The organism is Campylobacter concisus, from assembly GCF_902460665.1.
Lineage (GTDB): Bacteria > Campylobacterota > Campylobacteria > Campylobacterales > Campylobacteraceae > Campylobacter_A > Campylobacter_A concisus_AL.
The window spans coordinates 57,672-115,342 of sequence record NZ_CABPUR010000002.1 but is presented as its reverse complement, the minus strand read 5'-3'; the positions used below and the strand labels follow the sequence as shown (position 1 = coordinate 115,342).

The 57,671-nt window shown below is 38.2% G+C and carries 57 protein-coding genes, 1 tRNA gene and 2 rRNA genes (2 of these 60 cut by a window edge); 37 read left to right on the top strand and 23 right to left on the bottom strand.

Annotated features, from left to right (window positions below; all coding sequences use genetic code 11):
- Positions 1–155 carry the 5' portion of a DUF3737 family protein gene (locus F3G66_RS03940; RefSeq protein WP_149707224.1) on the bottom strand. Its footprint begins 688 nt before the window's first position, so only the first 155 of its 843 coding nucleotides appear in the window; it begins with the start codon at positions 153–155; its stop codon lies off the left edge, out of view.
- Between the two features lie 118 nt (positions 156–273).
- Between F3G66_RS03940 and dcd the strand changes: the two genes are divergently transcribed.
- From dcd to F3G66_RS03885, 11 genes are all read left to right on the top strand, one after another.
- Positions 274–834, top strand: coding sequence for a dCTP deaminase (gene dcd, locus F3G66_RS03935; protein ID WP_021091674.1), 561 nt, complete (start codon positions 274–276; stop codon positions 832–834).
- A 198-nt stretch (positions 835–1,032) separates the two neighbouring features.
- Complete coding sequence (locus F3G66_RS03930; protein ID WP_149707223.1) at positions 1,033–2,994, top strand: motility associated factor glycosyltransferase family protein; 1,962 nt, start codon at positions 1,033–1,035, stop codon at positions 2,992–2,994.
- Positions 2,995–2,997: 3 nt separating this feature from the next.
- Positions 2,998–4,185 (top strand): UDP-N-acetylglucosamine 4,6-dehydratase, encoded by a 1,188-nt coding sequence (locus F3G66_RS03925; RefSeq protein WP_149707222.1) that lies wholly within the window; start codon positions 2,998–3,000, stop codon positions 4,183–4,185.
- Positions 4,172–5,323: a LegC family aminotransferase gene (locus F3G66_RS03920; protein WP_149707221.1), complete on the top strand. Its 1,152-nt coding sequence runs from the start codon at positions 4,172–4,174 to the stop codon at positions 5,321–5,323. Before F3G66_RS03925 ends, F3G66_RS03920 begins: the two co-directional genes overlap by 14 nt.
- A gap of 2 nt (positions 5,324–5,325) precedes the next feature.
- The gene (locus tag F3G66_RS03915) at positions 5,326–5,937 is read left to right on the top strand and encodes an acetyltransferase (protein WP_149707220.1); all 612 of its coding nucleotides are present in this window, start codon (positions 5,326–5,328) and stop codon (positions 5,935–5,937) included.
- A 24-nt stretch (positions 5,938–5,961) separates the two neighbouring features.
- Complete coding sequence (gene neuB, locus F3G66_RS03910) at positions 5,962–6,963, top strand: N-acetylneuraminate synthase (protein WP_149707219.1); 1,002 nt, start codon at positions 5,962–5,964, stop codon at positions 6,961–6,963.
- Entirely contained in the window at positions 6,960–8,120 is a 1,161-nt protein-coding gene (gene neuC, locus F3G66_RS03905) for a UDP-N-acetylglucosamine 2-epimerase (protein WP_149707218.1), read from the top strand. The genes neuB and neuC overlap by 4 nt, the downstream gene beginning before the upstream one ends.
- Positions 8,117–9,163 (top strand): nucleotidyltransferase family protein, encoded by a 1,047-nt coding sequence (locus F3G66_RS03900; protein ID WP_149707217.1) that lies wholly within the window; start codon positions 8,117–8,119, stop codon positions 9,161–9,163. The genes neuC and F3G66_RS03900 overlap by 4 nt, the downstream gene beginning before the upstream one ends.
- Before the next feature lie 13 nt (positions 9,164–9,176).
- Positions 9,177–10,079, top strand: coding sequence for a Gfo/Idh/MocA family protein (locus F3G66_RS03895; RefSeq protein WP_149707216.1), 903 nt, complete (start codon positions 9,177–9,179; stop codon positions 10,077–10,079).
- Complete coding sequence (locus F3G66_RS03890) at positions 10,072–10,779, top strand: acylneuraminate cytidylyltransferase family protein (protein WP_149707215.1); 708 nt, start codon at positions 10,072–10,074, stop codon at positions 10,777–10,779. The genes F3G66_RS03895 and F3G66_RS03890 overlap by 8 nt, the downstream gene beginning before the upstream one ends.
- Positions 10,766–11,536, top strand: coding sequence for an oxidoreductase (locus F3G66_RS03885; protein WP_149707214.1), 771 nt, complete (start codon positions 10,766–10,768; stop codon positions 11,534–11,536). Before F3G66_RS03890 ends, F3G66_RS03885 begins: the two co-directional genes overlap by 14 nt.
- Positions 11,537–11,797: 261 nt before the next feature.
- On the opposite strand, the gene F3G66_RS03880 is transcribed toward F3G66_RS03885, so the two are convergent.
- Positions 11,798–13,303, bottom strand: coding sequence for a flagellin B (locus F3G66_RS03880; protein ID WP_149707213.1), 1,506 nt, complete (start codon positions 13,301–13,303; stop codon positions 11,798–11,800).
- Positions 13,304–13,491: 188 nt separating this feature from the next.
- On the opposite strand from F3G66_RS03880, the gene topA reads away from it, so the two are divergent.
- From topA to crcB, 3 genes are all read left to right on the top strand, one after another.
- Positions 13,492–15,609, top strand: coding sequence for a type I DNA topoisomerase (gene topA / locus F3G66_RS03875; RefSeq protein WP_188115840.1), 2,118 nt, complete (start codon positions 13,492–13,494; stop codon positions 15,607–15,609).
- A gap of 673 nt (positions 15,610–16,282) precedes the next feature.
- Positions 16,283–17,122 carry a biotin synthase gene (locus F3G66_RS03870; protein ID WP_149707211.1) on the top strand — a complete coding sequence of 280 codons (840 nt, stop codon included), beginning with the start codon at positions 16,283–16,285 and terminating at the stop codon, positions 17,120–17,122.
- Positions 17,122–17,475 (top strand): fluoride efflux transporter CrcB, encoded by a 354-nt coding sequence (crcB, locus tag F3G66_RS03865; protein ID WP_149707210.1) that lies wholly within the window; start codon positions 17,122–17,124, stop codon positions 17,473–17,475. Before F3G66_RS03870 ends, crcB begins: the two co-directional genes overlap by 1 nt.
- Positions 17,476–17,894: 419 nt before the next feature.
- Here crcB and F3G66_RS03860 read toward each other — a convergent pair whose 3' ends face one another.
- A complete protein-coding gene (locus F3G66_RS03860) occupies positions 17,895–18,377 on the bottom strand; it encodes a hypothetical protein (protein ID WP_149707209.1) in 483 nt (160 codons plus the stop codon).
- A 117-nt stretch (positions 18,378–18,494) separates the two neighbouring features.
- Between F3G66_RS03860 and F3G66_RS03855 the strand changes: the two genes are divergently transcribed.
- Genes F3G66_RS03855 through F3G66_RS03845 form a run of 3 tightly spaced genes read left to right on the top strand, consistent with a single transcriptional unit; the run spans position 18,495 to position 21,741 of the window.
- Complete coding sequence (locus F3G66_RS03855; RefSeq protein ID WP_149707208.1) at positions 18,495–19,658, top strand: cation:proton antiporter; 1,164 nt, start codon at positions 18,495–18,497, stop codon at positions 19,656–19,658.
- Positions 19,659–19,660: 2 nt separating this feature from the next.
- Complete coding sequence (locus tag F3G66_RS03850; protein WP_084109619.1) at positions 19,661–20,938, top strand: citrate synthase; 1,278 nt, start codon at positions 19,661–19,663, stop codon at positions 20,936–20,938.
- A complete protein-coding gene (locus tag F3G66_RS03845; protein ID WP_149707207.1) occupies positions 20,935–21,741 on the top strand; it encodes a 3'(2'),5'-bisphosphate nucleotidase CysQ family protein in 807 nt (268 codons plus the stop codon). Before F3G66_RS03850 ends, F3G66_RS03845 begins: the two co-directional genes overlap by 4 nt.
- Before the next feature lie 3 nt (positions 21,742–21,744).
- On the opposite strand, the gene F3G66_RS03840 is transcribed toward F3G66_RS03845, so the two are convergent.
- The 7 genes from F3G66_RS03840 to F3G66_RS03810 are packed head-to-tail and all read right to left on the bottom strand — an operon-like array spanning position 21,745 to position 27,313.
- Positions 21,745–23,301, bottom strand: coding sequence for a class I SAM-dependent methyltransferase (locus F3G66_RS03840; protein ID WP_149707206.1), 1,557 nt, complete (start codon positions 23,299–23,301; stop codon positions 21,745–21,747).
- 8 nt (positions 23,302–23,309) lie between these two features.
- Entirely contained in the window at positions 23,310–23,807 is a 498-nt protein-coding gene (locus F3G66_RS03835) for a redoxin family protein (RefSeq protein WP_149707205.1), read from the bottom strand.
- Between the two features lie 47 nt (positions 23,808–23,854).
- Complete coding sequence (gene modB, locus F3G66_RS03830; RefSeq protein WP_149707204.1) at positions 23,855–24,532, bottom strand: molybdate ABC transporter permease subunit; 678 nt, start codon at positions 24,530–24,532, stop codon at positions 23,855–23,857.
- Positions 24,529–25,386: a sulfate/molybdate ABC transporter ATP-binding protein gene (locus F3G66_RS03825; RefSeq protein ID WP_149707203.1), complete on the bottom strand. Its 858-nt coding sequence runs from the start codon at positions 25,384–25,386 to the stop codon at positions 24,529–24,531. Before F3G66_RS03825 ends, modB begins: the two co-directional genes overlap by 4 nt.
- Positions 25,383–25,778, bottom strand: coding sequence for a TOBE domain-containing protein (locus F3G66_RS03820; RefSeq protein ID WP_149707202.1), 396 nt, complete (start codon positions 25,776–25,778; stop codon positions 25,383–25,385). Before F3G66_RS03820 ends, F3G66_RS03825 begins: the two co-directional genes overlap by 4 nt.
- Positions 25,775–26,530, bottom strand: coding sequence for a molybdate ABC transporter substrate-binding protein (gene modA, locus F3G66_RS03815; protein WP_021091730.1), 756 nt, complete (start codon positions 26,528–26,530; stop codon positions 25,775–25,777). Before modA (F3G66_RS03815) ends, F3G66_RS03820 begins: the two co-directional genes overlap by 4 nt.
- The gene (locus F3G66_RS03810) at positions 26,531–27,313 is read right to left on the bottom strand and encodes a TOBE domain-containing protein (protein WP_072595374.1); all 783 of its coding nucleotides are present in this window, start codon (positions 27,311–27,313) and stop codon (positions 26,531–26,533) included.
- A 165-nt stretch (positions 27,314–27,478) separates the two neighbouring features.
- Here F3G66_RS03810 and F3G66_RS03805 point away from each other — a divergent pair, with 165 nt between their 5' ends.
- The 3 genes from F3G66_RS03805 to F3G66_RS03795 are packed head-to-tail and all read left to right on the top strand — an operon-like array spanning position 27,479 to position 31,238.
- On the top strand, positions 27,479–28,189 hold the full coding sequence (locus tag F3G66_RS03805; protein ID WP_149707201.1) for an MlaA family lipoprotein: 711 nt from the start codon (positions 27,479–27,481) through the stop codon (positions 28,187–28,189).
- A gap of 2 nt (positions 28,190–28,191) precedes the next feature.
- Entirely contained in the window at positions 28,192–28,794 is a 603-nt protein-coding gene (locus tag F3G66_RS03800; protein WP_149707200.1) for a Tgt2/MlaC family protein, read from the top strand.
- The gene (locus F3G66_RS03795) at positions 28,794–31,238 is read left to right on the top strand and encodes an efflux RND transporter permease subunit (RefSeq protein ID WP_149707199.1); all 2,445 of its coding nucleotides are present in this window, start codon (positions 28,794–28,796) and stop codon (positions 31,236–31,238) included. The genes F3G66_RS03800 and F3G66_RS03795 overlap by 1 nt, the downstream gene beginning before the upstream one ends.
- A 7-nt stretch (positions 31,239–31,245) precedes the next feature.
- On the opposite strand, the gene F3G66_RS03790 is transcribed toward F3G66_RS03795, so the two are convergent.
- The gene (locus tag F3G66_RS03790) at positions 31,246–31,821 is read right to left on the bottom strand and encodes a BON domain-containing protein (protein ID WP_087579260.1); all 576 of its coding nucleotides are present in this window, start codon (positions 31,819–31,821) and stop codon (positions 31,246–31,248) included.
- 75 nt (positions 31,822–31,896) lie between these two features.
- On the opposite strand from F3G66_RS03790, the gene F3G66_RS03785 reads away from it, so the two are divergent.
- Positions 31,897–31,994: transfer RNA gene (locus tag F3G66_RS03785), tRNA-Sec, on the top strand.
- 6 nt (positions 31,995–32,000) lie between these two features.
- Here F3G66_RS03785 and F3G66_RS03780 read toward each other — a convergent pair.
- Positions 32,001–32,660, bottom strand: a complete 660-nt coding sequence (locus F3G66_RS03780; protein ID WP_107812047.1) for a molybdate ABC transporter permease subunit — start codon at positions 32,658–32,660, stop codon at positions 32,001–32,003.
- Positions 32,661–32,668: 8 nt separating this feature from the next.
- Complete coding sequence (modA, locus tag F3G66_RS03775) at positions 32,669–33,367, bottom strand: molybdate ABC transporter substrate-binding protein (protein WP_149707198.1); 699 nt, start codon at positions 33,365–33,367, stop codon at positions 32,669–32,671.
- Between the two features lie 124 nt (positions 33,368–33,491).
- Here modA (F3G66_RS03775) and F3G66_RS03770 point away from each other — a divergent pair, with 124 nt between their 5' ends.
- The 11 genes from F3G66_RS03770 to F3G66_RS03720 all read left to right on the top strand — a co-directional run bounded on the left by F3G66_RS03770 (position 33,492) and on the right by F3G66_RS03720 (position 42,276).
- Complete coding sequence (locus F3G66_RS03770; RefSeq protein ID WP_149707197.1) at positions 33,492–34,580, top strand: nicotinate phosphoribosyltransferase; 1,089 nt, start codon at positions 33,492–33,494, stop codon at positions 34,578–34,580.
- An 8-nt stretch (positions 34,581–34,588) separates the two neighbouring features.
- Entirely contained in the window at positions 34,589–35,086 is a 498-nt protein-coding gene (locus F3G66_RS03765) for a chemotaxis protein (protein WP_149707196.1), read from the top strand.
- 112 nt (positions 35,087–35,198) lie between these two features.
- Positions 35,199–36,014 carry a menaquinone biosynthesis family protein gene (locus F3G66_RS03760; protein WP_410470313.1) on the top strand — a complete coding sequence of 272 codons (816 nt, stop codon included), beginning with the start codon at positions 35,199–35,201 and terminating at the stop codon, positions 36,012–36,014.
- Positions 36,011–36,280: a flagellar biosynthesis protein FliQ gene (gene fliQ, locus F3G66_RS03755; protein ID WP_223154231.1), complete on the top strand. Its 270-nt coding sequence runs from the start codon at positions 36,011–36,013 to the stop codon at positions 36,278–36,280. The genes F3G66_RS03760 and fliQ overlap by 4 nt, the downstream gene beginning before the upstream one ends.
- Positions 36,277–37,074, top strand: a complete 798-nt coding sequence (locus F3G66_RS03750) for a UDP-N-acetylmuramate dehydrogenase (protein WP_149707194.1) — start codon at positions 36,277–36,279, stop codon at positions 37,072–37,074. The genes fliQ and F3G66_RS03750 overlap by 4 nt, the downstream gene beginning before the upstream one ends.
- A gap of 8 nt (positions 37,075–37,082) precedes the next feature.
- Positions 37,083–37,571, top strand: a complete 489-nt coding sequence (locus F3G66_RS03745; RefSeq protein ID WP_021091683.1) for a hypothetical protein — start codon at positions 37,083–37,085, stop codon at positions 37,569–37,571.
- A 63-nt stretch (positions 37,572–37,634) separates the two neighbouring features.
- Positions 37,635–38,732: a recombinase RecA gene (recA, locus tag F3G66_RS03740; RefSeq protein ID WP_002940852.1), complete on the top strand. Its 1,098-nt coding sequence runs from the start codon at positions 37,635–37,637 to the stop codon at positions 38,730–38,732.
- The gene (eno, locus tag F3G66_RS03735; protein ID WP_103630205.1) at positions 38,732–39,982 is read left to right on the top strand and encodes a phosphopyruvate hydratase; all 1,251 of its coding nucleotides are present in this window, start codon (positions 38,732–38,734) and stop codon (positions 39,980–39,982) included. The genes recA and eno overlap by 1 nt, the downstream gene beginning before the upstream one ends.
- Positions 39,983–40,086: 104 nt before the next feature.
- On the top strand, positions 40,087–40,269 hold the full coding sequence (locus F3G66_RS09750; RefSeq protein WP_180378667.1) for a hypothetical protein: 183 nt from the start codon (positions 40,087–40,089) through the stop codon (positions 40,267–40,269).
- 5 nt (positions 40,270–40,274) lie between these two features.
- A complete protein-coding gene (locus F3G66_RS03725) occupies positions 40,275–41,135 on the top strand; it encodes an AMIN domain-containing protein (protein ID WP_149707193.1) in 861 nt (286 codons plus the stop codon).
- Positions 41,136–41,211: 76 nt separating this feature from the next.
- A complete protein-coding gene (locus F3G66_RS03720; RefSeq protein WP_149707192.1) occupies positions 41,212–42,276 on the top strand; it encodes a tyrosine-type recombinase/integrase in 1,065 nt (354 codons plus the stop codon).
- 316 nt (positions 42,277–42,592) lie between these two features.
- Here the strand turns inward: F3G66_RS03720 and F3G66_RS03715 are convergent, their stop codons facing one another.
- The 5 genes from F3G66_RS03715 to F3G66_RS03695 all read right to left on the bottom strand — a co-directional run bounded on the left by F3G66_RS03715 (position 42,593) and on the right by F3G66_RS03695 (position 47,411).
- Positions 42,593–43,726, bottom strand: coding sequence for a glycerate kinase family protein (locus F3G66_RS03715; protein WP_149707191.1), 1,134 nt, complete (start codon positions 43,724–43,726; stop codon positions 42,593–42,595).
- On the bottom strand, positions 43,723–45,117 hold the full coding sequence (locus tag F3G66_RS03710) for a GntP family permease (RefSeq protein WP_149707190.1): 1,395 nt from the start codon (positions 45,115–45,117) through the stop codon (positions 43,723–43,725). Before F3G66_RS03710 ends, F3G66_RS03715 begins: the two co-directional genes overlap by 4 nt.
- Positions 45,118–45,283: 166 nt before the next feature.
- Positions 45,284–46,252, bottom strand: a complete 969-nt coding sequence (locus F3G66_RS03705; RefSeq protein WP_223154212.1) for a phospholipase A — start codon at positions 46,250–46,252, stop codon at positions 45,284–45,286.
- A complete protein-coding gene (locus F3G66_RS03700; protein WP_149707189.1) occupies positions 46,242–46,817 on the bottom strand; it encodes a molybdenum cofactor guanylyltransferase in 576 nt (191 codons plus the stop codon). The genes F3G66_RS03705 and F3G66_RS03700 overlap by 11 nt, the downstream gene beginning before the upstream one ends.
- A 105-nt stretch (positions 46,818–46,922) precedes the next feature.
- Entirely contained in the window at positions 46,923–47,411 is a 489-nt protein-coding gene (locus F3G66_RS03695) for a DUF7832 domain-containing protein (RefSeq protein WP_149707188.1), read from the bottom strand.
- A gap of 126 nt (positions 47,412–47,537) precedes the next feature.
- Here F3G66_RS03695 and F3G66_RS09715 point away from each other — a divergent pair, with 126 nt between their 5' ends.
- A complete protein-coding gene (locus F3G66_RS09715) occupies positions 47,538–47,681 on the top strand; it encodes a hypothetical protein (protein ID WP_262483389.1) in 144 nt (47 codons plus the stop codon).
- A complete protein-coding gene (locus tag F3G66_RS09790) occupies positions 47,657–47,797 on the top strand; it encodes a SemiSWEET family transporter (RefSeq protein ID WP_410470312.1) in 141 nt (46 codons plus the stop codon). The genes F3G66_RS09715 and F3G66_RS09790 overlap by 25 nt, the downstream gene beginning before the upstream one ends.
- Positions 47,798–48,254: 457 nt before the next feature.
- Here F3G66_RS09790 and leuC read toward each other — a convergent pair whose 3' ends face one another.
- Entirely contained in the window at positions 48,255–49,520 is a 1,266-nt protein-coding gene (leuC, locus tag F3G66_RS03685; protein WP_149707187.1) for a 3-isopropylmalate dehydratase large subunit, read from the bottom strand.
- A gap of 83 nt (positions 49,521–49,603) precedes the next feature.
- Positions 49,604–51,715, bottom strand: coding sequence for a TonB-dependent siderophore receptor (locus F3G66_RS03680; RefSeq protein WP_149707186.1), 2,112 nt, complete (start codon positions 51,713–51,715; stop codon positions 49,604–49,606).
- A gap of 233 nt (positions 51,716–51,948) precedes the next feature.
- On the opposite strand from F3G66_RS03680, the gene F3G66_RS03675 reads away from it, so the two are divergent.
- From F3G66_RS03675 to F3G66_RS09605, 3 genes are read left to right on the top strand one after another with little or no spacing between them, the layout of a single operon-like run.
- Entirely contained in the window at positions 51,949–53,271 is a 1,323-nt protein-coding gene (locus F3G66_RS03675) for an NFACT RNA binding domain-containing protein (protein WP_149707185.1), read from the top strand.
- Between the two features lie 2 nt (positions 53,272–53,273).
- Positions 53,274–53,618: a hypothetical protein gene (locus F3G66_RS03670; protein ID WP_149707184.1), complete on the top strand. Its 345-nt coding sequence runs from the start codon at positions 53,274–53,276 to the stop codon at positions 53,616–53,618.
- Positions 53,618–53,884 (top strand): Rrf2 family transcriptional regulator, encoded by a 267-nt coding sequence (locus F3G66_RS09605; protein WP_223154230.1) that lies wholly within the window; start codon positions 53,618–53,620, stop codon positions 53,882–53,884. Before F3G66_RS03670 ends, F3G66_RS09605 begins: the two co-directional genes overlap by 1 nt.
- 116 nt (positions 53,885–54,000) lie before the next feature.
- On the opposite strand, the gene F3G66_RS09785 is transcribed toward F3G66_RS09605, so the two are convergent.
- The 3 genes from F3G66_RS09785 to F3G66_RS03650 all read right to left on the bottom strand — a co-directional run.
- Positions 54,001–54,366: a ComEA family DNA-binding protein gene (locus F3G66_RS09785; protein ID WP_149707183.1), complete on the bottom strand. Its 366-nt coding sequence runs from the start codon at positions 54,364–54,366 to the stop codon at positions 54,001–54,003.
- 222 nt (positions 54,367–54,588) lie between these two features.
- Positions 54,589–54,707, bottom strand: a 5S ribosomal RNA gene (rrf, locus tag F3G66_RS03655).
- A gap of 132 nt (positions 54,708–54,839) precedes the next feature.
- Positions 54,840–57,671 (bottom strand): 23S ribosomal RNA (locus F3G66_RS03650); it runs 72 nt beyond the window's last position.

Below are 57,671 nucleotides of genomic sequence, written 5' to 3'. Positions count from 1 at the left end.
TATTTATAGGCAAAAACGCACTCATTTAGCTTTAAATTTGAGCTGTGCTTTAGCGGCGACTCGCCGTCTTCAAAGATACAATTTGTAAAATTTACACTTTTTGCCCCAAACATCGCACGCTCGCCAGTAAAAATTTCTGCATTTTTCTCTTGCATTTTTGTCCTTTATTAATTTTTGCTGTTAAAATTATACTAATTTTCATCTAATTTATTCGCTTTATTAAATTTACTTTAAAGACGTAAAGCGTTATAATCGCCCAAAAAAGGAGCAAAAATGGGCTTAAAGTCAGATTCTTGGATAAGAAAAATGTCGGTTGAGAAAAATATGATAGTGCCATTTGCCGAGGAGCAAGTGGGTCGTGGAGTCGTTAGTTACGGCGTTTCTAGCTACGGCTACGATATCCGCGTTGGTGATGAGTTTAAAATTTTTACAAACATCGGCGGAACCGTGGTCGATCCGAAAAATTTCGACGAGAAAAACGTGGTCGATTTTAAGGGCGATGTCTGCATCGTACCGCCAAATTCATTCGCTTTAGCGCGCACGATCGAGTACTTTAACATGCCTGATAATGTGCTAGCCATCTGCCTTGGTAAGAGCACATACGCAAGGTGCGGCATCATCGTAAATGTCACGCCTTTTGAGCCTGGATTTAAGGGGCATATCACGATAGAAATTTCAAACACGACGCCACTTCCTGCAAAAATTTATGCGAACGAAGGTATCGCTCAGGTGCTATTTATAGAGGGTGATGAGCCTTGCGAGGTGACTTATGCTGATAAAAATGGCAAATACCAAGCTCAAGAAGGCATCACACTGCCAAGAATTTTGAAGTAATTTTTATGCCTTTGTGACCTTGCAAAGGCTAAATTTAAATACTACTTTTACAATTTCCTCTAAACATTAATTAAAATTTGACGAAATAGAATCTAGAAAGATAAAAAAATTTTTAATAAATTTTAAAATTTTGGCATAGCTTTTGCTTAAATTTTCAGTGTTTTAATACTATACTTAGCATATTTTTTAAGGATATTCATGTCGGATAAAAAAAAGACAATAGAAAGAAATTTAAGTGGAATAACAAATCCTATTTTTGAAAAAAATCTTCAAGCACTATTTCAGCAAGATGAGATCTTGGCAGCTAGACTTTTTGGTATGAATATACAAACTAAATACGAAATCGTTCTAGATAAAAGTGATCCAATACACATAAATATCATCAATAAAGAATCTAATGAAACAATATATAAAGATCCGGTTGAAGAAATTAGTAAAATGCTTGATGATATAGAAAAAAAATACAAAAGATATCCAGGACTTTTCTTTTATGGCTTAGGAACTGGTATATTTTATAAAGCTTTGGCAAAAAATAAGACTCATAAAAAAATTGTTATCATAGAACCAGAACTTGAGATCATGCATCTTGTTTTAAATATTATTGATATATCAGATGAGCTTAAAGATGAACAAATTGTTCTTTTTTATTCCGAATTTGCTACATATGTGCAGTTTTACTATCTCGTATCGCATAGTGATTTAGATATATATGCTAAAACTTATAGCTTAATAATCCACTCTAACTATTATGATAATTTTGCAGATGACTATATCAAAATAAATAAAGATATAACAAGAGCTTTTTCTCAAAATGTAGTTTCCCATGGAAATAGCATAGATGATCTTCTAATAGGCACAAAACAGCATATCGAGAATCTACCTCATATGCTTACTAATTACTGCTATACAAATTTAGTTAAAAAAAGACATGGTCTTATGGATACAGCAATCATTGTTTCAACAGGTCCAAGCCTAGATAAACAGTTAGAAACACTTAAAAAATTTGCACCTTATGTAAGCATTATAAGTGTCGATGCATCTTATCCAATACTCGCAAGAAATGACATAAAGCCAGATTATGTAACATCAATTGAACGAATGATACCTACTTCTACATTTTTTGAAAAAAAGCACCCTGGATTTGATGATGATATAAATTTTATTGTAGCTTCAGTGACACACAGCCAAACTGTAAAAAATATATTACCTAGACGTTTAGTGCTTACGATGAGGCCTCAACAAGAAGAAAAAATGTTTAGACTCAACAAATATGGATATCTTGGCGTCGGACATAGTTGTGCAAATATGGCTTACCAGCTAGCGTATGTCTTAGGGCATAAAAATATTATTTTTATAGGTCAAGATCTTGCTTTTGGTAAAGATGGTGCAAGTCATGCCAAAGGTCACACTATCGCTCAGCCGGACGAAAACTTATACACCACTGCATATGGTGGTGAAGGAGAAGTAAGAACAACTTATGTATGGATGCTATTTAAAAATCAATTTGAAAATGATATCGAGCAAGCTAAATTAGAAGATATAAAATCATATAACTGCACTGAAGGTGGAGCTAGAATAAATGGTGCCATAGAGAAACCTTTTTTAGAAGTTATGAATGAGCTTTGCAAAGGTAAAAAAGTTAAAAATTTACCAAATATCAAAAAAGATAGCGATAAAGTAGCTAACAAAAATTTGTTAAAAGCCTATGAAGTAATACAAAACAAAATAAGAGTTCAAACACAAGCTAAAGAAAAAATAGAAAAAGTATTTTTAGAATTAACTCCAAAAATTGATAATTTTATGCTTTTAAGAGATAAGAATGAAATAAATACAAAGCATTTTAAACAGCTTGTAGGGATATCAAACAAGATAGATAAGCTTAAAAATTGTATATCTCATAAAAAGTATATGAGATATATAGAAAATATTTTTGCTATCTCGACTTATTATCAAGAACTAGAGCTTGCTAAAGTATCAGTAGCACCAAGTGATACAGACGAAGAAAAAACTAATAAATTAGTTGAGTGGATAGAATTTCATAAATACTGGCTATTTTCAGCAGCTGGCGGTATAAATGCGGATATAGAAACAACAAAAGAAGCCTCAAAACCTCTTATAAAAGAGCTTAAAAAACGTGGCATCTTTCCAAAAAAAGACTAAAGTATGGATATATTAAACCTAATAGGACGCACGAAAAATCTCTTTGAAGATGACATAAATGCACTTGATAAAGACCTAAAAGAGATAGTTTCAAGCTCAAGCTTTCTAGTTATCGGTGGGGCAGGATCTATAGGCTCTGCCGTGACAAAAGAGATCTTTATAAGAGACCCCGAAAAACTCTACGTCGTTGATATCTCTGAAAACAACCTTGTTGAGCTAGTGCGTGACATAAGAAGTGAGTTTGGATATATAAATGGTGACTTTAAAACTTTTGCCATAGATGTCGCAAGTGCCGAGTTTGACGCACTTTTGGCACAAAGTGGTGGATTTGACTACGTGTTAAATTTATCAGCGCTAAAGCATGTTAGAAGTGAAAAAGATCCATTTACACTCATGAGGATGCTTGAAACAAATATCCTTAACACTGACAAAACGCTGGCTCAAGCCTTTAGTATGAAGTCAAAAAAATACTTTTGCGTTAGCACCGATAAGGCCGCAAATCCTGTAAATTTAATGGGAGCTAGCAAGCGCATCATGGAGATGTTTGCGTTTAGGCACTCTTTAAATATCGACGTCTCAATGGCTAGATTTGCAAACGTGGCATTTAGTGATGGCTCACTTCTTTTTGGCTTTCAAAAGCGTATAGAAAAGTCTCAGCCTATAGTCGCCCCAAACGACGTCAGGCGCTACTTCCTAACGCCAAAAGAGAGCGGCGAGCTTTGTCTTTTAAGTACCATTTTTGGTGAAAATAGAGATATATTTTTCCCAAAACTAGATAAAAATTTAGACCTTATAACATTTAGCGAGATAGCCAAGCGCTACTTGGCTAATTTAGGATACGAGCCATTTTTATGTGAAAATGAGGAGGAGGCTAGAAAGCTTGCAAAAGAGCTTCCAAAAGATGGCTGTTACCCTTGCCTTTTTACGCCTAGCGACACGACTGGAGAGAAGGACTATGAGGAGTTTTTTGTTGACGGTGAAAGGCTTGACATGCAAAGGCTTCAAAATATCGGCATAGTAAAAAATGACGCAAATTTTGACAGCAAAAAGCTAGAAATTTTTAAAAACAATATTTTAAATTTAAAATCAAGCTTGACATGGAGCAAAGAGGACGTTTTACGCGAAGTTTTCGAGCTCATACCAAATTTTATGCATAAAGAAACAGGAAAATATCTCGATGAGAAAATGTGATTTTGACGAGGTTTTGAAATTTATAAAAAGCACCTTTGGTAAGGACAAAGTCCCACTTCACGAACCTAAATTTATAGGCAATGAGAAAAAATATCTGCTAGAGTGCATCGACTCTAGCTTTGTCTCAAGCGTCGGTAAATTTGTAGATGAGTTTGAGAGCAAGCTAGCTCAAATGGTAGGTACTAAATTTGCAGTCGCTACGACAAATGGCACCTCTGCGCTTCATATCTGTCTAAAGCTAGCCGGTGTTGGGCAAAATGATGAAGTGATTACGCAACCAGTTACCTTTATAGCCACTTGCAATGCCATTAGCTACCTTTTTGCAAAGCCAGTTTTTGTGGATGTTGACCTTGATACGCTTGGTATGTCGCCAGCGGCGCTTAGTGAGTTTTTAGAGAGAAACTGCGAGCTAAAGGGTGGCAACTGCGTAAATAAAACTAGCGGCAGGATAGTGCGTGCTTGCGTGCCTATGCATACTTTTGGGCTGCCTTGCAAGATAGATAAGATAGCTGAAATTTGCAAGCGTTGGAATATCTCTTTGGTAGAAGACTGCGCCGAGAGCCTTGGTAGCTACTATAAAGGCACTCATACGGGAAATTTTGGCAAGCTTGCGGCCATGAGCTTTAATGGCAATAAGATCGTCACAAGCGGAGGTGGCGGAGCTATCGTCACAAACGATGAGGAGATAGCAAAGCACGCTAAATTTATCACCACAACGGCCAAGGTGCCACATCCTTTTGAATACCGCCACAGCGAGATCGGCTACAACTACCGCTTGCCAAATTTAAATGCAGCTCTGCTTGTGGCGCAGCTAGAAAATTTAGAGCTATTTTTAGAGAGTAAACGCGAGCTAGCGATGATCTATAAAGAGTATTTTTCTAAATTTGATGATGTGAAATTTATAGATGAGCCAGCGAACGCTAGGTCAAATTTTTGGCTAAATGCGGTGCTGTTTGAAAGCCATGAAAAACGAGATGAGTTTTTGAAATTTAGTAATGAAAATGGCGTTTTTACGCGTCCTATCTGGCAGCTCATGAATGAGCTTGATATGTTTAAGGACTGCCAAAGAGACGAGCTAAAAAATGCTAAATTTTTAAGCGATAGGATAGTAAATATCCCAAGCAGCGCAAGAGTTTAGTCGTGCAAGATATAGTTTTAGTAGGTGGCGGTGGGCACTGTAAAAGTGTGATAGATGTCATCGAGAGCGAAGCTAAATTTAATATAATTGGCATCATAGATACAGCAGAAAATATTGGCAAAAAGGTGCTTGGCTATGAGATCATCGGTAGCGATGATGATCTGGTTAAGGTTTTTAAATCATGCAAAAATGCTGTGGTGACGGTTGGGCAGATAAAAAGTAGCGAGCCTAGAAAAAGGCTGTTTGCGCTACTAAAAGAGATAGGTTTTATACTTCCAACCATAGTCTCGCCACTTGCGTATATCTCAAAGCACGCAAGTGTAGGTGAGGGAACGGTTGTGATGCATCATGCCTTGATCAACGCTGGTGCAAGTGTCGGCAAAAACTGCATCATAAACACAAAAGCACTTGTTGAGCATGACGCAACTATCGGCGATCACTGCCATATCTCAACAGCAAGTGTGGTAAATGGCGGCGTTGTCGTGCAGGATGGGACATTCTTTGGTAGCAATGCAACTAGCAAAGAGTATATAGTGATAGGTAAAAATTCTATCATAGGTGGCGGAACTAGCGTGATGAGAAGCTTGGAGCAAAACGCTTTTATAAAGGTATAAAACTAGAATTTTAAAGGAATTTTGATGTCAAATAGGGTTTTTATCATAGCTGAGGCTGGAGTAAATCACAATGGTGATATAAATTTAGCCAAAAAATTGATCGATGTAGCAGCCAAAGCTAGCGCTGATGCGGTGAAATTTCAGACCTTTAAAGCTCAAAATCTTGTTTCAAAAAACGCACAAAAGGCTAGCTATCAAAAAGAAACTACCGATAAAAATGAAAGCCAGTTTGAGATGATAAAAAAGCTTGAACTAGATGAGAACACGCATAAAGAGCTCATAGCCTACTGTAAGCAAAAAAATATCACTTTTCTCTCAACTCCTTTTGATAGCGACAGTATAAAGCTCCTTGATGAGTTGGGGCTTAGCACATTTAAGATCCCAAGTGGCGAGATAACAAATTTACCTTATCTTAGGCAGATAGGTGGGCTTAATAAAAAGATCATTCTCTCAACTGGCATGGCAAATTTAGGTGAGGTGGAAGCCGCGATAGAAACACTTGTAAAAAGTGGTACGAAACGTGAAAACATAAGCCTTCTTCATGCAAATACGCAGTATCCAACGCCAATGGAAGATGTAAATTTAAAGGCGATGATAACTCTTAAAAATGCCTTTGGTCTTGAGGTCGGATATAGCGATCATACGCTTGGCATCGAGGTCGATATCGCAGCGGTTGCCATGGGCGCAAAGATCATAGAAAAGCACTTTACGCTTGATAAGAGCTTGCCCGGACCTGATCATAAGGCTAGCCTTGAGCCAGACGAGCTAACGGCTATGGTTAGGGGCATTAGAAATATCGAGCTAGCGCTTGGAGACGGACTAAAGCACTTTAGCAAAAGCGAGAGCGAAAATATCAAAATAGCTAGAAAGTCTATCGTGGCAAAACGAGATATAAAAAAGGGTGAAATTTTTAGCGAGCAAAACATCTGTGTAAAACGTCCAGGAGACGGCATAAATCCTATGAGGTGGGATGAGGTAATCGGGCAAATTTCACAAAAAGACTATAAACAAGATGAACTGATATGAGAAAAATTTGTGTCGTTACAAGCACCAGAGCTGAATATGGCCTGCTTTACTGGCTCTTAAAAGAGATCGAGGCAGATAGCGAGCTTAAGCTTCAGCTTATTGTTACTGGCATGCACTTAAGTCCTGAATTTGGGCTCACATATAAAGAGATAGAAAAAGAATTTAAGATAGATAAAAAGATAGAAATTTTAAGTAGCTCGCATACAAGTCTTGATATTTGCGCTGAGATGGCAATAGTTTATGAAAAATTTGCTTCAGCATTAGCTGAGCTTAAGCCTGATATATTAGTGCTTCTTGGCGATAGATATGAGATATTTGGTGTAGCAGGTGTCGCTAGTATCATGCAGATACCAATAGCGCATATCCATGGCGGTGAGACCACACAGGGAGCATTTGACGAAGCTTTTAGACACAGCATAACAAAGATGAGCCATATACATTTTGCAGCTACAAGAGAGTATGCAAATCGTATAATCCAGCTAGGAGAAGAACCTAGCAGAGTCTTTAATGTCGGCGGTCCTGGCATTGAAAATATAAAAAAGCTAAATTTACTAAATAAAGATGAGTTTGAAAAGTCTATAAATTTTAAGCTCACTAAAAAAAATATACTAATCACATTTCATCCGGTAACACTTGAAAATAGTAGTGCAAAAGAGCAATTTAGCGAGCTTTTAAAAGCAATAGATGAGTTAAAAGATACAAATTTTATCTTTACGAAGGCAAATAGCGATACAGATAGTGATGTGATAAATAACATGATAGACGAGTATGTGAGTAAAAATTCACAAAAAGCTGTGGCATTTGCTTCACTTGGGCAGCTGAGATATCTAAGTGCGATAAAATTTGTTGATATAGTCCTAGGGAATAGCTCAAGTGGCCTTTCAGAAGTCCCAAGCTTTAAAAAGGCCACCATAAATATAGGCGACCGCCAAAAAGGACGTGCAAAAGCTAGCAGTGTGATAGACGTTAGGCCCGTTAAAGAAGAAATTTTAGCCGCTATCAAAAGGGTATATTCAAAAGAATTTGAGCAAATTTTAAAAGATACTACCAATCCATATGATGGTGGTAATTCAAGCAAAAAAATGGTTAAAATTTTAAAAGAGATCGAGCTAGATAGTATTTTGAAAAAGAAATTTTATGATATAGGTTTAAAATGAGAATAGTAAACGATATAAAGCTAAGCATAAATTCAACCATAAAAGATGCCCTGCAAACAATCAATAATGGCGGACTCCAAATAGCTATTGTCGTGGATGAAAACGATAGCCTTGTAGGTACAGTAACAGATGGTGATATCAGGCGCGGACTATTAAATGGTCTTGATCTAAATAGCAACATAAATCTCATAGTACACAAGAGTCCAAGTACTGCAAATGTTGGCGACACAAAAGAGTCAATACTAAAAATAGCCCTTGCTAAAAAGCTTCATAAAATCCCACTAATAGATGAGCTTGGAAAGCTAGTTGGCATAGAAGATATCGAAGACATTATAAAACCGGTCAGCAAAACAAACAAAGTTATTTTAATGGTAGGAGGCCTTGGTACTAGGCTTAGACCACTTACAAAAGATACTCCAAAGCCGATGCTAAAGGTCGGAAATAAGCCGATACTTCAAACGATAGTTGAGAAATTTGCAGAGTATGGCTTTGTAAACATCACGATGTGTGTAAATTTTAATGCAGACATCATCAAGGACTATTTTGGTGACGGCAAAGAATTTGGAGTAAACATTGACTACATTTTAGAGCAAAAAAGAATGGGTACAGCAGGTGCATTAAGCCTACTTAAAGAGCGACCAAACGAACCATTTTTTGTAATGAATGGCGATCTTCTTACAAATGTAAATTTCGAGCATATTTTTAACTACCATACACTAAATAAAGCGACGGCTACAATGTGTGTAAGAGAGTATGACTACGAAGTGCCTTATGGCGTTGTAAAAATGAATGACAACAAGATAGTAGAGATCTCAGAAAAACCGGTGCAGAAATTTTTTGTAAGTGCTGGGATATATATGCTCTCGCCGGAAATTTTAGATCTAATACCAAAAAATGAGTTTTACGATATGCCAACTCTTTTTGAGAAAGCAATAAGCAAAGAAAAAAACGTCATCTCGTTTCCTATACATGAGTACTGGATCGATATAGGCCGCTTAGAAGAGTATCAAAAAGCAAATGAAGAATATGCAAAAATATTTTGATTGGATATTTTAAATGAAAGCTCTTATCTTAGGCTATGGTTCGATTGGTAAAAGGCATTGCGAAGTACTAGAAGCTTTACCGCAGATAGATGAGATCTGCCTCGTTACTAGCCAAGATGTAGTTGGGAAAATTTGTTACAAAAGTTTAGAAGAAGTCTCAAATTTAGATAAGTTTGACTACTTTGTCATAGCAACTCCTACATTTTTACATCTGCAAAATTTAAAATTTCTAGACGAGAAAGTAAAAGATAAAACAATACTTTGTGAAAAGCCTTTGTTTGAGAAATTTTACGATTTTACACCAAAAAACAACAAAATTTTTGTAGGCTACGTACTTAGATTTCATCCGCTTTTACAAAAACTAAAAGAGTTTTTGGAGAGTGAAAAAATTTTGTACATAAACGCTAGTTGTGGACAGTATCTACCAAGCTGGAGAAATGGAGACTATACAAAATGTTATAGTGCTAGTAAAGAAAAAGGCGGTGGAGTTTTGCTAGATCTTAGCCATGAGTTAGACTATACCATGTGGCTGTGTGGCAAATTTAAGAGCATAATAAGCTTTCAAGATAAAATCTCAAATTTGCAGATAACAAGCGATGATTTATGTTTAATCTTTGGTAAAACAGATAATAATGTAGTAGCCAATATAAGCATTGACTATCTGAGCCACATTACGCATAGAAACGTGCGAGTGGAGTGCGAAGGCTCAACTTATGAGCTTGATTTCATAAAAGGTACTCTCATAAAACAAGATATCAATAGGCAAATTTTTAACATGCCAAATTTGGCAAGAAATGAGATGTTTTTAGCTATGCATAAAGATGTCTTGGATGAGCAAAGATACGTTTGTGGCTTTAACGAAGGACAAGATACTATGGGCGTAATAGATCAAATTCAAAGGCAAAATAATGAGTAATGTTTTATGTACGATATGTGCGAGAGGCGGTAGTAAGGGCGTAAAGGGGAAAAATGTACGTGAGCTTTGTGGAAAACCACTTATCGCTTACACCATAGAGCAAGCCAAAGAGTCAAATTTATTTGAACATATAGTAATTAGTACTGATAGCGATTTGATCGCAGAAACGGCAGTAAAATACGGTGCAGAAGTCTTTTTTAAAAGAGATGCTGCTATGGCCAGCGATACAGCTGGAAAGCTTGATGTGATAAAAGATGCTTTTTTAAAAAGCGAACAACATTACGCACAAAAATTTGATTATGAGATTGATCTTGATGCAACAGCTCCACTTCGTGATGTAAGTGATATCATAAACGCTTACAAGCAGTTTTTAAGCGATGAAAATGACAATCTAATAACCGCAATGCCAAGCAGAAGAAGCCCATACTTTAACTTGGTTGAAATTTATCCTGACGGACATGTGGGGCTTGCAAAAACTTTAGCAAAAGCCATTGTAAGACGACAAGATGCACCAAAGACTTATGATATGAACGCTTCTATCTATATCTGGAAACGTGAAGCCTTGCTAAATAACGATACATTGTTTTTGCCAAAAACTGGGCTTTATGTGATGAGTGAGAATAGATCAATCGATATAGATTGTGAACTGGATTTTAAATTTGTAGAGTTTTTAATGAAGGAAAAAAATGCTAACAGATAAAGTCATAGTAGTAACAGGAGGAGCTGGTAGGATAGGAAGTGCTTTCATAAGAGCCATCGCTAGTCAAAACGGAGTTGGAGTAATAGCAGAAGTCGACACAAAAAGAGCAATTTTACTAAAAGATGAGATAAAAACCTCAAACAAAGATGCGAAAATCGAAGTTTTACAAATTGACATCAGTGACGTAAATTCTGTTAATGAAGCCATAAATTTCTTACACTCAAAATATGGCCACATAGATGCACTGGTAAATAACGCCTATCCAAAAAATAAAAATTACGGTAAGAAATTTTTTGAGATAGATATGAATGATTTCAATGCCTTCTTAAATTTACACCTTGGCGGATACTTTAATATCTCGCAAAATTTTATAAAATACTTTTTAGAGCAAGGTCACGGTAATATCATAAATATCTCATCCATACAAGGTATCGGAGCTCCTGCTTTTGAGACCTACGAGGGAACAAATATGCACTCTCCTGTCGAATATACAGTAGTAAAACATGGCCTTCTTGGCATGACAAAATACATGGCAAAGATGTTTAAAAAAGACAATATTCGAGTAAACGCTATAAGTCCTGGAGGAATTTTAGATGGGCAGCCTGAGCCATTTTTAAGCCAATATAAAAAAAGATGTGGCATGAAGGGAATGCTTGATGCAAATGATATTTGCGGTGCTTTGATTTATTTACTAAGCGATGTATCAAAATATGTAAATGGACAAAATATAGTAGTTGATGATGGATTCAGCTTATAATTTAAAGCCTTAGTTTATTACTAAGACTTTAAGCATCAAATTTAATATGAGTGTTTTAAAATCTCATATACAAAGTTTAAGATATTTTATTGATTGCAAAAGTATGAAACCCCAAAGCTAAGCTTTGGGGCGTGGGTTTGCGTATTGTAAAAGCATTAACACTCTTAAGGCTTTGTACTGCAACAAAGCCTCTATTTAAAACCTTAATTAACTACTGTAGTAGCTTCATTACGTTTTCAAGGAAACTTCACTCAGCTCCTACTATTGTAGTAGCTTCATTACGTTTTGTTGTACGCTATTTGCTTGACTCATAGCATAAGCACCTGATTGAGCTAGGATGTTATGTTTTGAGAAGTTAGCAGACTCGCTAGCAAAATCAACATCTCTAATTTGAGATTCTGCTGATTTTACGTTAACTTGAGTTACAGTGATGTTATTAACTGTAGCTTGAAGTTGGTTTTGAACTGAACCAAGGTCTGAACGAATTTGATCAAGTGTTTTTTGAGCAGACTCAGCAATACTCATAACAGCCATTGCGCCACGAAGTGTCATAACACCAGCAGATTGAGCTACTGATAAAGCTCCACTCATTCTTTGGAAGCCCATAGCAGTTGCTAGGTTTTTATCTATTTGACCTCTTACATCTCTTAGGGATACTGATTGTTGAGCACCACCATTAGCAGAGAATGCTATTGATAGCTTAGTATTACCACCACCTACTAGTTTGATATCTCTACCATCAAGACGAACTAGATTTAGTCTACCTACAAAGCCGGTTAAAGATGTACCTTTGGCAGCTGCACCTTTACCACCAAGACCTTTTGAGATATCTTTGCCACTTGCGATTATAGCACGACCATCACGGCTTGTTAGTACCATTTTACCTGTTTCAGCATCAACAGAAGCTTCAACACCGGTTTGATCTTTTACAGAGTTGATAGCATTTACAAGTGCGCCGTTTGAGTCATTTGCTTTAACATCTAAGTCGCCGATTTTAACGCCATTGATTGTTAAAGACTGAATTAAACCGCCAGCGATAGCAGCACTTGCTTTCCAAGTAACATCGGCTGTAGCTCTAACGCCGGTTTTATCAGCAACTTTGTTGATATTCTCAGCTAAAGCACCAAGACCTTGTCCAATACCTGTTCCAATAGTAGCACCTGTAACGCCAACATCATTTACACCATCAACGTTTAAGAATTTAAGATTTACTGCGCCCATACCTGTAAGAAGTTTTGAACTCTCGAAACGTGTAAGACCGATCTTATCAGACGTAGTCGCACCAATACTTGCTTTAACAGTTTGGTTTGAGTAAGCACCTATTTGGAATTCTTTATTAGAGAATGTTCCGTTTAGTAATTGCTGACCGTTAAATGAAGTAGTGTTACCGATATTGTCAAGCTCTTCCATTAGACGAACGATATCAGCTTGCAATGCTTGGCGTGATTGAGTTGTTTGGCCGTCTTGAGCTGATTGAGTAGCTTTTGTCTTGATAGTATCAAGAATTTTTAGCTGCTCGTCCATAGCTTTATCGGCAACTTGAATGATACCAATAGCATCATTACCGTTTGCAATAGCTTGACCTAAAGCTGAAGCTTGACTTCTTAAGCTATCTGCAATAGATAGACCTGAAGCATCGTCTGCAGCTGTTTGAATCCTAAGACCTGAGCTAAGTTTGTTAAGTGACTTAGATAGGTCAGTGTTGTTGCTAACTGCGTTAGCATGTGTGTTAAGTGCGTTTACGTTTGTGTTAATACGAAAACTCATTGTAAATCCTTTTAATTTTTTAGTTACGACTTCTTGTCGCACAAAAACTATATCGTGAAATTTTTTAAAAACTTTATAGGCATGAATAAAAAAATTTTAAAAGAATGAAGATGGATTTGATTTTTTATGCCTTGATACTTTAAAAATTATTTTTGCTACAATTACGCCAAAAAAATTAAAGGCTATATATAATGAAAAGCTTAATTATCGTGGAATCTCCCGCAAAAGCAAAAACTATCAAAAATTTCTTAGACAAAAGCTACAACGTCATCGCCTCAAAAGGCCACATCAGAGACCTGCTAAAAACAAGCTTTGGCATCAAGATAGAGGATGATAAATTTACCCCAGAGTATCGCATCAGTAGCGATCACTCCGCCATCGTAAAAGAGATAAAAGAGCTTGCCAAGGGTGCTGATGAAATTTACCTCGCGACCGATGAGGATAGAGAAGGTGAGGCGATCGCATTTCACATCGCAAATGCTATCGGCAAAGAGCCAACAAGCCTGCCTCGCATCGTCTTTCACGAGATCACCAAAAGCGCCATACAAAACGCTCTAAAAAGCCCAAGACACGTCGATATGAACAGCGTCAATGCCCAGCAAACAAGGCGCTTGCTAGACCGCATCGTTGGCTACAAGCTAAGCCCGCTTTTAAATTTAAAGATACAAAAAGGCTTAAGCGCTGGACGTGTGCAAAGTGCAGCACTAAAGATAATAGTTGACCGCGAGCGTGAAATCCAGGCGTTTAAACCAGTTGAATACTACACTATTGACACCATTTTCAAAAAAGATTTAGACGCTGAGCTGGTTAAATTTGAAAACCAAAAGATCGAAAAGCTCACTATCCAAAATCCAGACCGCGCAAAATACATCATCGAAAATTTACAAAATGAGAAATTTAGCGTCCGTGAGATCGAGAGCAAGGATAGAAAGATCCAGCCAAGTCCGCCATTTATGACATCAACACTTCAGCAAAGTGCGAGCAACCGCCTTGGCTTTAGCCCTAAAAAGACCATGATGATCGCGCAAAGCCTCTATGAGGGTGTACAAACAAACGAGGGTTTCATGGGTGCGATCACTTACATGAGAACGGACAGCTTAAATTTAGCCAAAGAGGCCGTTGCAGCCGCTAGAGAGCATATATTGCAAAACTACGGCAAAGAGTATCTGCCAGCCAAAGCGATAAGCTACACTACAAGCTCAAAAGGCGCGCAAGAAGCCCACGAAGCGATCCGCCCTACAAATTTAAACTTCACGCCACAAATAGCGGCTAAATTTTTAGAAAAAGACGCACTCAAACTCTACACGCTCATCTACAATAGATTTTTAGCCTGCCAAATGAGCGCATGTGTGAGCCAAACGCAAAATGTCTATGTCGCAAGCGAAAAAGGCGAGTTTAAGATAAGCGGCAGAAAGGTGCTATTTGACGGCTTTTACAAGGTTTATGGCGAGCTTGATAAGGATAAAATTTTGCCAAATTTAAAAAAGGGCGATAAGATGAGCTTGCAAAGCATAAAAAGCACGCAAAATTTCACCGAGCCACCAGCTAGGTACTCAGAAGCTGGCCTTGTTAAAAAGCTTGAAAGCCTTGGCATTGGCCGTCCAAGTACCTACGCACCGACTATCACACTGCTAACCTCAAGAGACTACGTGAGAGTCGAGAAAAAGCAGCTCATACCAAACGAGATCGCATTTAGCATGATAGGCGTTTTGGAGGAGCACTTTAGCAACATTGTCGATAGTGAATTTACCTCACATCTTGAAGAAAAGCTCGATGAGATCGCGCTTGACAAGGCTGACTGGCAAAAGGTGCTAAGCGACTTTTACTATCCATTTATGGAAAAAATTAGCGCTGGCAAAACTGGAATAAAAAGCCTAAAAACAGCTACTCCAATCGGCGAGAAGTGCCCAGAGTGCGGAAGCGAGCTAGTGCTTAGAAAGGGCAGATACGGCGAGTTTATCGCTTGCTCAAATTTCCCAAAATGCAAATACTCAAGAAACATCGCAAAAGATAATGAAAAGAGCACAGAGGCCAGCACTACTGCGGCAGCTAAACCAAAACGTGAGCTTAAAAAGCTTGATGTGCCATGTCCAAAATGCGGCGGCGAGATCGTCGAGAGATTTAGCAGGCGCGGTAAATTTTATGGATGTGCCAACTATCCAAAATGCGACTTCATCTCAAACTACGAGCCAGTCGCGCAAAAATGCGATGAGTGCGGCGGCGATATGATCAAAAAAGAGCTTAAAAAAGGTACATTTATAGAGTGCACAAAATGCAAAAAAAAGACGCTTATCTCTGAAAACTAAAAAATTCTAGCCAAATTTGAGTCCTTGAGCCTAAATTTGGCTTTTATAAATTTGGAATTTAAATGCCTGACACCACCGCTAAGCTTAGCCAGCATAAAGGGCAAAAACCTCGTCACCAACTACACTCAGTTAGAGGGCAGCTTCACATCGTAGCACTCACTTTTTGGGCTTTTTGGCAAGCTCAGACCCTACTAATTTTAAAAACTACCTTTTTATAAGAAAAAGTAATGTCATAAAATTTAAGCTTTTCGCATAGTTTTTAATAAATTTATATCTTAGAGCAAATTTTAAATTCCATTCACTCGCAAGAATTGATTACTAAAATTTAGCTTCGCTTATGACTTGGCTCAAATTTTAGAGCCGAAATTACTCGTTCATAAAATTTTAAAATTTATCTGACACTTACCAGATATACGAACGCATGCAGTGCAAAATCGCTATCACATGCACTTCTAACGTGCGAAGGGCTTAGATGATTTAAAGGGGGATAAGGGGACGGCTTTGCTTCGTTAGCTCACAGCTACAAGCAAACCGTAACTCAAGCCCCCTTGCCCCCCCCTTGTATAAAAATAAATTTATACATTTCATCAAACTATTTTTGCAAATTCATAAATCACCCTACTTAAATTTTAAACCTATCAAAGCTATAATACGCCCCAAAAAAGGATGAAAAATGAAAACAATTATGCTCTGTGCGATATGCTCAGTCACTCAAGGAAACTGCGCCGAGGACTGCGCTTATTGCACGCAAAGTGCCAAAGCTGGTGCCGATATCTCAAAATTTAAAGAAAAAAGCGTGCAACAGGTGGTGGACGAAGCCAAAATGGCTTATAAAAACCACGCTCTTGGCTTTTGTTTAGTTACAAGCGGTGCTAGACTAAATGACAAAAAGACCGACTATATCGCATCTTTAGCAAGAGCCGTGAGCAAAGAAGTGCCAAATTTGATGCTCATTGCATGTAACGGCATGGCTACTTACGAGCAGCTTAGTGAGCTTAAAAAGGCTGGCGTTTTTAGCTACAACCACAACCTTGAAACAAGCCGAGAATTTTTCCCAAAAATTTGTAAAACACACACTTGGGCCGAGAGATATCAGACAAATTTAGATGCAAAAAGAGCAGGTCTTATGCTTTGTACTGGTGGTATTTACGGCGTTGGCGAGAGTGAGGCTGACAGGGTGAGCTTTAGAGCTAGTCTAAAAGAGCTTGAGCCATTTTCATCACCAATAAATTTTTTCATCAAAAACGAATCTCTAAGTCTAGATCTACCCCCTCTTAGTGCGGATGAAGCCCTAAAAATAGTGCGTGAGACAAAAAGAGATCTACCAGAAACTAGAGTCATGATAGCTGGTGGCAGAGAGAAAATTTTAGGCGATAAACAGTACGAGATCTTTGAAAATGGTGCCGATGCAATCGTGATAGGCGACTATCTCACCGCAAAAGGAGAGAAAGCTAGCAAGGATATCGAGGAGCTTACAAAGCGCGGTTTTAGCTTCGCAAGTATCTGCCACTAATGCTTGCAAATTTACTTTTTGCAGGGCTTGGAGGCTTTATCGGAGCTGGGTGCCGGTTTTTAGCTGGCGAGCTGCTAAAATTTAGCCACTTTCCGCTAACCACACTTGGCGTAAATACGCTTGGTAGTTTCATTATCGGCGTTTTGTTTTGTCTAAATTTAAGCCAAAGCGCAAGAGTATTTTTGGTCGTTGGTGTACTTGGTGGCTTTACAACATTTTCAAGCTTTAGCCTTGATAGTGTGAAATTTTTAATAGAAGGCGAACTGGTAAAAGGCTTTTTAAATATCTTTTTAAACCTTGTCCTTTGCCTACTTGCAAGCTATCTTGGTATTTTGCTTGGCAAGAGTTTATGAGAGTTTGCAAATTTAATAGAGTTTAAATTTTGCTAGATTTTCTTAATCGCATGCAGTGCTTTAGCACCATTGCATGCACTTTGAACGTGCGAGGGGATTGGGGGATTTAAAAAGGGGGATAAGGGGACGGCTTCGTAACTCGAGTCCCCTTGTCTCCCTTTTGAATAAAAGAACCTAAAAATAAAAAAGTCTGTATTTTTAAAAATAGAATTTTACTATCGCGAAAATTTTAAAATTCTATTCACTCGTAAGAATTGACTACTGATTTTAGGTCTCGCAAAGCTTGCCACTAAAATCAGAGCCGAAATTACTCGTTCATGAAATTTTAAAATTTACTTGACGCTTATCTGACTTGATAAATAAAAATTTGTTGTAGTTTTTAATCGCATGTAGCGCAAAATACCGCCACATCCACCTTTCTACCTAGCTTCTACCTTTGGCATCTGAAGCATAAAATTTCTAGCTTCACTTAAAAGTACAGGCTTAAGCCCATCTACCAGAGTTTTTGGATCATAAATTCTCTCATATGAAAGCATTAAGACTCCATCATTTCTAAGTAAAAAGTGGATTATTTCTATATTTTTACTGCTAGTTTCATCTTTTATGAGAGCTAAAATTTGATCATTCTCTTCACTATAAAGCACTTCTTTAGCCTCTTTTATCTTTCTTTTTAGCTCAGCAAGTATACTTTCATTTTTAATATTTTTGTCAAATTTCACTCTAAAGCCTACAAAATGCTCATCAAAATTTTCATTTTTTAAAAAGTAAAAGCTCTCATCTTTGGCTGTATTTTTCTTATAAAAAATGCTTCCATCAAATTTAAAACTTTGAACTAAATTTAGCTCATCTGCAAAGCTAAAAATTCCAAAAAGCATCAAGGCAAAAAATAGAAATTTACGCATAAATTTGCACTCCAAATTTTTAAAAATTTGTCGCCATTTTGCCCAAAGATCGCTTAGCTTAATCAAAAAATAACAAAGCTTTTTATACAATCAAATATTTTTATTTTAAGGATCTTTTTGCAGTTACATCAAGCTAGCGAGCTTAGTATTCTTGTCGTTTTGGCATTTATCGTCTTTGCTTCGCCTTATATTTCTAAAATTTTACGCATTCCTGTCGCTCCTGCTGAGATAATACTTGGAGCACTGGCTAGCTACATCGGACTTGTCGGCGAAAATGAGATGTTTAAGCTAATTAGCGAAGTTGGCTTTTTCTTTTTGATGTTTCTAGCTGGCATGGAGATTGATCTTAGAATGCTTATAAACATTGACCGCAAAATTTTGCGCCTAGGGCTTATCTATCTTGCCCTCATCTACTCGCTAGCAACTGCACTTACGTTTAGTTTTAATCTTAGTTTGCTTTATATTATCATTATCCCGATAATGGCCGTTGGTATGATATTTACGCTATTTAAAGAGTATGGCAGAGATGTGAAATGGCTAAATTTAAGCATGCTTATTGCAACTATTGGTGAGCTTATAAGCATTACGCTTTTGACATTTATAGCAGCCTATTTGCAGTTTGGAGCTAGTATAAATTTATGGCTAACGATTGGCTATTTGATCTTATTTTTGGCCGTCAGCGTACTTAGCTTTAAAATTTTAGATGTGCTTTTTTGGTGGTATCCTGGGCTTAAAGTGATCCTTATGCCACACTACGATAAGGACGAAAAAGATATTAGGCTAAGCATTGCGGTGTTTTTTTCGATGATTGCACTTATGCTTTATTTAAATTTAGAAGTTGCCTTTGGCGCGTTTATCGCAGGTATGTTTATAGCTACATTTTTTGATCATAAAAAGGACTTACCACACAAGCTTTCAAGCTTTGGATTTGGTTTTTTGGTACCGATATTTTTTATACACATAGGCTCAACCTTTAAACTCTCAAGCTTAAGCTCAAATGAAGTGATAAAAGATGCTATTTTTATATTTTGTGCGATGCTTGCCACAAGGCTTTTCTCAAGTGTGTTATTTGTAGGAAAATTAGGATTTAAGGGGATATTTTTGTTTTCTCTCTCACAATCCATGCCGCTAACACTTCTAGTAGCAGTTGCTACTATCGCACACAGATCAGGTGAGATAAGTGATTATTCTTACTCATCTTTTATCCTAGCAAGCCTAGCTCAAGCTATAATAGGGACAATAATTATAAAATTTCTAATGCAATCAAGAAGTAAGGAGTAAAAATGTCATCAAATACAGCTACGCTAACTGATAACAGAACCGGCAAGAGTTACGAGTTTCCTATACTAAAAGGCACTATGGGGCCTGATGTGATAGACATCTCGACATTTTTTAGTGATACTGGAATGTTTACTTTTGATAGAGGCTATACTTCAACTGCGATGTGTCGCTCAGCGATAACTTATATAGACGGCTTAAAAGGCGAGCTCATGTATAGGGGCTACGACATCGCCTATCTGGCTGAAAATAAGACATTTTTAGACGTGGCATATTTACTCTTAAACAAAGAGCTTCCAACAAATGATCAGTATATAAATTTTAAAACCGAGCTTAAAAAAAGAAGCTTTATACATGAAGGCATGATGAAGCTATTTGACGCATTTCCAGATAAAGCGCACCCTATGGCGATCTTGCAAGCAGCGGTCTCAGCGCTAAGTGCCTTTTACTCAGATCACCTAAATATGGATAAACCTGAAGAGTATCACGAGATGGCTATGCGTATAATCGCTAAAATTCCAACGATTGCGGCATTTAGCTACCGCTACTCACGCGGTCTTCCTATCATATATCCAAATTTAGATCGTGGCTTTACTGAAAATTTCCTCTACATGATGAGAGGCTATCCGTACGAGCACGTCGATCTTAAGCCAATCGAGATAAAAGCACTTGATACGGTCTTTATGCTGCACGCAGATCACGAGCAAAACGCTTCAACAACGACTGTTAGAACCGTTGGCTCAACGCACGCACACCCATACGCATGTATAAGCGCAGGCATCGGCGCACTTTGGGGCTGGGCTCATGGCGGCGCAAACGAGGGCGTTATCCGCCAGCTTGAAGAGATAGGCTCTGTAGCAAATGTCGATAGATACATCGCTAGAGCAAAGGATAAAAACGATCCATTTAGGCTAATGGGCTTTGGTCACAGGGTCTATAAAAATTTTGACCCTCGCGCAAAAGTGCTCAAAAAAATGAGAGATCAGCTTATGGATGAGATAGGCATTAACTCAGAGCTTATCAAGATCGCAAATCGCATTGAAGAGATCGCGCTAAATGATGACTATTTTGTGAGTAGAAATTTATATCCAAACGTTGATTTTCACTCAGGGCTTATCCTAAAGGCGCTTGGCATACCAAATAATATGTTTGCCGTAATCTTTGTCATCGGCAGGACTCCAGGCTGGATCAGCCAGTGGATCGAGCTAAAAGAGCAAGATACAATAAAGATCGTCCGCCCAAGACAGCTCTACGTCGGAGAGACAAACAGAACACCAAAATGAGCGAGCTTCTAAATTTAGCTAAAAAAGCAGCCGTTAATGCTGGAGCGCAGATAATGAAATTTTACTCCGCAGATAATACGGCTCTTAAAGTCTGCCTAAAAGATGACAGCTCACCACTAACTAGCGCTGATCTAGCCGCAAATGAAACAATACTAAAAGTTCTAAGTGAAAGCGGGATAAAAATTTGCTCTGAAGAGAGTATCTTGCAAGAAAGCGTTAAAGACGAGTTTTGGCTCGTAGATCCTCTTGATGGCACTAAAGAATTTCTAGCTAGAAATGGCGAATTTTGCGTTTGTATAGCGCTTATAAAAAAAGCTAGACCAGTGCTTGGCGTCATTTTTATCCCAGTTAGCAAAGAGCTTTTTTATGCTGATGAAAATGGCGCTTTTAAAGAAATTTTAGATAACAATGATGAAATCATAAAGAGAGTTGATCTAAACAAAAAAGATAAAAATTTAGACAATCTAATCCTTTCAAGTAGAAGAGGTGATGCCAAAGAGATAGAATTTATAGGACAGAGCTTAAATTTTGAGCAAAGATGCATCGGATCTGCCATAAAATTTTGCCGTTTGGTTGAATTTGGCGGAGCTTATTTTAGATTTGCGCCAAGCTACCTTTGGGACAATGCAGCAGGAGAAGCGCTCGTAAATTTTTGTGGCGGAAAAGTATTTGACGCTAATAGCAGCAAAGAGATGAGCTACGAGCTTGCTGATTTAAAAAGCCCATTTTTCATAGCTCTCTCAAAAAATACGCTAGATCTAAAAGATAAAATCACACAACTATATAAACAAAGTAAAACTTAAACCTTAAATTTCTTCTAGTAGATAAAGCATACTAGCTATTTTTGCTGTGCCTATAACGTAGTTCATTATATTTGCTGCGACCTTGTCTTTTTTAAGCACTTTGCCATTTATATCAAATATATCTTCGTTGTTCTCTTTGATAAATTTTAAGGTTTTTGCTGCGACATCTTCTAAGCTATTTTTACCATCAAGCAATAAAAGTATGTAATAATCGATATTATTAAGCTTCCTTGAGATGCTAAATTTATTAGCAAAAACAACATCGGCATTATTTTTATGATTTAAGAAATATCTTACATAATTTATTAAATTTTGACTAAGCCTTGAGTAGCCGGGCTTATACTCAATATTTTTTTGCTCATCTTTTAAGATCATTGCATCAGACGAGTTTGTTAAAATTCTTACAAAGGCGCTATAAACCATGAGCTTATCTTCTGGCAAAATTTCTAAAATCTGAGAAAGGTTTATGCTAGCTGGATACATCTTATAAAAGACCTCGCAAAGCCATGATATATCTTGTGGCATAGCGCCATAACTATCTTGCCACTGGTTATCTTTCTTTATAAAATCTGCCACAACGTGAATTTTATTAATATCGCTTGGACCTATTTGTTTATTAGCTATGCTCTCATAAGTTTTGCTATGGACTATTAGGCTTTGTCTAAATACTTTGTTGCTAATCATATCCATGAATTGCTCTAGATCGATCCTGTCTTTAAATTTATTGTTTTTGTATTCATCTACTATGGCTGTGCCAACATCTGGGGTAAAAATATCATCAAGCGTATATTCACAAAGATAAGTAAGCTCATTTTTAGCGAGCATGGCGTTAAAATCTTTGAAATAAAATGGATCATTTATATCTTCTAAAAACTCATGAGCTATGTAAAAGTCATCTTTTGCAAGTATCTCACCTATCCAAAACAACAGCATTCTTGTAGGCATTTTATTTTCATAAGTTATATTATCTTTACTAAGCAAATATTCTTTATAGACTAAAAGTGCTTCTTTGGCTGCTTTTAGCCTCTCTTGCATGCTCTCTTTATCTTTTGCGGCGAGTAGCATTATATCCCTTACGATATCTTTTACTTTCCAGCCAGGATAAACATTATAAGAGATAAACGCCACACCATTTGCACTTAAATTCTCTCTTACGACTTTTAATATAGCTTCTTTTACAAAGTCAGGCACCCAGCTAAAAACGCCATGAGCGATGATATAGTCAAATTTCTCATCACTTTTAAATTCGCAAATATCGCCGTGTATAAGCTCTAAATTTGTAAGCCCCATCTTTTTAACGATCTCTTGTCCGCGCCTTATCTGCTCGCCGCTAAGATCTATGCCAACTACTTTTGCATTTTTGTTATTTACTGCAAATGGGATCAAATTTCCGCCAAAGCTACATCCTATCTCTAAAACTCTTGCATTTTCGCATGGCGGTGGAGTTATGCCAAGAAGTGTAGCACAAGCTTCAAGCCTGTAAGGTGATGATTGGGCAAAAGCTATTGATTTATAAGTTAGCTCATCATAAGACTTTTCGATTTTGCTATTTTGGCTCATTTTAGCTCCTAATAGTCTTTTTCTTTGATTTTTTCTAGCATATTTTTAGCATCATTCTCAGGATCATCCACTATATATGCACGCCTTATCTTGCCATCTTTTATGATGAGCGTTTGCCTAAAGTAAAATTTATGTCCATTTGATGCAGAAAAAACTGGAAGCTCAAGCGCCCTCTCAAGCATAAACTCACTATCATTTAAAAACATGACTCCAGTTGAAGTCTCTTCTTGAAATTTCTTTTGAGCTGCGATATCTTGTGAGCTAATGGCCACTACCATGAAACCAAGATAGTTAAAATCTTTTAAAAATTTCTTGTAGTTTATAGCTTGTTTGGTGCAGCCCTTCATGCCTGCAGTATTTTGCAATTGCTCGCTTAAAAGACCAAAGTCCTCGCCTATCTTTGGATAGATAAAAATGACGCAGTCATGCGTTCTTGCAAAGGCGGAAAAATCAAATTCCTTACCATCTAAGGTATTTAAATATATACTTGTAGGCACTTTTATCATACTTCATCCTTTAAAATTTTTACTATTATATCTTTATAAGCTTTGTCTTAAGCTTTTTTAGAATTTAAAAGATAAACTACGAAAAGGACAAAAAAACTAATTATTAACATCAAAAGTGCATAGACATGAGCCTTGGTGTAATCAAGCATTTCAACTGCTTCAAATATCGCAATACTTGCAACCTTGCTCTCTCCAGCTACGCTACCACCTATCATTAAAACAACACCAAACTCACCCATAGTGTGAGCAAAGCTAACGACAGTAGCTGTTAATAAATTTGATCTGATGCTTGGCAAAATTACCCTAAAAATAGTCGTGAGTTTGTTTTTACCAAGACTATAACTCGCTTCAAAAAGGCTCTTTTTTAGGCTATTTAGCCCAGCATAAATCGGCCCAAACATAAATGGCAATGAATAGATACAACTTGCCACAACAAGACCTGTGAAGTTAAAAACAAGCCTAACTCCAAAAATTTCCTCGATAAATTTACCAAAGGCCGAATAAGGCGAAAGAAAAATGAGTAGATAAAAACCAAGAACACTTGGTGGCAAGACCAAGGGCAGTGAGATTACCGACTCTAAAAACGACTTGCCAAAAAATTTCTTTTGAGACATAAAATAGGCAAGTGCGATGCAGACAAAAAATAAAATAAAAGTTGTTATAAAAGACAATTTTAGTGATAGCCAAAATGGCTCGTAATCGATACTTTTTAACTCGTCTATCATGCTTTTTCCAAATTTACACTAAATGCTTTTGTGCTAACTACTACCATATCGCCTGCTTTTAGATTTATTGCTTCGCTGCTACTTAGCACCACTTCACAAATTTGGCGGTTTATTAATACATTTGCTACGAAGATCGTATCACGTTTTTTTATCTCTAAAATTTTAGCATTAAAGGCAAATTTCTGCGATCCTGTACTCTTTAAAAATATCTCACTTGCACTACCTGATCTTGAAATTTTGCCGTTTTCAAGGACAAAGACTTTATTGCAAAGCTTATAAATTTCAGCGATATCATGGCTTACTAAAATAATGCTCATCTTAAACTCATCATGAAGTGCTAGTAAATAGTCTTGAAGTTTATCACGCATGGCATTATCAAGCGCGCTTAACGGCTCATCAAGTAGCAAAATTTCAGGCTTTCTCATAACCGCACGAGCTAAAGCAACACGTTGCTTTTGACCACCAGAAAGAGTGCTAATTTTTGCATTTTTTAGACTTGTTAGGCCACAGATATCAAGAAGTTTATTTGCTAGAGCTAGATCGTTTTTTGCAAAGAGTAAATTTTTAAAGACATTCATATTTTCAAAAAGTGCATAGTCTTGAAATAAAAAGCCGATATTTCGCTTTTGTGGAGCCAAATTTGTCTTTTCATCAAAGAAAATTTCATCCCCAACTCTTATAAAGCCACTTTGTGGTGCTTCAAAACCAGCGATCAAGCGTAAAATAGTAGTCTTTCCGCCACCGCTTGCTCCATAAAGTGCGACAAAATCACCACTTTCAAAGCTAAGGTCAGCCTCAAGTAAAAATTTTCCACCACCGCCATTTAGCTCTTTTTTACAAGAAATTTCTATCATTTTTGTGTACTTATGTGAATGCTTGTAGATTTTATATAGGCAAAGACTTCATCGTTTTCACCTACGCTCATGGTTTTTAATGCGTGATTTGAGATAATAGCTTCAAAGTAAATTTCGCCACACTTTAAGCTAACAACACTTAAAATTTCACCAAAATTTATAGCTTTAATCACGCATTTTAGCTCGTTTTCAAGCGAGCTATTACTTAGTTTGTCTTTTGCCAAGATAACATCGGAGCTTTTAAAACCTAAGTCGATCTCATCATCTAAGGCAAATTTGCTAGCCTCATTCAAGACTAGCATAAATAAATTTGCCTCTAAATTTAGACCCTTTAGCTCAAATAAGCTAACGTCATCTTTAGTTAAAATTCCAACGATCTTTGCTCTTATCATTTAGCTGGAACGTTGTAACCAAATTTCTTGAAAATTTCTCTTGATTTATCGCCTAAGATAAACTCATAAAATGCTTTTGCATCATCATTTTTTTCAGCATGTTTTAAAAGAACGATACCTTGATCGATCGGAGTGTATAGCTCTTGTGGAACAAAGATGTAATTAACGCCCTCTTTGTATTTTGCCATTTTCTCATCAAAAAGTGCGCTAGCAGCGATAAAACCTACATCAGAAGCACTTAATGCTTGAGATAGAGTTTCAGAAATTTTTTGAGCATAGACGATATTTTTTTCTACTTCGTCATAAAGCTTTGCGTTTTTAAGAGCCTCTATACTAGCTTTGCCATATGGTGCAGTTTGTGGATTTGCGATAGAGATCGCTTTTAAGCCACGAACAACCTCAATACCTTTTTTGAAATCAACATTTCTAATAGAAAAAATAGCAACAGCGCCTTGTGCGTAAACTTTTGGAGCAGCTACTGCAAAGCCTGTATCATAAGCTTTTTGTGCAAAGCCCATATCAGCAGCCATGAATATATCAGCTGGAGCTGAGTTTTGGATCTGTGTAACAAGACCGCCACTTGCACCAAGGGTTAAGTTGATTTTAGCATCTGGATGAAGCTTGTTAAACTCTTTTATAAGCTCTGGAAATGCGTATGTTGTGTTTGCTGCAGCATATACATTTACTTCAGCGCCAAATGCGTTTATGGCAAGCAAAGCTGCCACACATAAAAATTTAAAAACTTTTCTCATTTATACTCCTATAATGATTTGAGATGATTTTACTATTGCTAAAAGTGTGTCGCCAACACCTATTTTCATCTGGATAGCACTATCTTTTGTGATGATAGCAGTTAAAGTCTGTTCATCACTTAGTTTTAAAGTGATTTCAGCATTTACAGCACCTATCTTTGCTTCGATCACCTCGCCTTTTAATTGATTTTTTGTGCTTATTTTTATATCTAGATCCTTGGCTAAAATGACAGCTGGGGCTTTAAAAATATAAATAACTTTTTGCCCAACTTTTAGGCCTAAATTTTTCTCACTTTCAACCGTGATGTTTGACTCAAGCGTGCAGCCATTACTTAGTTTTGCAACTATTTGAGAATTTACCGCACCGCGGTTTATGCCAATAATCTCACATGAGAGCTGATTTCTGGCACTTAAGTTCATATTCATTCTTTGAAGATTTATAATATCTACATCCTCAAAATCTACTTTTTGACAAATTTTTTGTAAAAAATCCTTTTGGGTCTCAAGAATGGCATCATAAATTTTTATCAGTTTATTGGCATACTCGCTTAGTTCAGAGCCACTATTTTTTTTATTTCCATCAGCTCTAATAATAAGTGGCTTGCTACTTTTGTTATTTATCGTATCAAGGCAGTCCCAAGCATTTTTGTATGATATGCCAACCAATTCTGCTGCTTTTGTGATACTTTTTGTCTCTTTTATGGCCTTCAATAATGTAATATGTTTAGCTAAAACCTGTGTATCTTCGCCTAAAAATAGTTCTAAATTTATATCTGCTTTCAAAATTTTTACCTTTACTATATTGGAGAATAATTTGTGAAGTATATCTAATTATATTAATCCTTAAGCTTAAAGATTTAAGCCAATTTATAAATTTCTCTTAATTTCTTGTAAAGTTTTTAAAAGATAAAATCGAGCTACATTTTATAAATAAAAATAAGGCTTAGTATGAAATTTTTGCTTTCTATCTTTTTTAGTTTGCTTTTAGCCTGTGCTAATACGGACATAAATACGAATAGCGAAAGCGATGAATTTGATGTTGAATTTGAAGCAAGAAAAGATGTTTTTGACCCGCTTAGTGGCTACAATAGAATGATGACACATGCAAATGACTTTATCTATGTAAATATGCTAACTCCGGTGGCAAAAGGCTATGCCTACGTTGTACCAAAAACAGCTAGAACAATGGTTTCAAATTTCTTTGACAACCTGCTTTTCCCAGTTCGCTTTGTAAACAATCTACTTCAGTTTAAATTTCAAAATGCTGGTGAAGAGACATTAAGATTTTTAGCAAATACGATAATAGGCTTTGGCGGACTAACAGACGGAGCAAAATACTACAACCTCAAGCCTCACGATGAAGATTTTGGACAAACGCTTGGATATTGGGGGCTTGGTAGCGGTTTTCATATAGTTTGGCCACTTATTGGACCATCAAATTTAAGAGATACTGGTGGCATGGTCGGAGATTATTTTGCTGATCCTATTAGCTACGTTGATCCTATACTTTTATCAACTGGCATCAAGTCATATAGAGCGTTTAATAACTTTTCACAAGATCCAACTGCTTATGAAAAACTAAGAAAAGATGCTATTGATCTTTATCCATTTTTACGCGATGCTTACGAGCAAAGACGCGACAAGCTTATCAAGGAGTAAATATGAAAATTTTAAAAATTCTAACTATGATTCTACTTTTTACAACTAGCCTTTTTGCTATTTCAAAAGAGCAGATCAAGCCTGAAGTAGAGATGAAAACAACAAAGGTTATTGAAATTTTAAAAGACACAAATTTAGACAATAATGCGAAGACAAAAGAAATTTTTGCTCTTCTTGATCCATTTTTTGACTATAAACAAATGGCAAAGATAAGCCTTGGTAAACGTTACAACAGCTTAAGTAGCGATGAGCAGGCTAAATTTGACGCAGCATTTGAGCAAAAACTAAAAAGCTCATACATAGATAAACTTTTAGGATACAAAGATCAAGAGATACATATAACTGGCGAGAGCGAACCTCAAAAAAATAGATACTGGCTAACATCTGAGCTGACAAATGATGGCAAGAGCTACGAATTTGTCTATAAATTTTATGACGCTAAAGAGCGTGGCTGGCTCATTTACGACCTTGATATCGTTGGTGTGAGCATCATTCAAACATACAGAAGTCAGTTTGGTGATGTGCTAAATAACGCTGATTTCAATACTCTTTTACAAAAACTAAACGAAGCTGTTTTGCCTGATCAAAATAAAACCAACCCTTAATGCGACAAATTTTTAAATTTATCATTGCTAAAAATAAGCTTATTATTGCTCTAATTTTAGCTTTAAGCGTAGTTTTTGGCTATCTTAGCACCAAGCTTAGCGTTGATGCGTCAGCTGAAACGCTACTACTTGAGCATGATCCTGACTTAAAAGCTTATAGAGAGATAGCCAAACGCTACGACTCACCCGGATTTTTAGTGGTCGCTTTTACTCCAAAAGACGATCTTTTTTCACCTAAAAATTTAGAACTTATCAAAAATTTAGGCGATGAACTAGCTAAAAACGATATGGTAAATAGCGTCATCTCTATAATAAATATTCCGCTTTTAAATAGTGTAAAAGGCGGGATTACGGGCATCTTAGATCATACTCCAACGCTGCAAGATAAAGATATAAATATTTCAAAAGCAAAGCTCGAGTTTGCCAAAAGCCCGATTTACAGCGGAAATTTGATAAGCAAAGATCTAAAAACCACAGCTATTGCTCTAAATTTAAAGCAAGATGAGAAATTTAACGAGCTTGTAAATGAGAGAAATTTACTTAGTCAAAAAGAGTCAAACGGTACTATCACACAAGCTGAGCGACTTAAGCTAGAGGCTCTTGCCTATGAGTTTAAAGCCTACCGAGATGAGCTTAGAAAGAGCGATCACGAAAACCTTGAGGCTATAAAAGCAACCATAGCTAAATTTAACGCAAATGACGAGCTATTCTTAGGCGGTGCAAATATGATCGCTGATGATATGATAGGCTTTATAAAGAGCGATCTTTTGGTCTATGGCTTAAGCGTACTTGCTCTTCTTAGCTTTAGTTTGTGGCTATTTTTTAGACAACTAAGATGGATCGTTTTACCGATGTTTATATGTGCCGTAAGCGCCATTTTTACGACCGGAATTTTTGGTATATTTGACTGGGAAGTGACGGTCATTAGTTCAAACTACATCGCGCTTCAGCTCATCATTACTATTTCAACCGTGATTCATCTTGTCGTTAGCTATAGAGAATTTTTCGCAAAGCATCCAAAATATAGCCAAAATCAGCTAATTTATCTAACGCTTCGTGATAAATTCTCTCCATCTTTTTGGGCGATATTTACCACGGTTATTGGCTTTAGCTCGCTTATGAGTGCTGACATAAAGCCAGTTATCATGCTTGGCATTATGATGAGCACTGGCATTAGCGTTTCGCTTGTGCTTGCGTTTTTGCTATTTGGCGCGATAAATGTAAATTTAGAAAAATTAGCTCCTATTAGAACCTTTGAAAATAGCTTTAAATTTACAAAATACTGCGCAAATTTAGCCCTAAACTCAAGAAAGATTATCTACGTAGTTTGTGCGCTAGTTGTCTGTTTTGGCGTTTATGGTATCAGCAAGATAAAGGTTGAAAATAGCTTCATTGGCTACTTTAAAGAAAGCACAGAAATTCGCCAAGGAATGCAAGTCATTGATACCAAGCTTGGTGGCACGATCCCAGTTGATGTGATAGTGAAATTTAAAGAGCAAAAACAAGATAAAAATACTGAGCAAGATGAGTTTGAAAATGAGTTTGAAAGCAATGCTAAGGATGCAAAGTACTGGTTTAATAGCTATCACACAAGGGTTGCTGAGAAGATTCATGATTATTTAAAAGAGCAAAAATTTGTCGGACATGTAAGCTCGCTAGCAACCCTTATAAAAGCCATAAAAGAGCTAAATAACGGCGCTAGTGATGATTTTTTATTAGCTGCAATGTATGAGAAATTGCCACAAAATTATAAAAACATCTTATTAAGTCCTTATGTAAGCGTTGAAGATGATGAACTTAGATTTAGTATAAGGATCGTTGATAGCGACTCCGAGCTTAGACGAAATTTATTTCTAAAAGAGCTTAGAGAAGGGCTAGCACAGCTTACTAAAAATGACAATGTAAGTATAGAAGTTGCCGGCATGATGGTGCTTTATAACAATATGCTTCAAAATTTACTTAGCTCGCAAGTTGATACCTTTGGACTAACTGTTGCTATACTTTTTGTCATATTTTGCTTTATCTTTAGAAGTATAAAGCTAGCAACCATTGCGATAGTTTCAAATTTAATCCCACTTTGCACACTCTTTGGTGTGATGGGTTTTTTTGGCATTCCGCTTGATGTGATGAGTATAACAATCGCAGCCATTAGTATTGGTATCGGCGTTGATGATATCATTCACTATATCCACCGCTTTAAAGAAGAAATGCTTACAAAAAGCGTTTTTGAGAGCATTAAAGTCGCACACGCAAGCATCGGATATGCGATGTATTACACATCGTTCACTATTTTTCTTGGTTTTAGCGTGATGATAACTAGCAATTTTATCCCAACTATATATTTTGGCTTACTAACCGATCTTGTTATGGTATTTATGCTTCTTGGTGCACTAATCATCTTACCAAGCCTCATTGCAAGCTTTGTAAAGAAGAGCGATATTTAAGCTAAATTTATTTGATGACTTTGATGAATGAGTAGACATCGGCCACGCCGTCAATGTGCTTAGCGTACCAAATAGCATGTTTTTCTTGTTCAATGCTATCAACTACGCCGCTAAATACAACATCGCAGCCAACTATGCTAACTCGCACATTTGTGCCCTCAACTATACTATCTTTAAAAAGATTTTGCTTTAAGTTTGCAAGAATTTTTAGACTATCGCATGGATATTCTGGCTTTTTGATACGAAGATAGGTATAAATTTTTCGCACGCCATCTGTACTTTTGGCTAGTTCTACCAGCTTATCTTCTAGCTCTTTACTATCAACAAGTCCGATCAAATAAGCATCTCCGTAAAAGACCTCTATCTCGATGTCAATATTACTAAGACCTTTTGAAAATAAAATTTTGCTTTGCAATTTGCTTTGTATAAATTTATCTCTTGTGATCGAGTAAATACCACGTTTATCGCGTGAAATCGAGTACGCATCATATACATTTAGCGGCGCAGTTGCTGGAGAAAGAACCGAGGAACAAGAGCAAAAAAATAGAGCCAAAAATACAAAAACACTAAATTTTAAAATCAGAAATCCTTTTGTAATTTCAAAAAGTTTATAGAAAATGGACTAAAATTTATCTAAATCTGCTAAAATAACGCGCACGGAGGATAAAGTAATCTGGTGATGCTCACGGGCTTCAAACCCGATGACTGGGCGGTTGACCGTCTGGTGGGGAGTTCGATTCTCTCATCCTCTCGCCACTCACTTTAAATTTTGCTTTTATCAAGCAAATTTATAATCCCAAACAAAATAAAACTTAATACAACCAAAACAAGGCTTAATACCAGTGCCTCATCACTTTTGCCATCGTATACAGCATTATAAATGGCAAGCGAGATAGTGTCTGTTTTGCCTATTATATTTCCGCCAAGTATGAGTGTTATGCCAACCTCGCCAAGTCCACGCGAGATCGCTAGAATAAAAGCTGCTGCTACGCTTTTCGCAACGCATGGAAAGAGCACGAAAATAGCTGTTTGAAATTTATCTTTTCCAAGGCTATATGCTGCTTCACTTAGGCTTTTTGAAAGTGAGCCAAGAGCAGAAGCGACAGGCTTTACAAATAGTGGCAAAGAGGCTATAAAAGCAGCTAACACAAGAGCCTTAAAACTAAAAATAATTTCTAAATTTAAAGCCTTGCCGACGATGCCATTTTTACCAAGTAGATAAAGCAGTAAAAATCCAGTAGCAATGGGCGGAAAGATGAGTGGAAAAGTTACGATCATCTCTAAAATAGCTTTAAATTTGGCCTTACCAAAAGCTAAATAATAAGCCAAAGCCAGCCCAAAAATGATAAGCAAAGCCCCTTGGCACAAAACGACCTTTATGCTTAAAAATAGCGGATCAAACAGCCAAGAGAGCTCTTGCAAGCTTAGCCTTATCTTATGCCAAATTTATTGTAAATTTCTTTTGATCTCTCGCTTTTTAGCTCATTTAAGAATTTCTCACAATCAGCCTTTTTATCGCATCCTTCAAGCTTTGCAGCTACGATGTTTGCTGGAGCATAAAGTGCTTTGTCTATCAAGATAAAACTGCCAAATTCGTCTTTGTGCGCATTTAGTTCGGTCTGGTTGATGAACCCAGCATCAACTTCACCGTTTAATATATATGTAACGACCTGTGGTACGCCGGCAACTGCTAAAATTTTATCCTTTAGCTCGCCACTTAAATTTGCTTTTTGCATAAATTCATTTGCTCTTTTGCCATAAACCGTCTTTGTTGCATCTGGCATAGCGATCTTGGAAAGTGCTTTTAGCTCTTCAACTTTTTCTATTTTCACACCCTTTTTAGTAGCCAGCACCAAAGCACCTGAGCCTAAATTTACATACTCAGCGATCTTTAGATCAGACTTTTTCAAAAAGTCCTCATCGCCCACGATCACGTCAGTTTTACCCTCTTTTGCCTGAGCCATGATAGCTGTGATGTTCGCAAAAGAAGTGTCGATATTTACGCCATCTTTTTTGAGATTTTGCGCGACTGCCTCAACTATCTTTTTATATCCGCCACCAGCACTTACTAGCAAATTTTCATTGCCAAATGCAAAAATTGCGACCATTAAAAGTAAGAACTTTTTCATATTTTTCCTTTAAAAGTAAAATTTCACGATTTTATAAAATATACTCTTATATACTCTTAAAATATATTTTTATAATTTTCACTTTTCTACCAAAATGCTATAATCACGCTAAAAAAGGACAAATATGAACGAACTTGAGCTAAAGATGCAAGGCAAGATAGATAGGCTAACAGATAAGACTTTTAAGCTAGATCCAAGGATCGGCGAGGGCTACTTTACGGCGAAATATTTTCTAAAAGTAAATGAGATAATTAAGCAAAATTTACCAGATCAGCACGTGACGATGCAGTTTTTCCAAAGACGTGATGATATCGTGCTTTGCGGCATTGACGAGGTTTTAGCCGTCATCAATAAATTTGCCAAAGACCCAAGCGAGTTTGAAATTTATGCGCTTAATGATGGCGATATCATAAACGCAAACGAGCCGGTTTTAAAGATAAGCGGCAAGTATGAAAATTTTGGCTTTTTAGAAAATGTGATCGATGCGACGCTCACCAGAAGAAGCTGCGTGGCGACAAACTCAAGAGACGTGATAAGAGCGGCAAATGGCAAGGACGTCTTTAGTATGGCGGATAGGCAAGATGACATCTGCACGCAGCCAGGTGACGGATATGCATCATTTGTAGGCGGCATCAAAAAGGTCGCCACAGATGCTCAGGGCGAGCTTACGGGGCTAAAAGGTGGTGGCACCATGCCTCATGCACTCATTCAAATGTGCGGCGGGGATATAGTAAAAGCCTCAGAAATTTATGCTAAAACCTTTGAAAATGAGAAGATCACGGCCTTAGTGGACTACAACAACGACGTGATTACAGACGCATTAAGGGCTTCAAATGCCTTAAAAGAGAGGCTTGGCGCGGTTAGAGTCGATACTAGTAAAAATTTGATAGATAAATATTTTGATGATAAGGATACTAGCGGGTTTGACCCACATGGCGTTTGCAAGGAGCTTATATTTGCTCTAAGAGAGGCGCTTGATAAAGCTGGCTTTAAATACGTTAAAATCGTCGTTAGCTCAGGTTTTAGCCCTAAAATTATAAAAGAATTTGAAGCTTATAATACGCCGGTTGATACTTATGGCGTGGGAAGTTATCTTGTTAAAAATGACATTTGTGGCTTTACAGGCGATTTAGTTGAGCTAAACGGCAAAGATGAGGCTAAATTTGGTAGGAAAAATTTCGCTTCAGATAGGCTAAAGATAGTGAAATTTTAAGAGAAAAGATGAAATTTATAAAAATTTTAATGTTTTTGTCGCTTTTGTTAACCGCTTGCACCGCCGCAAACTATGCTAACGCTTTTGAAAAGGTTGGCATCCTTGAAGACGGAGTTTATCACTTTAGCCAAAATGGCCTCGGCGTCAAAAAAGACCTGCTTGTAAAGGTGATCTCTGTACAAAACGAGGACAGCTCACGCAAAAAGATCATCTCCATGCTAAATATCTCTAAAAATTCTAAAATTACGGACTTTAAAACAAGCGATGCAGGCGTGATAGTCTGGCCATTTTACGAGTTTGAAGGCAAATTTATAACGACAATAATCGTTGAAAATATAAAAAAAGAAGATAGCGATCAAAAACTGATTAAGATGCTTGAACTTAAGCATCCATTTTACTCAACGCTCCAAGCTCGAAGAAAAGGGGCTAAAGACGCCATAGACGTGAAATACGTGCTAAATTTCAAAGAGGCAAAGCTGGTAAAATCGTTTCAAAACCGCCCTTAAAACTTTATTTTAAATAAATTTCATTAAAATGGCGTAATCAAAAAAAGGATCATCTTTGCATAATCTAAAAACTATAAACGTCGCCCACTCGCCGGACGCTGACGATATTTTCATGTATGCCGCGGTCAAATTTGGCTGGGTTAGCAGTAAAAATTTAGCCTTCACATCAAAGGCGCTTGATATAGAAACGCTAAACGAAGAGGCGCTAAAAGGCACTTACGAGGCAACAGCGATCAGCTTTGCACTCTATCCAAAAATTTGCGACGAGTATGCGCTTTTACGCTGCGCCGTGAGCTTTGGAAAAGGATATGGCCCAAAGCTTATCAAGCTAAAAGGCAAGCAGCTAAAGCGAAATTTTAAGGTCGCACTCTCTGGCAAAAACACGACAAATGCCCTACTCTTTCGCATAGCCTATCCAGAGGCAAGGATCGTTTATAAAAATTTTCTTGAGATCGAAAATGCTGTGCTTAGTGGCGAGGTCGATGCTGGCGTGCTAATACATGAAAGTATCTTAAATTTCTCAGACCAGCTCTGTGTAGAACGTGAAATTTGGGATATCTGGAGCGAGCTAAACGGCGAAAATTTACCGCTTCCACTTGGTGGCATGGCACTTAGACGAAGCCTACCCATAACCGACGCGATCGAGTGCGAAAGAGTGCTTAGCGAGGCGGTTAGGATCGCCACTTCGCACAAGCCATTTTTATCTCACATGCTAATGGAGCGAAACCTCATCAGAGTTGGCAAAGAGGATCTTAAAGCGTATCTAAATTTATACGCAAATGACGAGTCAATAAGCATGAACGAAACGCAGCTAAAAGCGCTGAATAAGCTCTATCAAATAGGCTACGACAAAGGCTTTTTTGAAAAGCCAATCGACGTAAACGACTACCTAATCCCAACTGAATACAACGAAGTAAGGTTTAGCTGATGCAAAGTACGCTTGTCTCGCTTGGAGTTGAAACCTTTAAGATCGCCCTTTATATCAGCCTTCCGATGCTGCTAAGCGGTCTAATCGCAGGTCTTATCATCTCCATTTTTCAAGCGACCACGCAGATAAACGAAACCACGCTAAGCTTTGTGCCAAAAATCTTGTTAGTCGTCGTTGTCATCATATTTTTGATGCCTTGGATGATCTCGATGATGGTTGAATTTACCACTCGCATGCTTGATTTTATACCGGAATTTATCCAGTGACGAGACTTGTTGATTTTTCTAAATTTACCTCGGTTAGGATAGGCGGTGTGCATGAAATTTTCGAGGTAAATAGCCTTGAAGATCTAAGCTCGCCTCACTTTTTAGGCGCTGTGATGATAGGAGGGGGCAACAACTTGCTTGTCTCGCCAAATCCCCCAAAAATGGCGATGCCCGGCAAGAGTTTTGACTATATAAATTTAGAACGCTTAGGCGATAAAATTTATCTTGAGATAGGTGCTGCGACGAAATCTGCCAAAATTTATAACTTCTGCAAGCAAAATAACATCGCTCACCTTGAGTTTTTAAAAAATATTCCAGGCACACTTGGCGGACTTATCAAAATGAACGCTGGGCTGCTTAAATTTAGCATAAGCGACAACCTCACGCATGTGCGTCTGGCTCGTGGCTGGGTGCGCAAAGATGAGATAAGCTTTAGCTACCGTCACAGCGGCATAGATGAGGCCATTTTGGGGGCTAAATTTGAGCTTTCTAGCGGCTTTGACGCGGGCATATCTGAAGCTATAAGTGCAAAAAGGGCAAATCAACCAAAAGGGGCTAGCTTTGGCAGCTGCTTTGTAAATCCAGAAGGGCACTTTGCAGGGGCACTGCTTGAGGCTGTTGGACTAAAGGGATACGCTATCGGCGGAGCGAAATTTAGCGAAGAGCACGCAAATTTTTTGATAAATTTTAACCACGCAAGCTTTGAGGACGCCACTAGCCTTATAAATTTGGCAAAGGCTAGAGTTTTAGAGAAATTTGGCGTAGAGCTTAAGACTGAAGTTTGCATTTTATAAGGATGATAATGAGTGAGTTTTTGAGCGAAGTTTTTACCCTTTCACTTTTGTTTATAGCTATTGGATTTTACGCCATTTATAGGGCTAAAAAGGCGCAAAGCGAGCATGAGAAAAATGTGGCTGATTACGATAAAAATCTGCTAAATTTTGCCAAAATTTTAGGCGTTCAAAATCACATAGACCTAGTTAAATTTGATGAAATTTTGGCTGAAGCCTTAAAAGAAAAACTAATTTTTAAATTTAATAAATCCACCTCACAAGAGGAATTTATCTCTTTTATAAAAGATGAAAATTTTAAAAATAAGCCCCAAATTTCACAAAATCATATCGATGAAGCCTTTTTAAATCTTTGCGCAAGCTCGCTTGTAGAGCCACTAAAACTTGCGATACTAAAAAACGAAGATCAAATTTATGGATTTTTGTTTGAAAAGGAGCAGCTTTTTGCTCTTATTGATAGCGCTGCACTGCTTGGTGAAAATATTATAATTTGCGAGTAAATCAAGTAAAATTCATCTCTTTTTAGATAAAATCAAGCCAAATTTCAACTATTAAGGTAAAAAATGGCAAAAGAAAAAGATAGTGACAAAAAAATAGCTATCCCAGAGAGTGAAGCGGACAAGAAAAAGGCGCTCGAGCTTGCGCTAAAGCAGATCGATAAAGCTTTTGGCAAAGGCACGCTTTTAAGACTTGGCGACAAAGAGGTTGAGGCGATCGAGTCGATACCGACTGGCTCGCTAGGGCTTGATCTGGCTCTTGGCATAGGCGGCGTTCCAAAAGGCAGGATCATCGAGATATACGGACCAGAGAGCTCTGGTAAGACAACGCTCACACTTCACATCATAGCTGAAGCGCAAAAGGCTGGCGGAATTTGTGCATTTGTCGATGCAGAGCACGCACTAGACGTAAAATACGCTTCAAATTTAGGCGTAAACACTGACAACCTTTACGTCTCTCAGCCAGACTTTGGCGAACAGGCACTTGAGATCGTTGAGACACTTGCAAGAAGCGGAGCGATAGATCTTATCGTAGTTGATAGTGTGGCCGCTCTTACTCCAAAGAGCGAGATAGATGGCGATATGGGCGATCAGCACGTTGGTTTGCAAGCTAGGCTTATGAGCCAGGCACTTAGAAAGCTAACTGGAATTTTAAGCAAGATGAAGACAACCGTTATCTTCATCAATCAAATTCGTATGAAGATCGGTATGATGGGATATGGCACACCAGAGACCACAACTGGCGGTAATGCGCTTAAATTTTACTCATCTGTAAGGATCGATGTCAGAAAGATAGCCACACTTAAACAAAATGACGAGCCTATCGGCAACCGCACAAAAGCAAAAGTGGTTAAAAATAAGGTCGCGCCTCCATTTAAAGTGGCTGAATTTGACATCATGTTTGGCGAGGGTGTGAGCAAAGAGGGCGAGATCATCGACTATGGCGTAAAGCTCGACATCATTGACAAATCAGGCGCGTGGTTTAGCTACAAGGCCGAAAAACTAGGCCAAGGCAGAGAAAACGCCAAAGCCTACCTAAAAGAGCACCCAGAAATTTCTGATGAGATAGTAGCGGCGATAAAAGGCTCAATGGGGATCGATCACCTAATAAGCAGCGGCGCAAAAGACGAAGACGACGACACAAACGAAGCAGGAGATGAATAATGGTATTTATTGAAGATGTAGAAGCTCACGAGGTTTTAGACAGCAGAGGCAACCCAACAGTTCGTGCGACAGTTAGACTAAGCGACGGAACCGAGGCAAGCGCGATCGTGCCAAGTGGCGCGAGCACGGGCAAGCGTGAGGCACTCGAGCTTCGTGACAAAGACGAAAGATACGCTGGCAAGGGCGTTTTAAAGGCTGTTTCAAACGTAAATGAAAAGATCGCTGAGGCGATAATCGGCCTTGATGCCTATAACCAAAAGGCAGTCGATGCGGAGATGCTTGAGCTTGATGGCACACACAACTACTCAAATTTAGGCGCAAACGCAGTCCTTGGCGTATCTATGGCAGTAGCTCGCGCAGCTGCAAAGAGCCTAAATATCCCGCTCTACCGCTATCTTGGCGGTGCAAATGCTAGCATCTTACCAGTGCCAATGTTTAACATCATAAATGGCGGCGCACACGCAAATAACAGCGTTGATTTTCAAGAATTTATGATAATGCCATTTGGTTTTAGCACATTTAGCGAAGCACTTAGAGCTGCAACTGAAATTTATCACAAGCTAAAATCTATCCTAAACGCAGCTGGACACAGCACAGCTGTTGGTGATGAGGGTGGTTTTGCTCCAAATTTAAAAGATAACGAAGAGCCACTAAAGCTCATCTCACAAGCTGTAAAAGAGGCTGGATATGAGTTAGGTAGCCAGATAAAGCTAGCACTTGACGTCGCTTCAAGCGAGCTTTACAAAGACGGCAAATACGAGCTTGAGGGCAAGAAATTTAGCAGCGATGAGCTTATTAGCTACTACGAAAAACTTTGCGAAAAATATCCTATATTTTCTATCGAAGATGGCCTTAGCGAGGACGACTGGAGCGGCTGGGCTGAGCTTACAAAAAGGCTTGGCAGCAAAGTGCAGCTAGTTGGCGACGATCTTTTTGTCACAAATGAGAAAATTTTACGCGAGGGTATCGAGAAAAAGATCGCAAATGCGATCTTAATCAAGCCAAATCAAATAGGCTCAGTCACACAAACTATGCAAACTGTCCGCCTTGCTCAAAGAAACGGATATCGCTGCATAATGAGCCATAGAAGCGGCGAGAGCGAAGATGCGTTCATCGCTGACTTTGCAGTCGCACTAAATACTGGCGAGATAAAGACAGGTGCCACTTCAAGAAGCGAGCGTAATGCAAAATACAACCGCTTACTTGAGATCGAGCTTGAGGCTGGAGAGTTTTTGGGGGATAATATTTGAGCGAAATTTTAGACGAATATGGCAACACTGATGGCATATTTCATAAAATTTTAAAATACATTAGACCGACATTACGCTACGTCATAGCCACCATTTGTGTGGCTATGTTTGCTTTTTATGTAGGCAATATGATGTTTGGCAAACGCTCACTTGATGTTATGTTAAGCCTTCAGAGTAAAAAAGAGAGGCTTAGCGAGGACGTGGAAATTTTAAAAAAGATGAATGCGCGTCTGCAAAAAGATTATTTTGAATTACAAGGCCTTGAGCCAGACTTTAATAAAAAGTAGGAATGATGAAAAAAATTTGGTTAGTTTTATCTATATTTGCAACAAGCGTCTTTGCTAGAGAGAACCCATTTATGCCTATTAGCGAGCTAAATACAAGCGTTATGACAACAAATATCATAGAAAAATTTGATAGCTTTGATTCTCTTTCGTTTAAATTTCCAAGTGATGCGGCACTTTTACTAGATGTTACCATAAGATATAGGGCGAATGACGGTACTATAAAGGAAAAAAGGCTAGCTGATATAAATAAAACTATCGACTACAGCGATGAATTTGCTTTAAATAAGGTAAAAAATCCAGAACCAGTCGTGGCAAAAAAGCTAGATGTTTCGGTCACAATGGCAAATATGCCTAGCCAAAAAGTAAGCACTCCCGTGATAATAGAAAAAAATGAAACTAAAATTTCAAATAAAGATAGAAATAAAACCTCAGATATGCCAACTCCAAATGTTGTAGTGATCGATCTTAGCACAGATAAAGCAAAAGAAACTAATATAAAGCCTGAACAAAAGGTAGTCGAGATAAAGATTGAGCCTAGTGCAAAGCCAGTTGATAATGTAAAAAATGGAAAGGATGTTAAATTTCTAGGTTTTATAAGCTTTCTAGCCAACGACAAAGAGCTAAAAATCGCTACAAAAGCTAAAAATTTAAGGCATTTTGCTTATGAGAAAAATAAGATCGTTCTTGACTTTGCAAGGCCGCCAAGAAGCTTTAAAACTAAGAGCTTAAAACTTGAAAATGAACATTTTAAAAATGTGATCATAGGTTGGCACGATAGATATTTCAGAGTAGTTTTAGAGCTTGATAAAATGCATAAATATAAGCTCGAAGCCGCTGAAAATGGATATGTGCTTAAGCTTTTATAGTTGAATTTTAAAAAGAGTAGTTTTTATAAAATTTCAAATATAATACTTTTCAAAATAAAAATTTAAGGTTATTGGTTTGAAATATCCGCTTGATTGTAAAGATAATTTTGAAAACTCATTTATATTTTGGCTTACTCGCTACGTCAAATTTAAACTTAGCTCACTTTCGAATAAAGAGCTTAGGGATCCAAAGGCGCTTGCAAGTGTGAATTACGCTCTAAGTCGTGAGATAAAAAACATTGGCCAGCTTGATGGCTTGGTAAAAAGCGCGAGAAACGCGGGGCTTACTGGCATAAATACCTACTTTAATCCACTTAAAAAAATATATGAAACGATGAAATTTTACGAGCTTAGTAGCCTAAAGCAGATCGATGAAGAGTTGCTAAGTGAAATACTAGCTAGCACGACTGGCGGGCTAAGCGATGCTAGCAAGAAAAATTACCGCATCTCAGTGATAAATTTCTTTGCGTTTTTAGACAAACAAAACGAAGAGGATGGCAAGGCCCATGTTTTTGATATAAATTTAAAAAACTGGGGCGGAGTGAGTGGAAATAAAGGGCAAAAGTTACCTGAGTTTATGGGCGAAGATGAGGTCAAAAAATTTCTAGATGCGATCGAAGAAAGTGACTTTAAGCAAAACTCAAATCGCAATAAGCTCATAATAAAAACGATAATTTTTACTGGTATTCGTGTGAGCGAGGCTCTAAATTTAAAGCGAAAGGACATCACTGAAGATGGCGATCTTTTTATCATTAGGATACGAGGCAAAGGTAACAAATACCGCATCGTTATGATAAAACGTCACCTCATAGAAGCTCATCTAAATGCGATCGCAATAAACTACATAAACAAAGAAGGCTATCTTTTCATCAATAAAAAAGGCACCAGGCTTACGCAGGCTTATGTTAGCCGCATAGTTGAGCAAATTTTATTTAAAGCTGGCATCAGAAAAGAGAAAAATGGTGCCCACATGTTGCGCCACACCTTTGCAACGATGCTTTACAAAAAGCAAAAGGACCTTGTTTTGGTGCAAGAAGCTCTAGGTCATGCAAACTTAAATACCTCACGAATTTACACTCACTTTGATAGCGACAAGCTAAAACTTGCTGCAAAAGTGGCTGAGGATTTAGCGGGAGAGTAGATTTTGCTTCTTGTGTAAAAAGCCACAATAAACAAAAAGCTTTATGAGAAAACTTATATGTGATTTATAAATTTAGATAAGCCCGCCTAGTAGTGAGATTTGTTGGGGTTTAAAAACATCTTTCATATAAATACAATGAAAAAATGATGGCAAAATTTAAGAATAAATATGGGCTGAGGAATAAAAATTTAAAGCTCTAGTTGATATTTGAGATCAATAAAACACTTTAAATTTATATCCCAAACCAACAATAGCCATTTTTATAAATCGATCATTAGATTTAAGGGCTAGTAAAATTTTACCAGCCTGCTAAACATCAAAGTTTATTTGCTATTTTAAAGAGTCTTACAGCTTGCTCTGCTGTCATCTTTAAATTTCTAATCGCCACATCTTTTCTCATCGCTTCTTCAAGACTCACTGGCTCATTTAATATACAAAAATAGGCATCAATCCCATTTTTGTGGCAATCTTTGGCGCATTTTTGTACGCTTCCAGCAAATGCGATCACTGGCTTATGGTACTTTTTGGCTAGTTTTGCAACCCCAGTCGGAGTCTTTCCCATTGAGCTTTGAAAGTCCATGCGGCCTTCGCCAGTGATGACTAGATCAGCCTTTTTGATCTCATCCTCAAGCGCAATAGTCTGTGTAATGATCTCAATACCTGGGCGAAGTTTTGCTCCTAAAAATGCCACGAATGCAAAGCCAAGTCCACCAGCTGCGCCAGCACCTTTTTGTGTGTGAAATTTGCTATTAGTCTTTTCCTTTACAAGAGTTGCAAAGTGTTTTAGCCCATCATCAAGCTCTTTTACCATACGGCCATTTGCGCCCTTTTGAGGGGCATAAACATGAGCTGCTCCATTCATGCCATAAAGCGGATTATCTACATCGCAGGCGATTAAAAATTCGCAATCCTTTAGCTCTTTTAGCGCCTCTTCATCTGTAAACTCACAAATTTTGGCTAAATTCTCGCCTTTTCCTTCAAGCAAAGCACCATTTTTATCATAAAATTTAAAGCCAAGTGCGCTAAGCATGCCTGTACCAGCGTCATTTGTCGCACTTCCGCCGATGCCAATGATAAATTTTCTAGCGCCTTTAGCAATGGCATCTTTTATCATCTGACCAAAACCAAATGTACTAGTCTTTAGTGGATTTCTCTCGTCTGGGTTTATAAGTGTAAGGCCAGAAGCACTTGACATTTCAAGTATTGCAAGGTCATCTTTTAGTGCATATCTAGCTAAAATTTCAATTCCAAGTGGATTTTTAACTATCGTATCTATAAATTTCGCACCAAGTGCATCAGCCATCGCCTCTACACTACCCTCGCCACCATCTGCGATAGGCTTGACAACGACCTCGCAGCCAATCTCTTCTAGTCCTTCTTTTACAGCAAGGCCCGCTTCAAGCGAGCTAAGCGAGCCTTTTAATGAATCAATCGCAACTAAAATTCTCATAAAAGCACCAAAGATAATATATAAACGCTAATTATACCAACGATGCCCATTATAAACGTCATAGCCGTTTGTGTGCGATATCCTTGTTCTGCGCTCATCTTGCTAAAATTTGTCACAACCCAGAAGTAGCTGTCATTTGCGTGAGATACGCACATCGCACCAGATGCTATTGCCATGACGCAAAGTGCAGCTGAAAGCTCGGTCGTAAAGCCAAGTGTATGCATGAGCGAGTTGTCGGCACTAAATGCGCCCATGATAGATGCTGTCGTGATGATTGCAACAGTCGAGCTTCCTTGAGCGGTTTTTAGTATGGCCGAGATAATGAATGGGAAGAAAATTCCTATCGCTTTTATGGTGGTTGCGTTTTCTTTTATGAAATTTACAAAGCCAGCCTCAGTGATGACATTACCCAAAACACCGCCAGCTGCTGTGATAAAGAGTATCGGTCCAGCGATCTTTAAAGATTCGTTCGTGATATGGTCAAATTCTCTTATCTTTCTGGCTTCTACTAATAAAAATACGCAAAAGATCACGCCAATGGCAAGAGCAATGATAGGATTTCCTAAAAATAAAAGTATCTTTGGTAAGAGAGCCGTTTTATCAAACATGCCTTGTTTTGCTAAAACATCGACAATAGAGCCGATCGCCATAAAAATGATAGGCATGATGATAGGAGCAAGGCTCAAAAATCCGCTAGGTAGCGTGCCAAATTTCTTTAAAAGCTCTTCGTAGGTAGCTGTGATGGTAGCGTCAGCATCTTTGTCGCTGATAGTCACACTTTTGCCAACACTCTTTGAAAAGAAATAAACAGCTATCAAAACAGGCACTGAAACGACTGTTCCCATAATGATAACAAGGAGTAAATTTCCGCCAAGACCAAGTGTTCCTGCAGCTGCTATTGGACCAGGAGTTGGCGGGATGAAAACGTGAGATGCGTATAGACCGCCACTTAGAGCGACTGACATCGCGACTGGGCTTGCTGAAATTTTCTTATAAAGCGCTTCGCGAATAGAGTTTAAAACGACAAATCCGCTATCACAAAATACCGGAATGCCAACAACCCAGCCCATGATGAGCATAGCAAGCTCTGGACGCTTTTGTCCAACTAGCTTAACAACCATATCAGCTAGCTTTAAAGCAGCTCCCGTTTTTTCAAGCACGGTACCGATGATCGTTCCAAAGATAATAACGATACCGATACTCTTAAATGTGCCACTAAAGCCGACACCTATCATCGCTGGGATCTTGGACAGATCGATGCCCGCGACGATCGCAAGAACCAAAGAAATACTCATAAGTGCCAAAAATGGATGCACTTTTAGCTTAGAGATCATAACGATCATAAGTATGATGGCTACAACAAAACAGACAATTAGTGAGATTCCGCTCATAAAAACTCCTTTGCTCTGAGATTTTGCTTAAGATTTTAGCAAAATTTGCTTGTATTTTTTCTAATATTTTTAAGTTTTTTGATTAATTAAATTTTTTTGACATATTTGAGTAAATTTATGATTATTTGCCTAAATTTAGCCATTTTATAAGTTTAAAATTTTTAGCTTATTTTAAAATAACAAAACCAAGACCAAATTTATCAGTATGCCTATTATAATCAATCAAACTCTCGCCATATCCCGTAAAATACTGCAAATAGCCATAAACTCCGGTTGAGAAGATAGGAAACATATATGAAATTTCAGCAGCACCTTTATTTGTTTTATCAAAATGTAAGTTATTTCTTAGCATTAGGCTAAAAATGTGATCATTAAGGTTGTAGCTAAGCCTTACATCGCCGTGTCCTATGTATTTTAATATATCTTTATTATCGCCCTTATTGCCCACTACCATCCAAGCTCTTGGCGAAATGCTAAGCTTGCCAAAAACAAAATCACTTTGCACATAAGCTCTATTCCAGCTTCTTGAATTGCTACCATCTCGTCCATTTGACTCATGCAAAAGTCCAAATTTTAGGTTTTTAACACCTATTTGATTCAAATATTTTGGAGAAGCAAAATTTAGAAAAATTTCTGGCTGATAGTTCGTCTCACGAAATGGCGCTGAAGTTCTTGTTATCTGCCACCAAGATGTCTGCGTGTAGGCTGCTACAAGGCTCTCTCTAAATCCAAACAGGTCATAAAACAACGGCTTTGCAAGACTTATTTGAAACTTAGTTTCAACGCTTTTTCGCTCATCGTTTGGCACATTTTTAGCATAAGTTACTGGCAAAAGGTAGTTAAATTTATAAAGCTCGATACCAAGCGCATTTTGTAAATTTTTACCACTTTTATCTTCTCTTAAAAGATCGGCTTGCTTTAGCTTTGCCTCTCTTGGTACTGGCTCACTTGCTTGCACATTTTGTATCGCTTCTTGCTCGTTTAAAGAGCCTTTGGCTAGCTCTTTATAAATTTGCATCGCAGCCTTTATGTCGCCACTTTGCTCTAGCTCTTGTGCTCTTTTAAAATCATCCAGCCCACTTGCCATCAAAAAACTAAGGCCAAGGCTTAAAAATAATAAAATTTTACTCATCATCTATCTTCTTTTCTTGGATTTTCTTTGCCATTTCGTATTCGTCAGGGGAATTTACATTAAAAAACTGCTCACTATCTTTAAAATTTACGACTTTGCATTTACAGCTTTTTCTCAAAAGTCCGATTTTATGCTCATTTTTTAAATAAAACTCACGAGCCAAAGTGGCAAGCCTTGGACTAAAAAAACCACAAAGCGAGTGAATGTGCTCATTATCACTAGCCACAACCATGTCAAATTCATCTTTAAATTTAGCAAGTTCCTCTAAGCTTTTAAGATCAAAAAATGGCATATCAGCTGGTATCACAAAAATACTATGATCAAAATTTTTAAGAATGGAGTAAAGTGCGAGCATTGGCGAATAGTTATTGCTATTTTCATCTTTTATAAGCTTTAGTGGCGGGCTAAATTTTTCAAATTTTGAGCTTACATAAACTTCGTCAAAAACTTTGCTAAATTTAGCAACCTCATAATGAGTAAGCGTATTAAAACCACCAAATGGCAAAAGTGTCTTATCTTGCCCCATACGCGAGCTTTTGCCACCTGCTAAAATCACGCAAGTTTGCATCTTTTCCCTTAAGAAAGTTATGAGGCTAAATTTAGCTAAAAGCGGCTTTGATCTACCAAAAATATGTGATAAAAACTTATTTTTGTTTATGCTACTTGTGAAATTTTAAGCCTGCTTTGCCCTTTTCATTGTTAAAAATTCCTCGTAGCGATGATCTATGATAGCTTTGATCAAGGCATAGTTTTCTTGTGAGTTTTCTATATAAAAATAGGCGTTATCAAAGTATTTTTTACCAAATTTTTTCGAAACAAAATCTGTATAATCCTGCAAATACCAACCATACATTTTGGCAAATTTTGTCCGATCAGTCGTATAGTAAGCTTTTGCAAAGGCTTTACCAGCAGTATTTAGCTCCGCACTTCCAAGTACGCCATCCATAGCGTCAAAAAGATACTGACGATAGTTAAAATTTTCGTCCATCTGTGCTATATCGTCCGCAAAATCTGCCGCAAATTCCTTTGAATAAAATTTGTGTTCCATGCACCAGCGAAAGAAAAATGCAATGTGTGTCGCACCGTTTTCATGCGGTATATCAGTCGGCGCATCTTTCGCACCCCAATGCCATTTTGCTTTGTCATATACTATATCTGGCATTTTTATCCTTTTAAAATGCTCAATTTTACTAAAACCATCTTAATCGCAGTAAAAATCATGGCTATTTTATCCATTTGCTTGCTATGATTAAAAAGATATAATGGCGCCTTTATTTAAGGAGAAGCAATGAGCGAAAAAAATCTACAAATTTTAGGCTGGATCGGCACATGCCTATCAGTTGTTATGTACTTTTCATACATCCCACAAATAATGGGGGCAACCTTGACGGCAACAAAACGCCTTTTATACAGCCACTGGCAGCCGCACTAAACTGCACAATCTGGACAAGTTACGGCCTATTAAAAGCTAAAAAAGACTATCCACTTTCTGCTGCAAACTTCCCAGGTATAATCTTTGGTCTTTTGGCAACTATAACAGCGTTTTAATGTGCTAAAAATAGCCGGTAAATTTACAAAACTAGTCTCAAATTTACCGGTTAAATTAATCCATACAAATACTTTCAAATTTCTTTGGTATTTCATAAATAAAACTAGATATTGAAATAAAAATTTGTCAAATCTTGTCAAAAACGTAAGGCAAAGTACCGTGAGATGGGTTTAAGGGCTTTGCGCCCCTTGCAGTCGCAACTACAAGCAGAAGCGACGTAAAAATTTAGCAAAGATAAGACAATTTAGTCTATCGTGCTAAATTTTTACTAGCTACGTTAAAAATGCTCGCGAGACGAGCCGCTTTTAAAATTTATTTAATCATATAAACAAATCTGGTGGCAAGATTCCAAGATAGATTTGGATATTGTGACGAAATTTTCACACAGGATAAAACATGTAGTTTATCGAAATGCGAAAATTTCTAACTCATTCAAAGATACTTAAAAGCTAACGCCTATAAGTCCCTTGGATCGGCGATTTTACCTGCTATGGCTGAGGCCGCTACAACTGCTGAGTTAGCCAGATAAATTTCACTCGTTCTATCGCCCATACGTCCTACGAAATTTCTATTTGTCGTCGAGATACAGCGCTCATTTGCACCTAAAATTCCCATATATCCGCCAAGACAAGCGCCACAAGTTGGATTGCTCACAACCGCTCCTGCTTCGATGAAAATGTCGATTAAGCCTTCTTTTTCGGCAGCTCTTGCGATCTTTTGCGTCGCTGGAGTGATGATGAGCCTTGTTTTACGGGCTACTTTTTTGCCTTTTAAAATTTGTGCTGCGATACGCAGGTCGCTTAGACGGCCATTTGTGCATGAACCGATAAATGCTTGATCGATAGCTAGATCGTCGCGAACTGCCTGTCTTACACTCTTGCCGTTGCTTGGCAAAAATGGATATGCGATGACTGGATCAAGGTTTGTGACATCGATCTCTAAAATTTTGTCATATTTAGCGCCCTCGTCTGAGTAGAAAAATTTTGGTTTATCGCGCAAATTTTTATCTTTTAAAAACTCTTTTGTGATCTCATCAACCGCGATGATACCGCTCTTTGCGCCAGCTTCGATCGCCATGTTACACATTGAAAACCTATCATCCATGCTAAGGCCATCTATCACCTCGCCGCTAAACTCAAGCGCCTTGTAAAGTGCGCCATCAACGCCTATTTGGCGGATGATCTCAAGGATGAGGTCCTTGCCATAGACGTGCTTATCAAGCTTACCTTTAAAGATGACTTTGATACTCTCAGGCACTTTAAACCAGTTTTTACCAGTGATCATCGCGTAAGCTAGGTCGGTGCTACCCATGCCAGTGCTAAATGCCCCAAGAGCGCCGTGCGTACAGGTGTGGCTGTCTGCGCCGATGATGACGTCGCCTGGGATGACTAGCCCTTTTTCAGGCAAAATCGCGTGCTCGATGCCCATATCTTTTTCGTCAAAATAGTTTTTAAGGTCGTGTTTGTAGGCAAATTCACGTGAAATTTTGGCTTGATTTGCGCTTAGGATGTCCTTTGTCGGGATGTAGTGGTCCATAACGATGGCAAAGCCGTCTGGGTTGGCTAGCTTTTTAGCGCCACTTCGCTCAAACTGCTTGATCGAAATAGGTGTCGTGATGTCGTTGCCTATGATCATATCGATCTTGCTCTCGATGATCTCTCCTGCGCTTACCTCTTTGCCAACGTGATCTGAAAATATTTTTTCTGTGATGGTTTGTTCCATAAATTTCCTTTAAATTTTGAGGCGATTTTAACGAAAATTGCTAAATTTAAAGAAAATTTACTAAGCCAAAAGGCCTAGTAAATTTAGAATTTAACGCTAGCGGTCAGCATAAACTGGCGAGCATAACCTGGTTGTATCGGTATGATATTAGCATCCGTACCAGTAGATGAGGACGTATAATAAAGCTTGTCGGTCAAGTTTTTGACGTTAAACGAGAAATTCGTCTCGTAGCCCGCGATCTTGGTGTCGTAGCTGATGAAAGCATCATAAACAACTGCACTATCCATCTTGAATGCCGTTCCTGCTGGTACTGCAGATAAATTTGTCCTCATATAGTATGTATACCACGAGCCAAAATACCTTGCTCCACCGCCGATCCTTAGACCTTTTACGCCTAGGTGGCTAAAGTCGTAGTTAGCAAACAAGCTGGCTTGGTGCTTTGGCGTAGCTTCTAGCGGTTTGCCCACTAGCACGGCAAACGCTCCGCTATCCTTGCGCACCTCGGTTTTAGTGTACGCGTAGCTAGCGCCCACGCTTAGCCCTTGTGTCACGCGGCCGTTAAAGTCAAACTCAAATCCTCTAGAGCGCGCCTCGCCCACTGGCGTACTCACGCCACTTACGGTACGCATGATGTTTTTCTTATTGATATTAAAAACCGCCGCACTAGCCGTTATGCTATCGTTTTGGAATTTAGTTCCAAACTCTATACTTTTGCCCTCTTCAGGCTTTATATCGCCGATATCGCCTTTCATAGCCATTTGTGGATTGAAACTTTGTGCGTAGTTGGTATAGACCGACCACTGAGGCGTTAGTAGATATAAAAGTCCAGTTTGCCACGTAAATTTACCATCTTGCTGATCTGTGCTATTTGGCCCACTAGTTGTGCCGCGAGCTACTTGGTCGTAGTATTCATACCTAGTTCCTAAAGAGTAGATCAAGTTTTCAGTTAAATTTATGCTATCTTGTGCGTAAAATCCGATAGTTTTTAGCTTTTGGTACTGGATGCTTGACTCCCTGGCAGTTGGTAGCCCTACTCTTCCATAGATAGGATGATATATGTTGATGCTTAAGTGGTTACCCGTATCTTTTAGGCCACCTGGTCTATAGCGGTAGTATTCCTTTGCGTCGATGCCAAAGAGTAAATTATGCTCTATCTCGCCAGTTTTAACGTAGCCGTTTAAATTTAGTGATCCAGCATGCGTGCGGTGGATAAATCCGTCGTAATATTCGTTTCGCCTAGTTGCTGTACCATTATTTAATACATTCATTAGCCTTATGTGGCCGTACTCGTGCTTTGAGCGAGAAAATGCATAAGCGCCCTTTAATAGCCAGTTTTCTCCGAGATTTTTCTCAAAATTTACATCTAGCGTGTCAAGCTTTGTTTTTAATTTATTAAATGGCTCGTCAAGGCGTCTTTTCTTGTCTATCGGCAGTAGCTTGCCGGTGCTTGGAATGAGATACATGCCTCGGTCAATCGGATCGGTCGAGCGTGTATGCGCATAAGCCAAATTTATGCGGTAGTCATCGCCTTTATACGAAAGCGATGGCGCAAAGAGAACATTTTTATATTCGCCAAACTCTCTCCAGTAGTCCTTTTGCATAGTATCAAATATAAATCTATATGCAAACCCGCTCTCCGCAATAGGTCCTGTGATGTCAAAGCCTGTATTCCAGTAGTTGCGGTTGCCGATACCAGCCCAAATTTCGTTTGAGAAGTCGTATTTTGGCTTTTTAGTGACCATATTTATGATGCCACCTGGCTCTTGCGCGCCGTAGAGCAAACTAGCCGGACCTTTTAGCACTTCGACGCTTTCTACGGTTTTGTTAAAGCTATGCATGACGCTAGCGGGCACCCCGTTTCGCATGATCGAGCCGTCGCGTCCGCCACCAAATCCTCTTTTTATGATCGAGTCAAAGATGCCGCCCGTGGTGTTTCCGTAGCTAACGCCGCTCACATTTTGAAGGCTCTCGGCTAGAGTTTCTGGCTTTTTATCCTTTAGCTGTTGTTGCGTTACGACGTTTACTGTCTGTGGTATCTCAAGAATTGGCGTATTTGTCTTGCCCACCTCACTCGTTGTGGCTCTGTAACCATCGTCTGCGCTATCTTCTACACTGATCCCATCCAAGCTTACATCAGTAGCATTTAAAGCAGAAATAGCAAAACAAAGCACCGCACTAATGTGAAATTTATTCATTAATCATCCCTTAAAGAAAATTTAATATTATAAAAATAGTTATCATGATATAAAAATATATTTTAAATTTTTATGAAAAAAATTTACGAAAAATTTATATTTTAGTAACATTACAAATAAAACATTTGGAAAAATTAAACATGGATCAGAAAACAGATTTTTACTATTCTTTCATAGCTAGCGATAAAGCTTTTATTAAAACATTTTTGCAACATTTCTGATATAATCCCCACATGAAGTACGCACATTTAGTTCAAATAGCAAGTTATTTATCAAATTTTACAAAGATAAACCAAGCAAAACGCATTAATGATATGGCTATTTTAATCGAATTTAATGGTGAGAAGATCATCTTTGATCTAAACAAATCAAACTCTGCTATCTACAAAGATGACGAGTTAAAAGAAGCAAAAATTTATCAAGCACCTTTTGATAATGTCCTAAAAAAGCGCTTTAACGCCTCGCATATAAAAAACGTTGAGTGCTTAAAAGATAATAGAATTTTAAAATTTATCTGCACGCAAAGTGGCTCATATAAAAGTGAAAATTTTGTGCTTTATCTCGAATTTACTGGGCGCTTTACAAATGCTGTAATAACTGATGAAAATAACGTAATAATCGAGGCGTTAAGACATATCGATAATAGCTACCGCAAAATAGAAACTGGCGAAGTTTTAAGAGAGCTTCCAGCTATCACCATCAAAGAAAAACCGTGCGAGCCCATAACTGACTTTGAGGCGTTTTTAAAAAGCGAAGCAGCTAGAGTAAATGAGTCCAGGATAGCTAGCTTAAAAGAGGCGAAGCTTGCAAGCGTACAAAAAAAGATAGATAGCATGAGCGAAATTTTAAACTCACTTGAAGACAAAGATGAGCTGATGAGAAAGAGTGAAGAAGCTGCGAATTTAGGATCGCTTTTGCTTGCAAATCTAGGCAATTTTAAGGGTTATGAGAGAGAAATTTGCCTGAAAGATTTTGACGGCAACGAGATAAAACTAACTCTTAGCGATACACCAAAAAACAGCGCAAATGAGTTTTACACAAGGTCAAAAAAGCTTCGCGCAAAAGCCCTTGGCGTGGAGATAGAAAAGAGAAATTTAAGCGAAAAGATCGAGTTTTTTGAAGGATTAAAATCTCTTTTAAAAGAAACGAGCAGTCTTTATGAGCTTGAAATTTTAAGCCCAAAAAACAAGGCAAAACAAAGAGAGAGACATATAAAAGATGTAAGTGAAAATACTGAAATTTTTTACGTTAGAGAGTTTAAGATTTTAGTTGGTAGAAATGAAAAAGGCAATATAAATTTGCTTGATCTTGCCAAAAAAGACGATATATGGTTACATCTAAAGGATAGCCCAAGCGCCCATGTCATCATCAAGACAAACAAGAGTAGGGTACCTGAAGATGTGCTAGAAATGGCAGCTAAATTCTGCGTGGAATTTAGTGCAAAAGGGGCTGGCAGATACGAGGTAGACTACACTAAGCGTGAAAATTTAAAACGTGAAAATGGCGCAAATGTCACTTATACGAACTATAAAACTATCATCATAAATAAAGGCTAAAAATGGCTGTAACACCTTTAGGAAATAGTAATTTTATAAATCAAAATGCCCCAGTAGTATCGCAAGTGCATGCAAATCAACAAGCTAGATTTGATATGCAATCTTTGATGGCAGCTGAGCTTGCCTTGCAACAAAGTGATGAGATCAAAGAGGTGCGTCCAATGGAAGAGTCTTATAAAATAGACCCGGAAAAGGAGCATGAACGCCAAAAAAATGAAGAAGAGGCAAGTGAGTTTGAGAGCGAAAAACAAAATTCAAGAGATAGTGATGAAGAAAATTTGGACGATATAGCAGATAATGAGGAAATAGAACCTAGCGAACATCACATGCTTGACATAACTATTTGATGCCTAAACACCCCAAGCCCAACAAACACCACATCTTAAGTCTTGCAATACCCCCCCAACACCTAACCCTCCTTCAAATCTTTAACGCAGTAAATGATAAAGAAAAACTTTTTAAGATCCACTCTAACTCACCTAAAGCCTGCCCACTTGGTGGCAAGATCGAGGGCCTTTTAACCGTCCACTTCCTAAAAGCACAAGAAGCTTTAGAAGATAGTTTAAGAAGCATTACTTTACAAGATCTATTAGATGAACTTATTAATCTATAGAATTTAAAAAGTAGGCAAATATATAAAAACCAATCTATTTTTTATTAGGAACGCTATGCGCTCCTAACTATTTTTATATATCTTTATGTAAGAATTTTTATAAATTTCTATATTTATTACTCTTTACTCTTCTCTTTTTTAGCTTTACTCTTTTGTGCTTTATCTTTTAGCTTTTCTTTATTATCTTTTATCTCATCTTTTTTAGATTTTATTTTTGATTTTGTGTCATCTATCTTTGTAGCGCCTGATACTGATATATCTGATTTTAAATTTTCAAATGTCTTATCACCTATACCATTTACATTTTTTATATCTTCTATTGAGTTAAATTTATTTGCTTTTCTATACTCTATTATTGCATCTGCCTTTGAAGATCCTATACCATCTAAACTCATTAACTCTTCTTTTGTGGCAGTGTTTAAATTTATGGCTGCTAGTAATGTAGAAGCTGCTGCTAATAGTGAGAATATAATCTTTTTCATTTTTGTCCTTTTTGGGTAAATTTGGGTTTGGAGTCTATCATATTTGGTGTTTTTAGTCAACACTCGCATAAAAACATAAGCTAAAAGATATTTATAAATGTAAAGATAAAAAGTCTAATTATTTAAAAATATAAATAAATTTTAGATTTGATATTTTGTTATAAATTAAAAAAATAATATTAGAAGTTGATTATTTAGATAAAGAAGATTAAAAATTAACAAAGCCCGCAACGACCTACTTTTCCAACATCCCAGTAAGGGAGAGTATCATCAGCCAGGACGAGCTTAGCTTCTTGGTTCGAGATGGAGCAAGGCGTTTCCTCGTCTGTATAGTCACGGGCAGTGTTAAATAAAAGATACATTAGATAAATCTCTTATTTAACACTACGTGTAAAGTTAAAAGTCATAAACAAAGTTTTATAAAAACATATCTTATTAAGTTTTTATCCTTAACAAGGAAGTGATGCTTATTAAAAGATAAGCAGACGAGCTATTAGTACTGGTCAGCTAAAGGACTTTCATCCATTACACACCCAGCCTATCAAACACATAGTCTATATGAGCTCTTAAAAGAAGATTCATCTTGGAGTTGGCTTCCTGCTTAGATGCTTTCAGCAGTTATCACATCCCAACATAGCTACCGAGCGGTGCTCTTGGCAGAACAACTCGTACACCAGTGGTTGGTTCGACCCGGTCCTCTCGTACTAGGGTCAACTCTCCTCAATCTTCTTGCGCCCACGGCAGATAGGGACCGAACTGTCTCACGACGTTCTGAACCCAGCTCGCGTACCGCTTTAAATGGCGAACAGCCATACCCTTGGGACCTGCTCCAGCCCCAGGATGCGATGAGCCGACATCGAGGTGCCAAACCTCCCCGTCGATGTGAGCTCTTGGGGGAGATCAGCCTGTTATCCCCGGGGTACCTTTTATCCTTTGAGCGATGGCCCTTCCACACAGAACCACCGGATCACTAAGACCGACTTTCGTCTCTGCTTGACGTGTATGTCTCGCAGTTAAGCTGGCTTATGCCTTTATACTCTACGAACGATTTCCAACCGTTCTGAGCCAACCTTTGTAAGCCTCCGTTACATTTTGGGAGGCGACCGCCCCAGTCAAACTACCCACCAGACATTGTCCTACTTGAGGATAACTCAAGCTAGTTAGCTATCAGAATAAAAAAGAGTGGTATCTCAACAATGGCTCACCATAAACTGGCGTCTATGGATCAAAGCCTCCCACCTATCCTGCACATTTTTATCCCAATAGCAGTGTCAAGCTGTAGTAAAGGTCCACGGGGTCTTTCCGTCTTGCCGCGGGTAGGAGGAATTTTCACCTCCACTACAATTTCACTGGATCCCTCTTCGAGACAGCTCCCATCTCGTTACGCCATTCATGCAGGTCGATATTTAATCGACAAGGAATTTCGCTACCTTAGGACCGTTATAGTTACGGCCGCCGTTTACTCGGGCTTCGATCAAACGCTTCGCAGAGCTAACGTCATCAATTAACCTTCGAGCACCGGGCAGGCGTCACACCCTATACATCCTCTTACGAGTTAGCAGAGTGCTGTGTTTTTGGTAAACAGTCGGGAGGGACTCTTTGTTGTAACCTTCAATGCTTACGGAGTAAATCCTTCACAAAGTTAGGCACACCTTATACCGAAGATACGGTGCTATTTTGCAGAGTTCCTTGAAGAGAGTTCTTCCACGCGCCTTAGAATACTCATCCCACCCACCTGTGTCGGTTTACGGTACGGGCAACTATAACTAAACTTAGAAACTTTTCTTGGCTCGACAGTATCGGCAATTCGCTATCCATTCCGAAGAACTTCAAACGCCTATGGGGTCTCGGCTTAAAAAGATCCGGATTTGCCTGGATCTTAACCTACACCTTTCGACTAGCACTACCATCCGCTAGCTTGCTTAACTCTAAGCGTCCTTCCATCGCACATTATAGTTGGCATTGGAATATTAACCAATTTTCCATCGCATACCCCTTTCGGACTTTGCTTAGGACCCGGCTAACCCTACGATGACGAGCATCGCGTAGGAAACCTTGGGTTTACGGCGTTGGGGATTCTCACCCCAATTATCGCTACTCATGCCTGCATGCTCACTTGTATTCGCTCCAGCACTCCTTACCGGTATACCTTCAACGCAAATACAACGCTCTCCTACCACTTAGTAAAACTAAGTCTAAAGCTTCGGTACTCATTTTAGCCCCGTTATATTTTCCGCGCAGAATCACTAGACCAGTGAGCTATTACGCTTTCTTTAAAGGATGGCTGCTTCTAAGCCAACCTCCTGGTTGTTTAAGTAACTCCACATCGTTTTCCACTTAAATGAGATTTAGGGACCTTAGCTGTTAGTCTGGGTTGTTCCCCTCTCGACGACGGATTTTATCACTCGCCGCCTGACTGCCATGATTACACACTAGGTATTCGGAGTTTGATAGGGTTTGGTACATTGGTGTATGCCCTAGCCCATTCAGTGCTCTACCCCCTAGTGTTACTACATGACGCTATACCTAAATATATTTCGGAGAGAACCAGCTATCACGATGTTTGATTGGCCTTTCACCCCTATCCACAAGTCATCCCATAGCTTTTCAACGCTAGCGGGTTCGGTCCTCCACCGGCTCTTACACCGGTTTCAACCTGCTCATGGATAGATCACATCGTTTCGGGTCTGCAACGTCTGACTAAACGCCCTATTAAGACTTGCTTTCGCTACGGCTCCGGGTTTCCTTAACCTTGCCAGACATCACAACTCGCAGGCTCATTATGCAAAAGGCAGTCCATCACCCTGATAAATCATAGGGCTCTGAATGATTGTAAGCAAATGGTTTCAGGTTCTATTTCACTCTGATCACCTCAGTTCTTTTCACCTTTCCCTCACGGTACTTGTGCACTATCGGTCTAGTAGTAGTATTTAGGGTTGGATAGTGGTCTACCCAGCTTCAGACAGAATATCACGTGTTCCGCCCTACTCAGGATACTGCTAAGTAAAACAAAGCTTTCATATACGGGAGTATCACCCTCTATGCTTAATCTTTCCAGATTATTCTATTAGCTAAGTTTAGTCTATATTGCAGTCCTACAACCCCGTTAGTAAACTAACGGTTTGCCCTCTTACGCGTTCGCTCGCCGCTACTAGCGTAATCTCTTTTGATTTCTTTTCCTGAGGGTACTAAGATGTTTCAATTCCCCTCGTTCGCTCCATATTAGGTAGTTAAACTCGCGCTTAACTGGGTTGCCCCATTCAGAAATTCCCGGATCAAAGCCCCTTGACGGCTCCCCGAGACTT

Coding starts and splice junctions, on each gene's coding strand:
- F3G66_RS09750 (WP_180378667.1), top strand. CDS start 40,087: ATGTTTGCTTTTTATGTAGGCAATATGATGTTTGGCAAACGCTCACTT.
- eno (WP_103630205.1), top strand. CDS start 38,732: ATGGTATTTATTGAAGATGTAGAAGCTCACGAGGTTTTAGACAGCAGA.
- F3G66_RS03705 (WP_223154212.1), bottom strand. CDS start 46,252: ATGATGAGTAAAATTTTATTATTTTTAAGCCTTGGCCTTAGTTTTTTG.
- F3G66_RS09785 (WP_149707183.1), bottom strand. CDS start 54,366: ATGAAAAAGATTATATTCTCACTATTAGCAGCAGCTTCTACATTACTA.
- neuC (WP_149707218.1), top strand. CDS start 6,960: ATGAGAAAAATTTGTGTCGTTACAAGCACCAGAGCTGAATATGGCCTG.
- F3G66_RS03745 (WP_021091683.1), top strand. CDS start 37,083: ATGAGTGAGTTTTTGAGCGAAGTTTTTACCCTTTCACTTTTGTTTATA.
- F3G66_RS03845 (WP_149707207.1), top strand. CDS start 20,935: ATGAGCGAGCTTCTAAATTTAGCTAAAAAAGCAGCCGTTAATGCTGGA.
- F3G66_RS03765 (WP_149707196.1), top strand. CDS start 34,589: ATGAAATTTATAAAAATTTTAATGTTTTTGTCGCTTTTGTTAACCGCT.
- F3G66_RS03895 (WP_149707216.1), top strand. CDS start 9,177: ATGAAAGCTCTTATCTTAGGCTATGGTTCGATTGGTAAAAGGCATTGC.
- F3G66_RS03890 (WP_149707215.1), top strand. CDS start 10,072: ATGAGTAATGTTTTATGTACGATATGTGCGAGAGGCGGTAGTAAGGGC.
- F3G66_RS03880 (WP_149707213.1), bottom strand. CDS start 13,303: ATGAGTTTTCGTATTAACACAAACGTAAACGCACTTAACACACATGCT.
- F3G66_RS03820 (WP_149707202.1), bottom strand. CDS start 25,778: ATGATAAGAGCAAAGATCGTTGGAATTTTAACTAAAGATGACGTTAGC.
- F3G66_RS03885 (WP_149707214.1), top strand. CDS start 10,766: ATGCTAACAGATAAAGTCATAGTAGTAACAGGAGGAGCTGGTAGGATA.
- crcB (WP_149707210.1), top strand. CDS start 17,122: ATGCTTGCAAATTTACTTTTTGCAGGGCTTGGAGGCTTTATCGGAGCT.
- F3G66_RS03710 (WP_149707190.1), bottom strand. CDS start 45,117: ATGAGCGGAATCTCACTAATTGTCTGTTTTGTTGTAGCCATCATACTT.
- F3G66_RS03925 (WP_149707222.1), top strand. CDS start 2,998: ATGGATATATTAAACCTAATAGGACGCACGAAAAATCTCTTTGAAGAT.
- F3G66_RS03715 (WP_149707191.1), bottom strand. CDS start 43,726: ATGAGAATTTTAGTTGCGATTGATTCATTAAAAGGCTCGCTTAGCTCG.
- F3G66_RS03800 (WP_149707200.1), top strand. CDS start 28,192: ATGAAAATTTTAAAAATTCTAACTATGATTCTACTTTTTACAACTAGC.
- F3G66_RS03930 (WP_149707223.1), top strand. CDS start 1,033: ATGTCGGATAAAAAAAAGACAATAGAAAGAAATTTAAGTGGAATAACA.
- F3G66_RS03850 (WP_084109619.1), top strand. CDS start 19,661: ATGTCATCAAATACAGCTACGCTAACTGATAACAGAACCGGCAAGAGT.
- F3G66_RS03835 (WP_149707205.1), bottom strand. CDS start 23,807: ATGATAAAAGTGCCTACAAGTATATATTTAAATACCTTAGATGGTAAG.
- F3G66_RS09605 (WP_223154230.1), top strand. CDS start 53,618: ATGCCTAAACACCCCAAGCCCAACAAACACCACATCTTAAGTCTTGCA.
- F3G66_RS03700 (WP_149707189.1), bottom strand. CDS start 46,817: ATGCAAACTTGCGTGATTTTAGCAGGTGGCAAAAGCTCGCGTATGGGG.
- F3G66_RS03725 (WP_149707193.1), top strand. CDS start 40,275: ATGAAAAAAATTTGGTTAGTTTTATCTATATTTGCAACAAGCGTCTTT.
- leuC (WP_149707187.1), bottom strand. CDS start 49,520: ATGGAACAAACCATCACAGAAAAAATATTTTCAGATCACGTTGGCAAA.
- F3G66_RS03760 (WP_410470313.1), top strand. CDS start 35,199: ATGTATGCCGCGGTCAAATTTGGCTGGGTTAGCAGTAAAAATTTAGCC.
- F3G66_RS03870 (WP_149707211.1), top strand. CDS start 16,283: ATGAAAACAATTATGCTCTGTGCGATATGCTCAGTCACTCAAGGAAAC.
- F3G66_RS03840 (WP_149707206.1), bottom strand. CDS start 23,301: ATGAGCCAAAATAGCAAAATCGAAAAGTCTTATGATGAGCTAACTTAT.
- modB (WP_149707204.1), bottom strand. CDS start 24,532: ATGATAGACGAGTTAAAAAGTATCGATTACGAGCCATTTTGGCTATCA.
- F3G66_RS03695 (WP_149707188.1), bottom strand. CDS start 47,411: ATGCCAGATATAGTATATGACAAAGCAAAATGGCATTGGGGTGCGAAA.
- F3G66_RS03680 (WP_149707186.1), bottom strand. CDS start 51,715: ATGAATAAATTTCACATTAGTGCGGTGCTTTGTTTTGCTATTTCTGCT.
- F3G66_RS03675 (WP_149707185.1), top strand. CDS start 51,949: ATGAAGTACGCACATTTAGTTCAAATAGCAAGTTATTTATCAAATTTT.
- F3G66_RS09715 (WP_262483389.1), top strand. CDS start 47,538: ATGAGCGAAAAAAATCTACAAATTTTAGGCTGGATCGGCACATGCCTA.
- modA (WP_149707198.1), bottom strand. CDS start 33,367: ATGAAAAAGTTCTTACTTTTAATGGTCGCAATTTTTGCATTTGGCAAT.
- modA (WP_021091730.1), bottom strand. CDS start 26,530: ATGAGAAAAGTTTTTAAATTTTTATGTGTGGCAGCTTTGCTTGCCATA.
- dcd (WP_021091674.1), top strand. CDS start 274: ATGGGCTTAAAGTCAGATTCTTGGATAAGAAAAATGTCGGTTGAGAAA.
- F3G66_RS03920 (WP_149707221.1), top strand. CDS start 4,172: ATGAGAAAATGTGATTTTGACGAGGTTTTGAAATTTATAAAAAGCACC.
- neuB (WP_149707219.1), top strand. CDS start 5,962: ATGTCAAATAGGGTTTTTATCATAGCTGAGGCTGGAGTAAATCACAAT.
- F3G66_RS03900 (WP_149707217.1), top strand. CDS start 8,117: ATGAGAATAGTAAACGATATAAAGCTAAGCATAAATTCAACCATAAAA.
- F3G66_RS03825 (WP_149707203.1), bottom strand. CDS start 25,386: ATGATAGAAATTTCTTGTAAAAAAGAGCTAAATGGCGGTGGTGGAAAA.
- F3G66_RS03795 (WP_149707199.1), top strand. CDS start 28,794: ATGCGACAAATTTTTAAATTTATCATTGCTAAAAATAAGCTTATTATT.
- F3G66_RS03805 (WP_149707201.1), top strand. CDS start 27,479: ATGAAATTTTTGCTTTCTATCTTTTTTAGTTTGCTTTTAGCCTGTGCT.
- F3G66_RS03770 (WP_149707197.1), top strand. CDS start 33,492: ATGAACGAACTTGAGCTAAAGATGCAAGGCAAGATAGATAGGCTAACA.
- recA (WP_002940852.1), top strand. CDS start 37,635: ATGGCAAAAGAAAAAGATAGTGACAAAAAAATAGCTATCCCAGAGAGT.
- F3G66_RS03670 (WP_149707184.1), top strand. CDS start 53,274: ATGGCTGTAACACCTTTAGGAAATAGTAATTTTATAAATCAAAATGCC.
- F3G66_RS03860 (WP_149707209.1), bottom strand. CDS start 18,377: ATGCGTAAATTTCTATTTTTTGCCTTGATGCTTTTTGGAATTTTTAGC.